Source organism: Halobellus captivus (assembly GCF_003697845.1).
Classification (GTDB): Archaea; Halobacteriota; Halobacteria; order Halobacteriales; family Haloferacaceae; genus Halorubrum; species Halorubrum glutamatedens.
The window spans coordinates 1-56952 of the sequence record NZ_RDQE01000014.1 but is presented as its reverse complement, the minus strand read 5'-3'; the positions used below and the strand labels follow the sequence as shown (position 1 = coordinate 56952).

The window sequence follows — 56952 nt, the reverse complement described above, 5'->3', positions numbered from 1 at the left end:
GGCCCGCGAGCTGGCGGGGATGACCGACCTCCTCGGGATCGAGCCGCCGGACGGGTGGCGCGCGGTCTGGGGCTCGGCCGCGCTCGACGCCGACATGGACGAACTCGAGGCGGGACTGGAACGCGCCGTTTCCGACGCCGATCGGCTCGTCGAGGCGGTCGGAGCCGACCCCGGCGGTGACCCCGACGTCGACGACCTCGGCCCCCTCACGGGATCGTCCCCGGTGCGACCCGAACCGCTCGCCCGCCCGAACGCGGTCGTGTGGCTCTGGTTCGGTCGCGAGTCGCGCTTCGCGCTCGATTCGGTCCGGCGGGAGGTGACCGCGACGATGCCCGGCCATCACCGTATCAAGGCCGGCTCGGGGTCGGCGTCGGCGGGCGTCGACTTCGCGGAGGCGATCTGTGACCCGGACCCCGACGCCGACTTCCCCTTCGCCGCCGTGTGCGACTCCTTCGGCCCGGCCGAGGGCGACCGGCTCCGGCTCGAACACGGTAAGCCCGACGGCCGGCTGATCACTCTCGGCGAGGGCGACGTGACCGGGGTCGACGGCGACGGGTCCCTCACCGTCGAGCGGGAGATGACGCCGGGCGGGCGCTACGACGAGCTCGGCACCCGCAGGGAGGCCGGCGACGTCGCGGTGACGAGCCTCAAGGAGGACCGATGGTGGTATCCCACAACCTATCGCGGCTCCGACGGGACCGTGAAGGGGACCTACGTCAACGTCTGTACTCCCGTCGAGGTGTTTCCGGAGGCCGCCCGCTACGTCGACCTCCACGTCGACGTGGTCAAACACGCCGACGGAACGATCGAGCGCGTCGACGACGACCTCCTCGACGCGTCCGTCGCGGCCGGTGACACTCCGGAGGCGCTCGCCGAGAAGGCCCGAAGCGTCGCCTCGGCGCTGGAAAACGCGCTATGACTACCTTTCCGACTGAACGGTACCGAGTCCGCTCTCGCCGTCCTCTCGTATGTCGCGGAAACACACGGAGGAAGCCCACGATCTCAGTCGTGGGAGGGATCCGACCTCAACACTCGGACCAGCCGCACGACTCGCACGTCTTGCAGCCTTCCGAGAAGTAGAGGTTCATCCCGCCGCACTCGGGACACTCGGGCGATTCGCCGGCCGCGATGAGGTCCCGCGTGACGTCGCCGTCGTCGGCTCCCGGACCGGTCGAGGGTCCGGAATCGCCCGGTGATTCGGCCGAGCTCTCGTCCGCGACCGCGCCGCCGTCGGTCTGGCTCTGCGGGTCGGCGACGGCGTCCGAGTCCACCGCGTCCGCGGTCGCGTCGTCCGCCTCCGCCGTGTCGCCCTCGACGTCGTCGAGGCTCTGCTGTTGGGGGATCCCCTTGTCGATCTCGTCGTCGAGGTAGCGACGGAGCGCGGTGCCGATCGCGTCCGGGATCGACTGGATCTGCTCGCCCTTGTCCCAGGCGACCTTCGGGCTCCGGGTGCCCTGCAGCTCGTCGACGATCTCCTCGGGGTCGACCCCGGAACGGAGCGCGGTCGAGATGACCTTCGCGAGCGCCTCGGTGAAGGAGTTGGTGTAGCCGCCGGAGTGGCCGATGTTCGCGAACAGCTCGAACGGCCGGCCGTCCTCGTCCTCGTTGATGGTGACGTACAGCTTTCCGTATCCGGTCTCGACGCGCTGGGTCACGCCCGACAGCGAGTCGGGGCGGGGCCGGGTCTCCGTGTAGTCGACCTCCGGTCGGTCCGCGGACTCGAGAAGCGCCGATATCTCCGTGTCGACGGCCGCCTGGACGTCCTCGTTGTCGAGGAACGCCTCCAGGCCGCCGAACACCTCGCGGATCTGATCGACGATCGTCTCCGCGGCCTCCGACTCGTCGGCGAACTCCGTGTTCTTCGCGCGGGTGGTGAGCACCTGCTTCGAGCGGGTGCCGTCGCGGTAGACGGTGACGCCCTTCCCGCCGTGGTCGTAGATGTAGCGGTACACCTCCTCCATGTCGGCGGCGGTGGCGTCGTTCGGGAAGTTACACGTCTTCGAGATGGCCGAGTCGACGCCCTCCTGACACGCACACTGGACCGCGGCGTGTTCGATCCCCGAGAGGTCGCCGGTGACGACGAACAGCTCGCCGATCGCGGCCGGAACGGTCTCCAACCCCTCGACGCCGTCGAACTCGTTTTCCGCCATCTGTTCCTGCGCCTCGCGCTTGACGGCGTCGACGTCGACGTCGTTCGCCTCCAGCGTCCGCAGGAAGTAGTCGTCGAACTCGACGAGCATCTCGTCGCCCTGCACGTCGTCGGAGACGTTCTTGTAGAACGCGACGTTGTAGATGGGCTCACAGCCGCCCGTCGTGTTTCCGATCATCGACGTGGTGCCCGTCGGCGCGATCGTCGTCGTGTTGTGGTTGCGGATCGGGAAGCCGTCCGCCCACTCGTCGGCGTCGAGCCCCGTGTGGTGTTCGAACCACTCGCGGTGCTCCGTCGGGTCCGCGTACTTCGAGTCGGCCCAGTCGTCGAAGACGCCGCGTTCCTCGGCGAGCTCGTGGGAGGTGCGCTTCGACTCGTGGTTGATGTGGGTCATCAGCTGGCGGGCGATCTCGTTGCCCTCCTCCGAGCCGTACCGGACGCCGAGCTGGACGTACAGCTGGGCGAGGCCCATGACTCCGAGGCCGATCTTCCGCATCTCGCGGACCTTCTGCTCGATCTCCTCGACCGGGAAGTCCGACATCGTGACGACGTTCTCCAGGAACCGCGTGCCGTAGGCGATCCGGTCGTCGAACTCCCCGAAGTCGATCGCCTCCTCGAGGAAGGCGTCGACGGCCGCCTCGTGGGAGTCGTACTCGTCGCCGTGCTCCTCGTTCCAGACGCGCCAGTCGGGCGCGTCGAGCGAGGCCAGCGTCGAGAGGTTGATGTGGCCGAGGTTACAGGCCTCGTACTCCTCCAACGGCTGTTCACCGCAGGGATTTGTTGCGAGAATCCTATGGCTTGGATTTTCTTCTATATCAAAGGAATGTTCTTTGTTCACCCGTTCGAGGTAGATAACGCCCGGCTCGCCGTTCTCGTAGGCGCCGTCGACGATGTGGTCCCACAGCTCGGCGGCCGGGACCGAGAGGACCTCGCCGACCTCGACGTGCTCGCCGAGGTCGAACATCTCGTAGAGCTCCTTCGTCTCCGGGGTGGCGACGTGGGGCTCCTCGGTGCGGGGGTTGGTGAAGGTGAACTCCTCGCCCGCGTACAGCGCCTCCATGAAGTCGTCGGTGACGCCGACGCTGATGTTGAAGTTCGAGAGGTGGCCCTCCACGGCGTTCCGGAGGTGTTCCGGTACCTTCCCGTCCTCGTCGATGAGGCCGCGAGCCTCCTCTAAGGCGTCCGCGAAGGAGTTGTGCGTGAAGTCGTCGGGGTCGTTCAGCCGCAGCGTGTGCGCCAGCGAGACGTCCTTGTTCTTCGCGTGGATGAACTGGATGACGTCCGGGTGCGAGACGCGCATGACGCCCATCTGCGCGCCGCGGCGCGCGCCGCCCTGTGCGATCGTCTCGCAGTTGTGGACGACGAGGTCTTCAGCGATGTACGTGTGAGTATCCGCGACCTCGGCGTTGTACACCGGTCCCTCGTACGGAACCATCTCGACCGATTCTACGGGAACGACTTCGAGTCCCGCCGCTTGCTTCGTCCGATCGACCGCGCGGAAGTCATCGGAAACGTCCTCGAACAGTCTCTCCAGAGGTGTTCCAATGGCAGTACTGACGCTCATGCTCACCCAGTGAGTCGGTTTCTTATCGGCAGGCGTTCGAGCGTGTCGTGAGAACTGTACGCCACAGCGGAGTCCGACTTGGAACACCCAGTCAATGATCTCTTCCGAGGTCAACTGGAGGGTCACTCGCTGGCTGTTGCCGCGGGTTGCGACCGTCCCGTCCCCATCGAAGAGCGCTTCGACCACACGAGCCTGCGTCTCCGTCGGGGCGTTCCACAGGAACTCGGGGATTCGTTTTTCGTTGGAACCGGTTCCGAAGACGCTCTCGATGAACTGTGCGAAGCTGGCGGATTCCACGTGAACGTGTAGCGTGTTCCGGTCTTCGACACGCTCGATCCGGGAAGAGACGTCGAACGAATCGAGCGCATCGCGGATCTCGGCCGCCTCCTCATGCTCCTCGCTGTGTAGGGTAAACGTAACCTCGTTCGGACGACCGCGCCGGTACACGACACAGCCTTCCGCGAGGTACCATCCCGCGATCGTCGCGAGATCGGAGACTGGAACCTCCGAGTCGATCACCTGCGGCTTCGGTCCCTTCGTGACGCCGTAATACTCCGGATTGACTGCCACGCCTCCGTCAGTGAACACGAGGGGTCCGGAAGCGACCTCGGAGAGATCGATCCGTTCATCGAGAGACAACTCGTTGGAGTCGTTCGCATGGCCGAGCACCAGCAGATCGTCCTCGGTGATGTCCTGCGCGTCGATCCACACCGGTTCGCCGTCGCGGATCACTTTGAACGGGTGTTCGCCGGTCGCCCGTATCGGCTTGTTCAGCCGTTCCGGGACGATCTCGACGAGCTCCTCGTCCACGCGGCGCTCCATCGTCCCGGTGATCGGCCGTGTATCGCCGTTTTCGTCGATGACCAACTCTCCCTCGTTGAGGTCCTCGATCGGACGCTGACCGTCCGGGGTCAATACTTTCGTACCGGGCGGGAAGCACATCTGGTCGAAGGTGCGCATGAAGGTGATCGGCCCGGAGGCGATCCCGCCGGTGGAGCCGACCGCGTCGCCGTAGGGGCGGAGCTTCCAGAACGCGTATCCCATGCCACCACCACTCTGGAAAACTTCTGCCGCCTCCTTCGCGGTCTGGTGGATGTCGGTGATGTCGTCGGCGGGCGAATCGACGAAACACGCCGAGAGCTGCTGGAGCTCGTCGCCCGCGTTCATCAGCGTCGGCGAGTTCGGCATGAACGAGAGCGACTCCATTCCCTCACGGAACGTCGTCGCGGTCCCCTCGACGTGATCGCGGATCCCGTCGGGAAGCTCGGGGACGACCGTCTCGTACGCGAACTTGTTGACGTTGTGCGCCGATAGCGTCGTCTCCGCCTCGTCGTCGGTGGAGACGCCCGCGCCGAAGACCTCCTCGGCGAGCTCGTCCCGGCGCGGGTGGTCGGGCTTGAGCTGGTCGGGCGTGACGGTCACCTCGACGTCCCGCTTTTCGGCCTCGAAGACGGCCTCCGCGAGCGCGACGTTGCGCGCGACGCGGTCGAACAGTTCCTCCTGCTCCTCGGCCGGGTTCCCGTCCGCGTCCTTCCGGAGGTAGCGGGCGGGGAGGATGTTGTGATACGCGTTGGCCGTGAGGCGGTCCTCCATCGTCTCGCCGGTGGTGCGTTTGATCGGCAGTTCGAGCTCGTCCGCGGAGACGCCGTCGCTGCTCATTCGACGGTCACCCCGCTCGGTTGGTGTGGAATATGGATCATCTGTAGTGTTGGTGTACTGGCGAGGCGGGCCCTTGTACGTTCGGATGTTCGGACCCGATGGGCATCTATGTGTCCGATTCGTTATGTAACGTCCGTGCCGCGCGTCTGACGCCGAATTCGGGTACGTCGGAAACGAACGGGGTCCGAGCACATAAGGGTAGTTAGACCGGAGTGAAACTGATATTGATCCGTCGATATCGGGGTACGTGAACGGTATCGCATTCGAACAAGAGGGGGGTTGAGAGACGGATCGTTCGTCGAAAAAACGGACCGATCCGGGGTCCGCGGCCGCTCGACGGGAGACGACGTGTCGACACCCACCACGGTACGTATCACGAACGTGTTAATTTCGACGGTCGGATCGCCGGACGTCGGCCCACAAGCTTATGTCCGGGGTCGCCGTGCTCCCGGACATGACCGCTCCGCTCGCCGCGAACGCGATGTCGGTACCGCTTCAGGCCGGGATCCTCGCCAGCCCGATGGGACAGCTGCTCGTCGCGCTGGTGGCCGTCGCGGTCGTGATCGTGCTCGGGAAGTTCGTGTTGAAGCTCGCGTGGCGGCTCGTCACGATCGGGATCGTCGTCGTCGCCGCGCTCTTCCTGCTGTCGACGGCGGGAGTGATCTGAAACCCGAAAAAGCGTTCGTGGTGGAAGGGACGACGGCCTACTGGAACGCGCCGAACTCGGCCTCCGCGGAGTCGTCGACCTCCGCGCGCTGGAACTGCTTTTCGATCTCCTCGTAGCGCTCCCGGGTCTCGGGGGTGACGCTCGGGTTCACCTCCGACAGGGCGTCCTCGAAGTGGGCCATCGTCACGCGGACGTTGCCGACGGACTCGCCGACCTCCTCGCGCGGGACGCTGGCGATGAACTCCCGGGAGGCGTTCATCGACGCCTCGCGGGCCACCGCCTCGAGGTCAGCACCGACGTACCCCTCGGTCTTGCGGGCGATCGCGTCGAGGTCGACGTCGTCCGCGAGCGGCTTCTCGCGGGTGTGGACGTCGAGGATCTTCCGGCGCGCGTCCTCGTCGGGCACCGGCACGTGGACGTGCCGGTCGAGCCGGCCGGGCCGGAGCAGCGCCGAGTCGATGAGGTCCGGACGGTTCGTCGTCGCGATCACGACGACGTCCTCCAGCGACTCGAGCCCGTCGAGCTCGGTCAACAGCTGGGAGACGACGCGCTCGCCGACGCCGGAGTCGCCGGAGTTCTTGCCGCGCTCGGTCGCGATCGAGTCGATCTCGTCGAAGAACACGATGGTGGGCGCGTTCTCACGGGCCTTGCTGAACACCTCGCGGACGCCCTTCTCGGACTCGCCCACGAACTTGTTCAGCAGCTCGGGCCCCTTGATCGAGATGAAGTTCGACTCGCTCTCGTTGGCGACCGCCTTCGCGAGCAGGGTCTTCCCCGTCCCGGGCGGACCGTACATCAGGACGCCCTTCGCGGCCGCCATGTCCAGCTGGTCGAACACCTCGGGGTACTCCAGCGGCCACTGGATCGTCTCGCGGAGCCGCTCTTTGGTGTCCTCGAGTCCGCCGACGTGGTCCCAGGTGACGTCCGGCACCTCGACGAACACCTCGCGGAGCGCGGAGGGTTCGATCCCCTTTATCGCCTCCTTGAAGTCGTTCTCGGTGACCTGGATCGAGTTCAACACGTCCGCGTCGATCTCGTCGCTCTCTAAGTCGAGCTGCGGACGGATCCGGCGGAGCGCGTGCATCGCCGACTCCTTCGCCAGCGACTCGAGGTCCGCGCCGACGAAGCCGTGGGTGTTCTCGGCGTACTCGTCGAGGTCGATCCCCTCCACCAGCGGCATGTTCCGCGTGTGGACCTGGAGGATCTCCTTGCGTCCGTCGCGGTCGGGGACGCCGACCTCGATCTCGCGGTCGAACCGGCCGCCGCGCCGGAGCGCGGGGTCGATCGCGTCGACGCGGTTGGTCGCGCCGATCACGACGACCTCCCCGCGCTCCTCCAGCCCGTCCATCAGGCTGAGCAGTTGGGCCACGACGCGGCGCTCCACGTCGCCGCCGGCCTCCTCGCGTTTCGGCGCGATGGAGTCGAGCTCGTCCATGAACACGATCGCGGGGGCCTCCTCGGTGGCCTCCTCGAACACGTCACGGAGCTGCTCCTCGCTCTCGCCGTAGTACTTCGACATGATCTCCGGACCGGAGATCGTGTGGAAGCTGGCGTCGATCTCGTTGGCGACCGCCTTCGCGATCAGGGTCTTCCCCGTCCCCGGCGGGCCGTGGAGCAGGACGCCCTTCGGCGGGTCGATGCCGAGCCGCTTGAACAGCTCGGGGTGGCGCATCGGCAGCTCGATCATCTCGCGGACCTGCTCGAGCTCGTCGTCGAGTCCCCCGATGTCCTCGTAGGTGACGTCGGGCGAGCCGTCGGCGGCCGCGCCCTCCGGCGCGCCCGCGCCGCCGACGATCTCCTCGGCGGGCTTCTCGGAGATCTCGATCTCCGTCGAGTCGGTCACCACGACGGTGCCCGACGGCGAGGTGCCCGCGACCTTCAGCGGGACCGCCTGCGACTGCCCGCCCATGAAGCCGAAGCCGAGCGGGAGCCGGACGTTCTGGCCCTCAGTGACGGGCTGGCCGCCGAGCTCGCGGCGGATCAGCGCGTCGATGTTGCCGCGGATCCCGAGCCGCTGTGGCAACGCGATGGTGATCCGGTCCGCGGGCTCGACGTCGACCTGCTCGATCGTCACGCGGTCGTCGATGCCGACGCTGGCCTCCTGGCGGAGCTTCCCGTCGATGCGGACCACGCCGGTGCCGTCGTCCTCGGGGTCCCCCGGCCAGACGCGAGCGATGGCGGCCCCCTCGGACCCCTCGACGCGAATGAAATCGCCGCCGGAGAGCCCGAGCTCCTCGGCCGCGACGCGGTCGATCGCCGCGAGCCGGCGACCGGCGTCCTTCTGTTTCAGCGGTTTGACGGTGAGTTTCATCGGTCGCCCTCGATCGTCAACACGCCGTTCGTCACCGAGACGTCCCGTGCCTCGCCGGGCAGTTCGAACTCCGATTCGCTCGGCTCGCCGTCGCCCTCCATCACGACGATCGCCGTGTCGCCGACGGTGTCGACGCTGATCGCCTCGTCGTCGACGCCGACGTCGGCGGCGACGACCCACCCGTCATCGTACTCGTACCGGCGAAGAAGCGAACCGTCGCCGACCGATCGGGTCTGTCTGGTAGTCATCCTAACCACAAGTTAGGCGCGAGAGTATTTAAACTAATCGGATAAAATCGCATGACGTGAGAATATGTGCCGACGAACGGTAGTATTGCGGTTCGGATCGGCGTGGACGCGTCCGACGGCCGGATCGGTCCGCTGGAAATCCCCGTCGACCGTGGACGCCCTCGGTTCGTCGACCGTGGACGCCCTCGGTTTAATCCCGCTCGCGTGCGAGGACCGGAACATGGATCACGGGAGCGGGAATCGGGACATGGATCACGGGGACAGAGACCGAGTCACCCACCACGGCCGGGAGACCGCCTACCGCCGCTTCGACCGCGGCGGCGACGGATCGACCGTCTGTTTCGTCCACGGGAGCTGCGGCAACGCGGACGTCTGGAAGGTCCAGGCTCGGCTGGGCGACCGGTTCCCGGTCGTCGCGCTCGACCTCTCCGGACACGGCGAGAGCGACGACGTGGGGACGACCGCGGGAGCGGCGACGCTCGACGCCTACGCCGACGACGTCGTCGCCGTCGCGGAGGCGACCGACGCGGACGCCCTCTGTGGCAACTCGCTCGGCGGGGCAGTCGCGCTGTGGGTCGCGCTCGAACGCGACCTCGCGCTCGACGGACTCGTCCTCGCGGGCACGGGCGCGAAGCTCACCGTGGACGAGGAGCTGCTGGACGCGCTCGCGACCGACTTCGACCGGGCGACGTCGCTGTTACACGGCCCCGATCGGCTGTTCCACGACGCGACCGATCGACTCCTCGAGCGGTCGCGGGCGACGATGGCCGACTGCGGGAGGGCGGTGACCGAGCGCGACTTCCTCACCTGCGACCGGTTCGACGTGCGCGAGCGACTGGACGCGGTGGGCGTTCCGACGCTGGCGGTCGTCGGCGAACACGACGCGCTGACGCCGCCGCGGTATCACGAGTTCCTGGCCGACCGGATCCCGGACGGCCAGTACGCCGGGATCGACGACGCCGCCCACCTCGCGATGCTCGAAGCCCCCGCCGACTTCAACTCGGTCCTCGCGGAGTTCCTGGATCGGCTCGGTTGACGGCGGACTCGGCTGACCACGGACTCGGCTGGCCACGGACTCGGCTGACCGTTGACCCTCCCGCTCCCCTCCGTTCGTCGCGCACCTTTTTGCCCGCCGCCGGCGACCCGGGACTCATGGGAATCGACGACGACCGGAGCTCCGAGCCGGCCGCGAGCGATACCGCGGGGGACGGTCCCGGCGGCGAGCGGTCGGATCCCGACATCGACGACCTCCTGACACAGCTCGACGCTCTGGAGGCGACGGTCGACGACCGCGAGGAACGGGAGCGGGTCCGGGAGACGATCTCGCTGGTGGAGCGGATGCCGGGAAGCGAGGCGTTCACGACGCGGATCAGTAAGTACACGGGCCGGGACATCGCCCAGTCGTTCGTCGGCGGGATCGTCTTCGCGCTCCCGCTTCTCGTCGAAGGGGGCGTCTTCGAGATCGCGGCGTGGTTCGCGACGGCGCGGGTCGCGGGGTTCCCCGTCTACCTCGCCGCCCACGTCTGTTTCGTCGTCGGCGTGACGACCGGGCTGTTGTACTACGCCGACTTCCGGGACGTTCGGGTGTACCGGCCGATCTTCGGGCTCGTTCCCCGTCGGCTCGTCGGCGTCCTGACCGTCGCGTTCCTCGTCTCCGCGGGGCTGATGGTGCTGTGGGGGCGGCTCTTCGCGGAGGACCCGACGGCGCTGGAGGCGTTCGCCAGAGTGACCGTCGTCTGGGGCGGGGCGGCGTTCGGCGGCGCGCTCGGCGACATCCTTCCCGGGGAGTCGACCGGACGGGACGTGAGCGACCATTTCGATGAGCTGGGGGAGATGTTCGACGACGACTGAGCGGCCGAACGGGTACCACAGGTTTTTCGCCGGGGCGACCGTACGACGTTCCATGTCAGCGCTACGCGACGCGCTTCGGGACCTCCCGGACGCGGTGTTTGCGGACCTGCTCGAGTCCGACGACGGGTACGTCCTGCTCGTCGACCTCCCCGGCGCGACCGCGGGGACCACGGAGGTGCTCTTCGAGGACGGTCGGATCGTCATCGAGGCCCGTCGCGAGAAGTCGACGCCGGAGGGGTTCCGCTACGTCCGGGAGGACCGGCCGCTGTTTCTCGACGCCGAGCTCCCGCTGCCGCCGGACGCCGACGGCGACGACGCCGACGCCGAGATGGACCGCGGCGTCCTCGAGGTGACCCTGCCCAAGCGCGCCGACGCCGACTCCCGCCGGATCCCGGTCGAGGGAAGCGACGACGGCGACGGCGGCAGTGACGACGGCGACGGCGGTGCGACGACGGACGGAGGGAGGACGCGAACGGACGGGGACGGATCCGACGGCGCCTGAGGGTGGTCACGCTGGTCAACCTCCGCGCCTACTGGCGCTTCTTCGTCGTGATCCGCCGGTTCTCGCCGTTGATCCTCGCCTACTGGCGGGACCGGAAGCGGTTCCTGCTGTTCGGGCGGAGTCGAGACGTCGACGCGGCCACCCAACGCGAGCGTGCCGACGTCCTGCTCGACATCCTGCTCACGCTCGGCCCGACGTTCATCAAGCTCGGCCAGCTGCTGTCGACCCGACCGGACGTCCTCCCGCCCGCCTACATCGAGGTGCTCGAGGGGCTCCAGGACGACGTGCCGCCCGCCGACTGGGCGGAGTCGAAGGTCGTTCTCGAAGACGAGCTCGGCCCCGTCGAGGAGACGTTCGACGACTTCGACACGGAGTCGATAAGCGGGGCCAGCCTCGGGCAGGTGTACACCGCGCGGTTCGAGGGGAACGACGTGGCGGTGAAGGTCCGTCGCCCCGGGATCGAATCGCTCGTCGAGGCCGACCTCCGGGCGATCCGCTGGTCGCTCCCGATCGTCCGGCGGTTCATCGGGGGCGGCCGGGCGTTCTCGATCGAGAACCTCTCCGAGGAGTTCGCGAAGACCATCCGCGAGGAGATGGACTACCGGCGCGAGCGGGAGATGCTCGAGGAGATCAAGGCGAACTTCGCGGGCGACGACCGGATCCGGATCCCGGAGGTGTACGAGGCCGCCTCGGGCCCGCGCGTGCTCACGATGGAGTACATCGGCGGGACGAAGATCAGCCGGACCGACGAGCTCGACGCCGCGGGGCTCGACCGGACCGCGATCGCGTCGACGCTCCAGGAGGTGTACCTCCAGATGATCATCGACGACGGCGTCTTCCACGCCGACCCGCATCCGGGGAACCTCGCCGTCGACGACGAGGGGAGGGTGGTCTTCTACGACTTCGGGATGTCCGGCCGGGTCGACCCGTTCGTCCAGGAGAAGATCGTCGAGTTCTACGTCGCGGTCGCGAGACAGGACACCGACGCGATCCTCGACACCCTGATCTCGATGGGGACGCTCTCGCCGGAGGTCGACCGCGACGTGATGGGCGAGGTGATGGACCTGGCCATCGCCGACGCCCGCGGCGAGCAGATCGAACAGTACCGCGTCAACCAGATCATCGAGCAGGTGGAGTCGACCATCTACGAGTTCCCGCTGCGGCTCCCCCGGAACCTCGCGTTAGTCCTTCGGGTCGCCACCGTCGTCGAGGGGGTCTGCGTCACGCTCGACCCCGAGTTCGACTTCATCGCGACCGCGACGGACTACCTGGAGGCGGAGGGCTACTACGAGCAGACCGCCCGCGAGATCGCCGAGGACGCCGGCAGACAGCTCCAGCGGACGACGGAGTCGCTCTTCACGGTCCCGCCGAAGGCCGACGCGTTCCTCGACCGAGCGAACCGCGGCGACCTCCACATCGACGTCACCATCGAGGACGAATCTCGGGTGCTCGACAAGCTGGCGATGCGGATCGCCTACTCCGTGCTGCTCGCGGTCGGCGTCCTCTCGGCGACGATCCTCTACTCGTTCGCCGAGGAGTGGCGGCTCGCCGCGGTCGTCCTCCTGCTCGCGACCCCGCTCGCGGTCGCGTTGTACCGGTCGTTCCGCAAGAAGCGGCGGACGATCCCGGGGAATCCGCAGTTCACCAGGCAGGGGATGCGGGAGCGCCGCGACGACTGACGGCGTACGCCGTCGACGCGTTGAACGGGACCGTCACCCCCGACAGACCCAGACGTCGCCCCGTTCCTCCACGTCGTAGTCGTGGTCGGCGAGCCACGTCCGGAGGGCGTCGGCGTGGTCGCCGACGTTCCTCGACGGATCGCCCCCGGCGGTACCGTCGTGGACCTCGACGACGAGCAGCGGCCGGTGGGTCCGGATCGTCGCCTCCGCGCCCCGGAGCACCCCCAGCTCGTGGCCCTCGACGTCGACCTTGATCGCGTCCGGCGGCGGGACCGGGTCTCCAGGGGCGGCGGGGGAATCGGTTCCGCCGACGAGACCGTCGAGTCGGTACACGGGGACCTCCTCGACCGCGGCGACCCGCGCGCCCCAGCGGGTCGCGCGGTCGCGGTCGAACGCGGAGCACTTCGAGAACGTCGAGCGGTAGAACGGCAGCGACCCGCGCTCGTCGGCGAGGCCGACTCGTCGGAGGTCGATCCGCTCGTCGAGTCCGTTCCGTGTCGCGTTCCGAACCAGGCGGTCCGCGCTCTCGCCGTTGGGCTCGAACGCGACGATCCGGCGGTCGGTGCCCGCGGCGAGCGGGATCGCGTGCTCGCCGACGTGCGCGCCGACGTCGAGGAGGGTCGCGTCGTCCGGAAGCCGGTCGAGTACGGCCAGTCCGGGGTCGTCGCCGTGGGGATTCGTCGGCTCGTAGCTCCAGTAGGTTCCCGCGACCGTGCGCTTCGGGGTGGCGATCCCGAGCGCGTACGTCAGGTCCGCCAGCCGGTAGAGCGTCCGGAACCCGACCCGTTCGAGCCGCGAGGGGACGTCGATCATCGCCGGTCAGGCCGTCACGACCTGTATCGGGACGAGGAGAAAACAGAGCGCGCCCGCCCCGAACGTGAGCACGCCGACGGCGACGCGGGGCCAATCGAGCCGTGCCTCGTCGGTTGGGTTCGCCGGGCCGTTGAAGGCGATGACCAGCGAGAAGAACCCCCAGAACGCCCAGAGGCCGACCGACTCGTCGAAGCCGAGCCCGCGCCCGTAGTAGAGGTACGCGGCGATCGCGAACAGCGCGCCGGGAACGAGCGACGCGATCGTCTCCTGGCGCGGTCCGACCATCGCGCGGATCATGTGGCCCCCGTCGAGCTGGCCGACCGGGAGCAGGTTCAGGAGGGTGAAGAACATCCCGACCCAGCCGCCGATGATCACCGGGTGGACCGCCCGTGTGGGGTCGTCGTACGAGGTCGGCTGGCCGATCAGGTCGGCGATGAGGGCTAAAAGCGGCGGGTTGTTGAACCGGATCATCGTCCCGGAGCCGGTCGCCACCTCCGCCGGAACGCGGATCGGGTCGAGCGAGAGCCCGATCACGGTGACGATCACGGTGGCGACGAGCCCGGCGATGGGGCCGGCCGCGCCGACGTCGAAGAGCGCCTTCCGGGAGGGCATCCGGCCGCGCATCCGGATGACGGCGCCGAGCGTCCCGAACGGGAAGACGAACGGGATGACGTACGGCAACGACACGTCGACGCCGTGGTACCGGCCGGCGACGTAGTGGCCCAGCTCGTGGGTCATCAACACGCCCAGGACGGCGGCGGTGAACGGCCACGCCCGCAGCATCGAGAGGGGGTTCGCGCGGATCTCGGCGAGCGGGACGTAGTACCAGCCGTACGCGCCGACGAACAGCGTCGAGAGCACCGTCGCGAGGAAGAGCCCGACGTTCACCCACGGGACCCCGTCACGACCGTAGCCGAACGGGGTCGCGACGACGACGTGGCCGTCCTCGAGCGTCTCCACGTCGACGTCGTAGCCGGCCTCGCGGAACGCCGGGACGAGCTTCCGGAGGAGCGTTCGCTCGGGGATGTACGACTCGCCCACGTACCGAACGCGACCGTCCTCGCGGCGGACCTCCTCGACGCGGAAGAACGTCCGGAGCGGGTCGGGACGGGGAACGTCGGCGGTCGCCGACGCCGTCCCGTCCTCGCGTTCTGACATCGTCGGTCGTTGACCGTCGTCGAGTATAAACCCCGCGTCACCGGAGTCGGAACGAAGCCGGGACTACCGGATCGGCGGCGAAGGAAGGATACGAACGGAAGGCGGTGTCGGCGGGGACACGCGAGCGAGCGCGTCCGGTTCGTAGACCCGGTTCCGGTTTGCCGGTTCGGTGACCGATCAGGCGGACTCGACGCGCCAGGTGGTCGCACCCGTGTACGACCACTTCTCCACGGTGAGCTCGGTGGCCGACTCGCTGAGCTTCACCATCAGCGCGCCGATCTCCTTCGGCGAGAGGTCGACGTCGTCCGAGATGAACTTCCCTTTGAAGTACATCTCGCCGTCTTCGGCGCGGTCGAGCAGGTACCGCTTCAGCCGCTCCTCCTTGGAGAGGTCGTCGGTCGTGCCCGCGTTCGTGGAGGGGTTCGCAGTCGCGCTCATGGTACATCCCGTCCATGGCGACGGGGGATGTTATAAAGGGGAGACCGTTGGACGGCCTTCAGGGGGATTCAGCACCTTTCAGGGAGCAAACGAACGCTAAAACGTCTCCGCTGACGTTTCATAACAGTTTTAGAGGAAGTTAGAACGTTTATAGCTCATGTAGAATCGTTCGATATGATTCTCGACGATCCGTCTCCTCCGGAGGTCGATCGATCGTCGAGCGCACGCTTAGCGGAAGAAATTGCCCATTCAGTGGCGAGCGGACGGACCGATCCCGGTCGAGCGCGCGCACCGGAGACGGCGGCACGCCGGGACGGATCGTCCGGAAGTAGGGAGGAATCGACCCGGACCGTGGCGGATCCGTTCGGGAGTACGGTGGGGTCGACGGGGCGGATCGCCGGCCGGTCGACTCCGAAGGCTCACGACCGCTGGTGGAGCCAGAACTCCTCGGACTCCGTGGTCTCCTTCTTGAAGATCGGGACCTCGTCCTTGAGCCGGTCGATCCCGTCCTCGACGGCTCGAAACGCCTCGGCCCGGTGGCCAGCGAGGACGACCACGAAGACGATGTCCTCGCCCGCCTCGATCACGCCCGTGCGGTGGTGGAAGGCCACCTCGAAGACCCCTTCACGGTCGGTCAGCTCCGCGCCGATCGCGTCCATGCGCTCGCGGGCGACGCCCTCGTACTTCTCGAAGGCGAGGTGGGTCGTGCGGTCGTCGTCGGGGGCATCGCGCGCGCGAACCCGCCCGGTGAACGTCGCGATGGCGCCCGACCGCTCCGCGTCGGCCGACCGCTCGACCCGGTTCACGAGCAGTTCGCGGGTTATCCACGGCTCCGCGGCGTCGAGCGTCGCGAGGAGGTCGTCGACGTCGACGTCCGCAGGGGCATCCCCGCGGGCGACGACGTCCCCGGGCGTGTCGTCCGGGTCCGCGTCGGTCCCGAGGAGAACGGTCGGAAGCCGAAGCCGGGCGTAGCCGACCGCGACGAGGAAGTCGTGGTCGGGTGCGAGCCGGTCGAGGAGCGCGTCGAACCCGTCGACGGTCCCACGGCCCGTCCAGGTGCCGTCCGGAGCGAGCGCGAGGGTCGTGTCGTCGTCGGTTCCGACCCCCTCGCCGCGTCCGTTCGACTCGTCCCGTCGGACGACGGCGACGCGACCCTCCAGCCGCTCCGCGAGCGTCCCGGCGAGGTCGTCGGCCCCGGGACCGAGTATCGAGATCGGTTGCATGCCCGAACGCGGGCGGCGAGCGGCTTAGGCGTTTCCCGAACCCCCCGCGAGGTCTCCCGGTCGGCTCAGTCGTGCTCGTAGAACCCCTCGCCGGTCTTCTTGCCGAGGTCGCCGGCGGCGACCTTTCGCTTGAGGAGGTACGCCGGCTTGTATCGGTCGCCGAGCTCCTCGTGGAGCGTCCGGCTGGCGTCGAGGACCACGTCGAGCCCGATGTGATCGGCGAGTTCGAGCGGACCCATGGGGACGTTCGTGCCGAGCCGCATGCCGCGGTCGACGTCGTCCCGCGTGGCCACTCCCTCGTCGTACGCGCGGATCCCCTCGTTTATCCACGGAATCAGGATCCGGTTGGTGACGAACCCCGGCTTGTCGTCAGACTCCCACGTCTCCTTGCCCAGCTCGGCCGCGAACGCGTGGGCGAACGCGACGGTCGAGTCGTCGGTCCGCTCGCCCACGACGACCTCAACGCCCTCCATCACCGGGACCGGGTTCATGAAGTGGAGGCCGACGACCGCGTCGGCGCGGTCCGTCGCGCTCGCGATCGACGTGACCGAGAGCGTCGACGTGTTGGTCGCGAGGACGGCGTCCTCGTCGGTGACCTCGTCGAGATCGGTGAAGACGTCCCGTTTCACCTCGAGGTCCTCGATCACGGCCTCGACGACGACGCCGGCATCCGCGAGCGCCGCGAGGTCGGTCGTGCCCTCGATCCGCGCACGGATCGCCGACGGCTCCTCGTCGAGTGCACCCCTCTCCGCGAGCCGCTCGAGGCTCGAGTCGATCCCCTCGAGGCCGCGGTCGACGTACTCGGTCTCGACGTCCCGCATCACCACGTCGTAGCCGGCGGTCGCGGCGACCTGCGCGATGCCGTGGCCCATCGTCCCGGCCCCGACCACGCCCACCGTCTCCACGTCGGATGGCTCGTTCATGGAACCCGCTGGTGCGGGAGCGGGACTAAGTATTGCGGTGTTCGCGGTAACGTCCCGCTCAACGGACGGGAACCGTCGTCGTGACGACGGTCCCCGTGGACCGGTTCGACTCGAAGGTGACCGATCCGTCGATCACCTCCGTACCCCATTTCACGAGCCAGAGACCGAGGCCGCTCGCGTGTCGAAGCGGGGTTTCGGTGCCGGAGTTCAGGACGTCCAGCTCGTACTCGTCGATCCCTGGTCCGTTGTCGATGACTCGGACCCGGGCGCGGTCGTCGTCGACGGCCGCGGTCACGGTGACCCGCCGGTCCTCCCCGTCGTTGTGTATCGCGGCGTTCTCGATCAGGTTGTCCACCACGACGGAGAGCCCCTCGGAGACGGCGGCGTCCTCGTCGGGGTACTCGAGTTCGAACTCGACCGCCGGGTACGCGTCGTGGGCGGCACGGAGGCTCCGTTCGAGCAGACCGACGAGCGACGTTCCCTCCCGGTCGTTCACCGTGTCCTCGAACAGGTCGATCGCGTCCCGGCCCTTCTCGCTGATCTCCACGATCCGTTCCGTGCGTTGCGTGATCGTCTCGGCCGTCTCTCCGGAGGTTCGTTCGGCGTATCCCTGGATGATGTTGGTCTCGGTGCGGATGTTGTGTCGCAACACCCGATTCAGCACCTTCAGTCGCTGCCGTTGTTGGAGGTACCGCGTCACGTCGTGGAGGGTGAACACGTATCCGAGCGTCTCGCCGTGCCGATCGGTGAGCTCGCTCACGCCCACGTCGTACGACCGCGACGCGGACCCGGTGCCGATCGTCAGGAGTTCACGCTCGCCGTCGGTTCGAAACGGTTCGTTCAGCGGAAGGAGATCGGACCCCGACGCCCCGAGCGCCCGATCCACGTCGAGATCGAGGATCTCGGCGGCCGCCCGGTTCACGTCGACTATCGTGTCGTGTCCGTCGACGACGACGACGCCCTCGTGGATGTGGTCGAACAGGAACTGTCTGGCCCGCCACGCCGGGGCGGGGTTGGCACCGAACATTCTGAACCGGTCGATCGCGCCCAGGTACGCGACGCCGGAGATCGCGAACGCGATCGGCGTCGGATCGATGCCCACGTTCGGAAACGCCCCCAGGTTGTAGAGGACGTTCGTCGCCCACGGCGTCACGACCCCGACGATAAGCGCCGCGCTCTGTCCGCGGAACGCGGTCGCCCCGCTCGAGAGGAGCCCCAGTATCGGGACGATCCCGAGGACGGCGAGCAGGTAGGTGTATCCGGCGGCCACCGCGTACCAGATCCCCCCCTGTTCGACGAGCACGAACCCGTAGGCGGCGACGCCGGCTTCCCGCACGTAGAGGAGGCCGTGATACTCCTCGGTCAACGCGAGAAGAACCGTGAGCGCCGGAACGACGGACAACAACGCGACGTTTCGTCGGGTGAGGTACGCGTCGCGTCCCGTGTACTCGAGCGCGAACAGGATCCACGCGACGGGGACGATCATGACGCCGATCCAGCCGACCTTCGTCCAGAACACCGCCTCGGGCGCGGCCTCAGTCGAGAGGCTGAAGACGATACACGTCGACCACCACGACTGTCCGATCAACAGCCACACGAGCGGCGTTGCCCCCGGGTTCGGCCGCGCCCGCCAGGCGAGGATCGCCGCGCTGGTCCCGATGGCAACCGAGCCGAACAGGAGGGGGGCGGCCATCGAAGTCGGGGGGAACACGTGAGGGCGTAACGAAACCCGGACATATGAATTATCCGGGAGATGTCGAGAAAACAAGGGTGATCGGCGGTTCGCGAACGCCGACGGTGAACGGTTTACGAATAAAAAAGGACGAGCCGCGATCGGTCCCGACCGCGGTCAGATCCCCGTCGTGAAGACGAGGACGGCGAACACCACGAGGTGTTTCGCCTCGCCGGCGATGGCGAGCCGGCCCGGTACCGTGTTCCGGCCCACGAACCACGCGAGAACCAACGCGTAGCCGAGGCCGACGAGCATCGCCGCCGCGGCCGCGGCCGTCAGTATCCCGGACGACAGCGCGAGCACGACGAAGGCGATGAGCGACAGGTCGAGTCCGTACAGGATCTGCCGGGTTCGTGCGACCCCGAAGACGACCGGAAGCGTCGAGACGCCGACGGCCTCGTCGGCCTCGACGTCCCGGACGTTGGGGATCTCCGTGTTGACGAACGTGTCGACGAGGAAGTACACGAACACCACCGCCGCGAGCGGCGTCACGGGCGCCCCGGCGAACGCGATCGGCAAGCCGACGACGGCGATCGCCCACGCCGAGGCGACGATCGTCGAGTTCACGATCAGGACCCGCTTTAACCGCCTGAAGTAGGACCCGAGCGACGGGAGCCAGTCGGAGGCGTAGAGGATCCAGAAACAGCCGGGAAGCAGGGTGATCGCGAGCGCGAGCGGGCCACCGGTCAGCGAGAGAGCGATCGCGAGACCGTACGTGACCGCGGTGAGGACCGACAGGAGCGTGCGGTGGCGCGTCACGAACGCGCTCCGTTCCGGACTCGATATCTCGTCGTCGGCCGCGTCGGCGATCCGATCGCCGACGTACACCGCGAAGGTGACAAGACCGACGACGATCGGGGCGGGATTCAGCGGCAACGACAACACCAGGTGTACCGTCAGGACCTCGATCATCGCGATGAACACGAGGTACGTCGAACTATACGTCAGGACGTCTCTGAACCGATACCCGGCATCGACGACCGATGCGGGCACCTCGGCGTGCCACGGAGCGACCGCGTCCGTGGACACCGGGGGTTCGTTCGTTTTGCTAGCCATGGGTTCGGCGGCGACCTCCGGACGGCCGATCCGCGGCGATCGCCGGATCGATCGTCGGCCCGTGAGATCCTCAAAGCAAGGGTCGAGACGACCGGGAGAACCCGGGTGCCGGCCCGGATCGCGGGCGGTCGCGTCCCCGATACGATATTTACTACCCCGATAGTTAGTTATTCACACTCTGTCGGAGGAGAGGCCTCATCTCCGGAGAACACGGCCGTTTCGCGGTCGAGGGATCGTCGAGCGACCATAGCCCTTTTTGGTAGCGCAACTGGAATTACCCACCGATGCTTCCTCACGCCGCCGACGCGATCTCACGGGACGGAAAGTCACTGATCCTCGCGTACGACCACGGCCTCGAACACGGGCCGGTGGACTTCGAGCCGAACCCGGCGACGGCCGACCCCGAGCGACTGTTCGAGCTGGCGACCCACGAGGCGGTGACGGCGCTGGCCGTACAGAAGGGAGTCGCCGAGGCGTACTACCCGGACTACGAGGACGACGTGAACCTGCTGTTGAAGCTCAACGGCACCTCTAACCTGTGGCGAGGCGAGCCGAACAGCGCGGTCAACTGCTCGGCCGAGTACGCCGCCGAGCTGGGTGCCGACGCGGTCGGCTTCACGGTCTACGGCGGCTCGAACCACGAGGTCGAGATGGCGGAGGAGTTCCGCGAGGCACAGGAGGGGGCCCGCGAACACGACATGGGCGTCGTCATGTGGTCGTACCCGCGCGGACAGGGGCTGCGTAACGACGGGAGTCCCGAGGTGATCTCCTACGGGGCGCGGCTCGGACTCGAGCTCGGTGCGGACCTGGTGAAGGTGAAGTATCCGGGCTCCGCCGAGGCGATGGGCGATGCCGTGAAGATGGCCGGCCCGACGCAGGTGGTGATGTCCGGCGGGACGATGCGTGACGACGAGGCGTTCCTCCGGAACGTCGCCGACGCCATCGACGCCGGCGCGACGGGGCTCGCCGTCGGCCGAAACGTCTTCCAGCGCGACGACCCCGAGCGCATCCTCGACGCGCTCGAGGCCGTGGTCTTCCAGGAGGTCGACCCGGCCGAGGCGCTGGCCATCGCCGAGAGCGACGACTGATGACCGATCCCGACCCGATCGTCGAGGCCGTCTTCGACGCGATCGCGGCGACGGCCCCGACGATCCGCGACGCGTTGCCCGGCCGGCGCGTCGAGAGCGGGACGGAGAACCCCTCCGGCGAGACGGTGCTGGCGGGCGACGTGTACGCCGACGAGCTGCTCGCCGAGGCGCTGGGGGCGGTCGAGGGCGTCGGCTCCTTCGTCAGCGAGGAGCGTCCGGAGGCGGTCGACGTCGGAGGCGCGGTCGGCGAGGGCGCGTACGCGGTCGCGATCGACCCCCTCGACGGCTCCTCGAACCTGCGGTCGAACAACACGATGGGGACCGTCGTCGGCGTCTACGATGCGCCGCTTCCCGCCTCGGGACGAAACCTCGTGGCCGCCGGATACGTCCTCTACGGACCGATCACGACGATGATCGTCGCGGACGAGCGAGGCGTCCGCGAGGAGGTCGTCGAGCGTGACGGCGGCGGTGAGGCGAGCGATGCGAGCGACCCCCCCGAGGGCGACGGAGACGACCCCGGCGTCACCCGTTCCGTCGTCGACGACGACCTGACGCTGCCCGACGATCCGACCGTCTACGGCTTCGGCGGGCGGGTGCCGGACTGGCCCGTGCCGTTCCGGAAGTACGCCCGGGAGGTCGAGGACGAGCTGAAGCTGCGGTACGGCGGGTCGATGGTCGGCGACGTGAACCAGGTGGTGACCTACGGCGGGATCTTCGCGTATCCCGCCCTCGTCGACGCGCCGGCCGGGAAGCTCCGGCTCTCCTTCGAGGCGAACCCGATCGCGTTCATCGTCGAGTCGATGGGCGGGGCGTCCTCGGACGGCTCCGAGTCGATCCTCGACGTCGAGCCCGACGGGCTCCACGACCGCGTCCCCCTCCACGTCGGCAACGAGGAGCTCGTCGACCGGCTCGAGAGCGCGCTCGACGAGTAGGAACGGGGTGGAACGGTTTTTCGAGCTTTTGTTGCGGTGGCGTGCGCCTGCGAGCGCCCGTCAGGGCGTGAGCAGACCGCGCGAGGGAGTCGGCCGGCCTCCGCTTCGCTCCGGCCGGCCGACGAGGTTGGGGAGGCGTGAGGTGCGGAGTGGTTGCGGTGCGGGGTGGGACTCAAAGGGGCAGCCGCGAGGACGAAGCACAGCGTAGCAAGCACCACAAGGAGTGAACGAAGTGAACGACTGAGGAGCGCAGCAAGCTGCGCGAGTCCTCGTGGCTGGGGCTTTGGACGTGTGCTCCGTAGGTACATCTCCGAACACGTGTAGTCGAGCGGCTGGGGCTGTGGCGGTATTGTCCGGAACGGCAGCGATGTACGACCGGACGTCCGGGCCGGTAGGTCGTCGCCACAGACGCCCGCTCAACCGTGTCGGGTCGGATCAGATCTTCATTACTACCACGGCAGCGACGACGAGGACTCCGATATGTGTTGCGTTGACCAGCCCATTCGTTTCCGTCCGTCCCACGATCACCGGCAGGATATCCAGATACGGTGCCCACGAAGGCGCTCCTGCGTACGGCGCGAGGAAGTTCCACGCCGCCAGTAGTGCCAACCCCACCACAGCGTATCGGATACCGTTGCGGACGTGTCGAGCGGGTCCGACGCCGGTGCTCATGTGTTCGCCTTTGCGTGCGCCGGGAAAAAAGTAAGTTAGTCAAGGAGTCTGTAGAACCCGCACGTCTGGGAGGACACACGTTCACAGTAGCGCAGTATTGTTACTACTGGGAAGACCGAGCGCCTGGAATCCCGTGAGTGATCATCACGCTAGCAACGACGTAGAACCGAACGATTCGAACGTCGGACACGGAGGCGGATTCACACCGACCTACGCTCGCTCACTCCGGTGGTCCCGACATCGCGTTCCCGGAATCCAAGGGATCGTACCCCACTCGCTCGCGGGCGTGGTCGACGTCGAACCACGAGTTCGGGTTGTCGCTGATCCCGTAGAACACCTCGAACGCCCCGCCCGCGAGGGTGTTCGGGTTCAGGTCGTCCACGTCCCGTCCGCCGTCGCCACCACGTTCAGCACCTCTACCGATCCCGTCCCGCAGACACGCGTCCACCAGTCCCGCACAGTCGCGCCGCGAGAGCCACGTACACCGCATCCGTGCGACCGCCTCCGCGTACTCCTCGTCCCCCCGCTCGCAGTCCCCGCGAGCGACCGCGCGCTCGGCGTCGCCGAACGGGTGGTCGTGGGTCGGGTCGCGCACGGAGCCGATCCGGAGCGCGTAACAGTCGATCCCCTCGCGTTCGGCGTAGAGTCGGCACCACGCCTCGCCCGCGGCCTTCGACGCACCGTAGTCGGAGTCCGGCCGCAGCGGGCTCTCGCCGTCGACCGTGAGGTCGTAGTCCGGGTCGTACAGCGACGGCGCGTGCTGTTCCTCGTACATGCCGACGGTGTGGTTCGAGGAGGCGAACACGACGGTCCCGACGCCCGCCCGCGAGGCGGCCTCCAGGACGTTCCGCGTGCCGCGGACGTTGCTCCGTTCGACCGTCTCGTACGGAGTCGAGACCGCCGGCGCGCCCGCGAGGTGGACCACGGCGTCGATACCGCGATCCTCCATGACCGCCCCGAGCGACTCGGCCGCGTCCGAGTCGCCGACGTCGAGGACGACCGTCCCGTCCCTCCCCGTGTCGGTCCCTCCGTCGGCCCGATCGCCGTCGGTCGTCTCCTCGTCCTTGCGGTGCGGATGCGGCGTGCCGTCGCCGAGTTCGTCCGGGGCCTCCCGCCGGTCGAGGAGGACGTACTCGGCCGCCGAGTGTGTCGTGACCGCGGTGCCGACGGTGCCGTGTGCGCCGGTGAGAAGCACCGTGGCGGACGCGAGCGGATCGTCCCCGTCGCTTGCGGGAGGACCGTCGCTCACGAGCTCGCCCCCTCGTCGTCGCCCGCGGTCCACCGGCGCGCGCCGGGGAGGATCCCGACCAGCTTCGTCACGTAGCCGAACTTGAACAGGCCGAGCTGTGAGAGCCCGCCGAGGACGAACAGCACGAGGAACGGGAGCGCGGTGGGGTCGAAGAGTAACGGTTCGACGGTCAGCTCCTCGGCGGCGGTCGCGAACGACCCGGGCGTCAGCGAGCGCGACGCGAGGGCCGCGCCGATGAACGCCGTCGAGACCACGAGCGTCGTGCGCGTGAGCACGAACCCGAAGAGCGCGCCGACGGCGACGCCGGCGAGCGTCGCGCCGACGAGCAGCGCGGTCCCCTCGATCCCGGCCGCGTCGGCCGCGTACAGCGGGCCGACCGCGAACCGCCCCGCGAAGCCGCCGACGACCCCGCCGATCGCGAGGACGGCGAAGGAGAGCCCGGCGTACGCGAGGAACCCGCCGATCGCGCCGCCGAGGAGGACGCCGGCGGTGGAGAGTACCAACCCGTCCACGGCGATCAGTCCGGCGAGGTTGGGGGCGGCCAGGTAGCCCGCGCCCGCGCCGATCAGGAACCCGGTCAGCGACACGGCGTACACGGAGACCGCCGCGCCGACGAACGCGAGCAGGAGGCCGGCGACGACGACCCCCGCGTTGAGTGGCGTGAACATATCGTCACGTGCGCCGCCGTCCGCCTTAAAAGGTCGCGACGTGGAGGGGGACGGTCGAACCGATGCGCGGGGTCGCGTCGGCTCACCGCGCCCGGCGTGCCGCCTGCCGGTCGACGTGACGCGTGTAGCCGCCGACGGCCAGCCCGAAGCCGACGACGAGGAGCAGGAAGCCGGCGAGTCGGGTCGTTCCGACCGTCATCAACGCGAGGATCGCGCCGAAGACGAAGGCGAACACGCCGGCGACGACGATCCCGGCGTCGACGAGCGGCGAGGGCTGGACCGCCCCGCAGTGCGGGCAGACCCGGGCGTCGCCGGGGACCGGCTCGCGGCAGTCGACGCAGTGGACGCGGGACACGGCGAACGTTTGGCGGTCGGCCACTTATGCATGTAGCCGATCTCAGTCGTCCGCGACCGTCCCGCCCGTCGCGCTCGCGGTCTCGAGCGTCTCCTCGACCTGCGTCACCACCATCGCGAGCGCGACGAGCGCGAGCGCCGCACCCACGGCGAAGGGGACGACGAAGCCGAAGCCGACGAGCCAGCCGGACGCCAGCGGCCCGAGCGCGACGCCGAAGCCGAACCCCATGGTCAACACCGACAGCGTCGTCCCCGACTCGCCCTCGCGCGCGAGGTCGCCGGCGAGCGCGAGCGACGGCGCGAAGACGCACGCGACGGCGACCCCCTGGCCGAGCCGGACGATCGTCATGAGGACGGGCGAGAGGACGATCCCTTGGAGCAGCGTCGTCGGTGCGAGGAGCAGGAACCCGGCCACCAGGAACGGCCGCCGGCCGATCCGGTCGCTCGCGCGGCCGACCGGCACCTGGAGAGCGACGTTCGCGATGGTCACCGCCGCGAACTGGAGCCCGAACCAGACGGGAGGCTGGTCCAGCCGGACGTTCACCTGGTTCTGGAGGGTGGCGTAGAGCGCGATACAGACCCCCATCGCGACCGTCGCGACGCCGAGGACGAAGACGGGGTCGAGCAGTCGGTCCTCGCCGCGGACCCGGATCGAGAGGTCGTCGCCCGCCTCGGCCGCGTCGGCGGCGTCGTGGACGAGGAGGTACACCAGCGCGAAGCTGAGATACGCGCCGAGACAGGCGGCCGCGAAGGCGGCGTCGAAGCCGTTTATCACCGGAAGCCCGAACGCAGTCAGGTCGTAGGGGCCGTTGTCGACGACGACGCCGGCGAGGACGGGCCCGAAGCCGAAGCCGATCAGCCGGAAGGTGTTGAAGACGCCGAAGTTGCCGCCGCGCTGGTCCGCGCTGCCCGCGTACTCGTTGACGAGCGCGACCGTCGCCGGGATCGTCAACGCGGCCCCGAACCCCTGGATCGCCCGGAGGACGACGAGGATCCAGTAGGCGTCCGCGAGCGTATAGAGCGCGCTCGCGGTCCCCAAAAGCAGGATCCCCGCGAGCACGAACGGCCGCCGGGTGGCCATTCGGTCGGAGAGACGTCCGGTGAACGGCTGCGAGAAGCTGTTGAGAAAGCCGAAAAGCGAGAGGACGAAGCCGATGAGAAGCGGCTCGGTGAGCGTCACGCCCGCCGCCCCGATCCCCGCGGTCGCGCCGACGAGCGCGTCGATGTCGATCAGGTCGCTGGCGACGTACAGCGGGAGGACGACGATGAGAAACGAGTTCCCGAGCGCGCCGACCATCCGCGCGAGCGCGAGGACGATCACGCGGCGGTCGGTCCCGACTATCTGCGAGATCGACCCCATTCGGTCCCGGTTCGATCCGGGTCGTGAAGGCCCTTGCGGACGGCGGGAGGCGATCCGGTTTTCGGCTCCGCGACCGGCCGCTACCTGGAGGACGGCGTCGTCGCGGGGCGGTCGACGCCGCGGACCTCGAAGCGTGCACCTCCCGTCTCGGACGCGGTCGCCGCCACCTCCCAGCCGTGTGCGGTGGCGATCTCCTTGACGATGGCCAGCCCGAACCCGGTGTTTCCGGCGGACCCGCTCCTACCGGGCTCGAACAGGTCGTCGCGGACTTCCTCGGGGATCCCGGGGCCGTCGTCGGCGACGTAGAAGCCGTTCTCCAGGTCGCCGACCCGGATCGTGACGGGTTCGCCGTCGACGGCTCCGTGCTCGATCGCGTTCCTGAACAGGTTCTCGAAGAGGTTCCTGAGCCGGTCCGGATCGGCGAGGAGGGTCCCGTCGGCGTCGATCTCGAATCCTGCCTCCTCGGTATCGACGGTTCGCCAGCTGTCGGCGGCCACTTCCGCGAGATCGACCGGCTCGGGGTCGCCGACGGTCTCGCCCTCGCGGGCCAGCGTCAGCGTGTGCTCGACGATCGACTCGATCCGGTCGAGCGCGTCGACCGCGGCCTCGAGGTGGTCGTTGCCGGTCTCCTCGCGAGCCAGATCCACGCGGCCGCGGGCGACGTTGAGCGGGTTCCGGAGATCGTGGCTGACGATCCCGGCGAACTCGTCGAGGCGCTCGTTCTGTCGGCGAAGCGCCTCCTCGCGCTTCTTGAACGCCGTGATGTCCTCCTGGAAGCCGACCCACCCGGTGACGTCGCCCTCGGCGTCCTCGTCCTCGCGGATCGGCGCGATGCTGACGCGGTTCCAGAACGGAGTACCGTCCTTCCGGTAGTTCAACAGCTCGACGCTCGCCGGCTCCTCGGCCTCGATCGCCTCCCGAAGCTCGGTGACCGCCGCCTCGTCGGTGTCGGAACCCTGGAGGAACCGGCAGTTGACGCCGACCGCCTCCTCGCGGCCGTACCCCGTCATCCCGACGAACCGGTCGTTGACGTACACCATCGGGTTGTCCGGCAGGCTCGGATCGGTGATGGTGATCCCGACGGGAGCCTCGTCGAGCGCCCGGCGTTTCGTCTCCAGCTCCTCACGGCGTGCGGCCTCTACCGAGACGTTCCGGAGGATGCCCACGCTACCCTCGAACTCCTCGCCCTCGTAGGGGAGCACGGCCATGTGGTCGCGACACGGGATCGGGTCGCCCTCCTTCGGGACGATGTCGACGCGGAACCGCTGGATGTCCGGACCCTCGCTCGAGAGGACCGATCCGAGCCGGTCTTCGGCCTCCCGAACCGCCGCCTCGTCCTTGATCAGGTCGGGTTTGCTTCCGATTATCTCCTCGCGGTCGTAGCCGGTCAGCTCCGCGAACGGCTCGTTGACGTAGTCGAAGGTCCCCGTCTCGTCGACGACGTAGACGGGGTAGCCGAGCGCCTCGAGCACCGTCGAGTAGCGATCCGCCGCCTGGCGTGTGCGGGATTCCACGACCGCCTGCCGAACCCGGGTGGCGAGCCGCTGGAGCTGTTCGGGTCCGCCCTTCTGGAAGTACCCCGTGACGCCCGCGTTGAGCGCCCGGCTCGCGATCTCCTCCGATCCCTTCCCCGTGTACAGCACGAACGGGACCGCCGTGTCGTCCTCTCGGAGCGCCTCGAAGAACGCCAGCCCGTCCATTCCGGGCATGTCGTAGTCGCTGATGACGCAGTCGAACGACCCGGCACCGAGCCGGTCCAGCCCGGCTTCCGGGTCCGTCACGCCCGTCACCGACACCGACGCCAGCTCGCGGTCGAGATACGCCTCGGTGAGGTCCAGTACCGAGGGGTCGTCGTCGACGTGTAACACGTCGATCCGTTCCGTCATGGTCGATCAACAGGGGCGTGAAATAAACGCGTATCGCCTCGGACGTCACGGTCGGATCCGGACACGGGTCCTCCGGGAGCTGACTCGCGGACCGACCCGCCGGTTTCACCTCCGCCGCGCGTGGCCGGCGCTTAAGTCGACGCGGGGCCGACGGTCGAGCGATGGACGGCGGGACGCTCCCCGGGGCCGACGCGGACGCCGACGCGAGCGATCCGGACCGCGTCATCTGCCACGTCGACATGGACTGCTTTTACGCCTCCTGTGAGCGGCTGCGCGAGCCTGACCTCCGCGGCGAGCCCGTGGTGATAGGGATGGGATACGAGCCCGGCGAGACGATCGGTGCGGTCGCGACCGCGAGCTACGAGGCCCGCGCGTTCGGCGTCGAGAGCGCGATGCCGATCTCCGAGGCGCTCGAGCGGCTCCCGCGGCACGCGGACGCGGACCACGGGGATCCGGACGCGCCCGACCCGGCGGAGACGGGCCGCTACCTTCCCGTCGACCTGGCGTTCTACGAGGAGGTCGCCGCCGACGTGAAGGCGGTCCTCCACGACTGCGCCGACGTCGTCCGCGAGGTGAGCATCGACGAGGCGTACCTCGACGTCACCGACCGGACCGCGTGGGACGCGGCGGGCGGCGACGAGCCGGAACCGAGCGCCGCGGCGGGGCCGAGCGAGGCCCGAACGCTCGCGGAGGGGTACGCCCGGCACGTCGGAGAGCGCATCGAGCGCGAGGCGGGCGTGCCCGCGAGCGTCGGCGTCGCGCCGAACATGTCGGCCGCGAAGGTCGCGAGCGACGCGGACAAGCCGGACGGCCTCGTCGTCGTCCCGCCCGGCTCGGTCGAGACGTTCCTCGCGCCGCTGCCGACCGCGGCGCTCCACGGGGTCGGCCCGGTGACCGAGCGCGCGTTGGCGGAGCGGAGGATCGAGACCGCCGGCGACGTGGCCGCCGCCGACCCGGAGGCGTTGGCCGAGGAGTTCGGCGACCGCGGCCGGGCGCTGGTCCGGCGAGCCCGCGGCGAGGACGATCGCGAGGTGACCCCGCGGGGGCTCCCGAAGAGCCTCTCGCGGGAGTCGTCGCTGCCGCGGACCGCGGACGAGGAGCGGAAGCGGGAGACCGTGTCCGCGCTCGCGGCCGACGTGGCCCGACGCGCCCGCGAGCGGGGTTGTCTGTACCGCACGATCGGGATCAAGGCGGTCGAGCCCCCGTTCGACGTGAACACGCGCGCTCGGAGCCTCCCCGGCCCGGTCGACGACCCCGACCTCGTGGAGGAGGTCGCGCTGGAACTGCTCGGGGAGTTCGACGACGAAGCGGTCCGCAAGCTCGGCGTCCGCGTGTCGAACCTCGACTTCACCGAGGGCGACCAGGCGACGCTCGGCGGGTTCGGGGGGGACGGGGGAGCCGGCCGGGAGCCGGATCGAGGGGCGGATCGACGGCCGGGGAGCGGCGACTTCCGCGACGCGTCCGGCGGCGACGGCGGCAAGCTCACCGACTGGATCGGCGAAGACCCGCGGGACGAGGGCGGAGCCGATGATCGGGTGGAACCGAGCGACCGTGACGGGCAGGCCTCGCTCGACGACTGGGCGTGATGGCGGATCGGAGGGGGATCGATCGGTCGACCGGTCGGACGAAACCGCCGACGCGGTGAGCGCTTCCAAAGCCCCATGCCGCACCGCACGGCCCTGCATCGCACAGCTCCGTATCACACGATCCCGCATCGCACGGCCCCGCACCTCGCCCCTCCCCAGCCTCGTCAGTCGCCCTCCGCGTTGCTCCGGACGACTGACTCCCTCGCGGTCCGTTCGTGTCCTGCGGGCACTCACGGGCGCGCCGACCGGCAGGCGTCGGGGATACTATGTCCCGGGCGGACCGACGGACGCACATGTCCCCGCCGCTCCGCGCACGCTCCCTCGCATCACGCCTCCTCACATCACCCGACGTCCGGGGGATCCCGCGTCCCCGGCTGACCGTTCCGCTGTCGTGTTTCCTCGTCGTCTTCGCCGCCTACGCGGTCGGACTGTTCACGATCTCCGGCGGCGTCGTGTTCCTCGCGTGGGACGCGGCGGTCGTCGGATTCGTCGCGGCCGCGGCGCTCGCGTATCGACGCGCGGGACCGGCGGTCGCGTGGGTGACCGTCTACGCGTCCCTGCTCGGATACGGCGCCGACCACTACCTCCTCGGCCTCTCGGGCCGCTCCCTCGGCGAGCGGCTCGTCGCGTTCCTCGGGATCGACGGGCTCGTCTTCGTCGGGATCGAGGCGCTCGTGCTCGGCACGCTCGCGTGGGTCGCCGGGACGGTCGCGGCCCGGATCGCCGGGAGCGTTCGGGAGGGCTGATCCGCCCGTCCGGACGGGTGGTTCGGGCCGAGTGGACCGCAGCCGAGCCGATGCCGAGGGTTTACCTCGCGGAGCGCCGATCCGGGGGTATGGACGACCTCGCGTGGGAGACGACGGATACCGAGATCGACTACCGCTGTCCGGGGTTCGACGTGCGCCGCGACGAGGTGCGGTTCCCGGACGACGGCGAGGGGGAGTACCACTACGTCGACGAGCCGCCGGCAGTCGTCGTGTTGCCGCTGACGCCCGACGGCGACGCCGTCGTCATCGACGAGTGGCGACAGGCCGTCGGCCGGACCAACCGCGGGCTCCCCGCGGGGACGGTCGAGCCCGAGGACCGCGACGACCTCGAGCGGGCGGTCGCCCGCGAGCTCGCCGAGGAGACCGGCTACGAGGCCGCGGACTTCGAGCGGCTCACCACGGTCGAGCCGGCCAACGGCGTGACGAACGCGGTCCACCACCACTTCCTCGCGACGGGGTGTGAACCCACCGTCGACCGCGACCTCGACCGCGACGAGTCGATCGCCGTCGAGACCGTCCCGTACGACGACCTGCTCGCGAGCGTCGTCGACGACGAACTCCGCGACGGCCGGGCGGTGACCGCCGTGACGTGGTACGAACTGTTGTACCGCTGACGGGCGCTTCGCCCCGCGACCGCGGTGCGGTCGACGGACAAACCCTTTGCCCGACCGGCACCAACGGGGGACAATGACGGGACCCTCCGGCGACGACTCGGTCGATCGCGTGACGACGGACGACGAGGCGGCGGCCGCGGACGAGACGGCGGCCGCGGACGAGACGGCGATGGCGGGTGAAACGGCAACCGGAAGCGGGGCGGCGACGGCGGGCGAGCCGTCGGAAACGGTCGTCGCCGACTCCCCCGCGGTCGCGGTCGCGGCCGCCGTCGGGCTCGGGGTTCTCGGCCCCGTGATCGCCGTCGTCGGGGGGCAGGGCGTCTTCCTCGTCGACCGTCTCGTCGGCGGGCTGCCGCTCTTCGTGAGCCTGGTGCTCACGCTGATCGTGGGCCAGTACGTCGCGTTCGGCGGGCTCGCGGTCGGCTACCTCGCGTGGCGGGGATTCGACCGGTCCGGGATCCGATCGTACCTGGGAGTGCGGCGGCCGAGCCTGACGGATCTCGGCCTCGTCGTCGGCGGGTGGGTCGTGATCGTGCTCACGCTGCTCGTCGTCTCCACCGTCGTCCAGCTGCTCGGCGCGGAGACGGCCTCGAACCAGAGCGCGGAGCTCGCCGTGCAGAACCCGACGATCATCCCGCTCTTCATCGTCGCCATGTTCCTCGTTGTCGGCCCGTCGGAGGAGATACTCTACCGCGGGGTCGTCCAGGGGCGGCTCCGGGAGTCGCTTCCGGCCGCGCCCGCCATCGCCATCGCCTCCGGGATCTTCGCGTTCATCCACGTGATGGCGCTGACGGGCGGGATCTCCGGGCGACTCACCACGGTCGCGATCCTCTTCTTCCCGAGTCTCGTCTTCGGCGCGGTCTACGAACACACCGAGAACCTGGTCGTCCCGGCGCTGCTCCACGGCCTCCACAACGCGGTGATATTCACCCTGCTGTACGTCACCGTCACGTACAGCGACGAACTCGGAGAGATGGCCGAAGGCGGCGCGGCGCTGGTCTCGCTGCTCCCGATTTGACCGGGCTCGAAGGGGAAACCTGACGGGTCAGTCGGCCGCGTCGCCGACTCGGTCGACCGCGGTCGCGGCGTCCGGCGCGATCTCGTCCTCGCGGAGGTAACACTGCGGGTCGGGCGCGAAGAGGTCGCCGGTCGTCCGCAGTGCCCGAAGCCGCGAGCCGCCGCGACAGATCGAGCGATACTGACACTCCGAACACCGCCCGGTGAGCCGGTCGTCGCGGTCCCGGAGCGCGGACAGGAGGGGGTCCGACTCGTCCTCCCAGATCGCGGCGAAGGGGCGGTCGCGGACGTTGCCGAGGCTGTGGCCCTGCCAGAACTGCGTGAGGTGGACGTTGCCGACGGGGTCGACGTCGGCGACGCGCTCGCCGGCCGGATCGCCGCCGTTCCGTTCGAGGTACGTCCGGATCCGCGCCGCGTGTTCCGGACCCAGCTCCCGCCGGGCGTACTCGACGAGGTAGCCCGCGTCGGCGTAGTTGCCGACGAGCAGCGTCTCGATCTCCTCGCCGCGGTCGTGGTACTCGCGGGTGAGGTCACACAGCGTCCGCACCGCCTCCCGCTTTCGCTCCGGGGAGAGGTCGACGTCGACGATGTCCGCGCCGCGACCGCCGTAATCCAGGTGGTAGAAACAGAAGCGGTCGACCCCCACGTCGGTGAGCAGGTCGATAACGCCCTCGAGGTCGGGCGCGTTCGCCTCGATGATGGTGTACCGGAGCCCGGTCTTCAACCCGACGTCGAGACACGCCTCGATGCCGCGGACCGCCGCGTCGAAGGCGCCGTCCCGACCCCGGAAGGCGTCGTTGCGCTCGGCGAGCCCGTCGACCGAGACGCCGGCGTACCGGAGTCCGGCCTCCTTCAGCTCGGCGGCGGCCTCCCGCGTGAGAAGCGTCCCGTTCGTCGAGAGCACCGGCCGGATCCCGCGGTCGGCGGCGTACGAAACGAGTTCAGGGAGGTCCTCGCGCAACAGCGGCTCGCCGCCCGAGAAGAGCACGACCGGGACGCCGTAGTCGGCGAGCTGACCGAGGAGTCCCTTCGCCTCCGCCGTGGAGAGCTCGCCGGGGGCTCCCTCGGCGTCCGCGCCCGCGTAACAGTGGTCACAGTAGAGGTTACACCGCTTCGTCGCGTTCCAGACGACGACCGGCCGTCGCTGTTTCCGCTCCGTGATCTGCGGCTCCGCCGAGTCGTCGGCGGCGTCGTACCGGAGCCCGTCGCTCTCGGCGTCGAGCCCGCAGAGCAGCTTGCTGATCGAGATCATCGAGGGTCCTCGTCCTTCCGGGCTTTCGGCGCCGACCCGTCCGGCGTTCCCTCCGTTTCCTCGTAGACCCGCGGTTCGGACGTCCCGCGGGCGTCGGCGTCCTCGTCCGTCCCCGCGGCGTCCTCCGCCCCGTCGTCTCCGAGCGAGTACGTCGAGAACCGGTGGGTCTCGTCGGCCGGACAGAGCCAGACGTCGCGGGCGTACCACGCGAACAGCCGGCTCGCCTCCTCGTGGGCGACCTCGGGGGACGGGGCCGCGACCGTCCCGACGCGGCACATCGGTTCCGATTCGGACTCGCGAACGAACACCTCCCATCGCCGCTCCCGCGTCCGACGGGGCGTCTCGTCGGCTCTCCGTCGTGCTTTCTCGACCATACGGGCCGTATCCGCGGCGCGGACATATCGGTTCGAGCGGTCTCCCGGACCCTGGGAACGCGCACGAACACGTTCGTTGGATCGCTGATTGGGGTCGGTCGTCTACGGTGAGAAAACGATGTTCGACGACCTCGACACCGACCGCCGTCCGCTCGTACTCGTGTGGGAGGTCACGCAGGCGTGTGAGCTCGCCTGTAGACACTGTCGGGCGGACGCGCGGCCGGCCCGGGATCCCGACGAGCTCACCACCGAGGAGGGGAAACGCCTGCTCCGCGAGGCCGCCGACTTCGGCGACGGCCAGCTGGTCGTGCTCTCCGGGGGCGACCCGCTCGCCCGCGAGGACCTCCTCGAACTCGTCGAGTACGGGACCGACCTCGGCAACCGGATGACCGTCACTCCGAGCGGTACCCGGTCGCTCACGCCCGATCGGGTCCGCGAGCTGGCGGACGCCGGCGTTCGACGGATGGCGCTCAGCCTCGACGGCGCGACCGTCGGGAGCCACGACGCGTTCCGCGGCGAGGCGAGCTTCGCGGACACCGTCGCGGCGGCTGAGGCGGCCCGCGACGCCGGCCTCCCGCTGCAGATCAACACGACGGTCTGTGCGGAGACGGTCGACGAACTGCCCGCGATCCGGGACCGCGTCCGCGAGCTCGGAGCCGTGCTCTGGTCGGTGTTCTTCCTCGTTCCCGTCGGTCGCGGGCGGGTCCTCGATCCGGTCTCACCCGAACGGGCGGAGGCGGTGATGGAGTGGCTCCACGGGGTCGACGAGGCGGAGCAGTTCGGGGTGAAGACCACCGAAGCGCCGTTCTACCGCCGGGTCGGGATTCGGAACGACAGGGCGGACGCGGCGCGTCGTGGCGGGATCACGGCGGGCCGCGGGTTCGCGTTCGTGAGCCACGTCGGCGAGGTGTACCCCTCCGGGTTCCTCCCGGAGTCGGCGGGCAACGTCCGCGAGCGGTCCGTCGTCGACGTCTACCGGAACGCCGACCTCTTCGCGGATCTCCGTGATCCCGGGAAGCTGACGGGCAAGTGCGGCGCCTGCGAGTTCAAGCACGTCTGCGGCGGGAGCCGGTCGCGAGCGTACGCACACGCCGGCGACCCGCTCGCGAGCGATCCCCTCTGTCCGTACGTGCCCGAGGGGTACGACGGGCCGCTTCCGGGTGACGGCGGCTCGCTCCCGGACGGATCGTCGGGCGACGGGACGGAACCGTCGGGACGGGCCTGAGGTGGGTGGCGTGGGGACGACCGAACCGCTTATTCCCCACGCCGGGCTACGGTCGAACGGACAGAGGGAGCCCGACTCCCGTGCCTCCGGCATGAGGAAAGTCCCCCCACCGGCCGGACGGGCGACCGGGCACACGCCCGGAGTCGGAGACGGCTGGCTCTGGAACAGCAACGACACCCCCCGCCCCGACCGATGATCCGCGTTCGGTCGCCGCAGGCGACCGGCGGCGTTCGCGGGTGACCCCGCGAACGAGCGAACCGACCCGCAAGGGAAGGGAGTTAACCCGGAGAGGGCGCGTGGTTCCGCCACCAACGTGGCGGATCCGCGCCACGGACGGGCGGGAACGGATGGAACGGCGAATCCTCGCCGGTGCAAGTCCGCGCCATCAGGTAGTCCGGCCACGGCGCGGACGCTCAGCCGAATGTCGGGACGAACCGAAGGGGGCTTACTCCCCTCAGTCCGCTCGCACGGCGAGCGGTGCGACCGAAGGTGACGACGTCGGCCCGAGACGAATTAAAACGAGCATAACGGCGCTTAGTCCCGTCCGAACGACCGTTCTCGGTCGATCACGAACGTTCACCATCAAGGGAAGCGTTCAAGTCGTCAGCACCGCTAAAGGTGTATATGTCCGAGGCACAGACCGTTCGGCTGTCGTACGACGACGGGGCACGAGCGGTCGAACTCGCACGCGAGGCGGTCGAGTCGTTCGTTCGACATGGACAACGCGAACAGCCCGGAAGCATGCGGGAGGCCTTCTACGCGCGGACCGGCGCGTTCGTTCGGCTGGAATCCACCCGCGGGCGCGGTCGACTCCGCGGCTGTGCCGGCGCGTGGGACGACTCGGACCAGCTCGGTCACGCCATCGTCGAGGCCGCGATCAAGGCGGCCTCCGACGACTCCTGCGGCTCGGAGGTCGAGCCCAAGGAGCTCGAGAACATCACCGTCTCGGTCTGTATCGTCTCGAACACTCTCCTCACGAACGACCCACTCGAGGACCTCGAGATCGGGACCCACGGCGTCGCCGTCGACGGCGGCAACTCCCACGGCTGGCTCTACCCGACGGTTCCCGTCGAGAACGGCTGGTCGGGCGCGGAGTTCCTCTCGCGGGCGTGCCGGAAGGCGAAGCTCTCGCCGACCGCCTGGCAGGACGACGACACCATGGTGACGCTCATCGAGGGGCAGGTGTTCCGCGAGCGCGCCGACGGCGGCGCGGTCGAGGAGTTATAGCCGGCCGAACTACGTCCGTTCCGACCGGACCGTTTTCCGCCGGTTCCCGTCCCGCATCTCTCGTCCCGTCCTTTCGTCGTCCGTACCGGTCCTTCCACCCCGGCTACTCCTCGCTCCCGTACCCGACACGCTCCGCGTCCGCGAGCGCCCGCGCCGTCGCCGCGTCGAGGTCGAACGCGTCGTCGGCGACGACCTCGCCGCCCCGGATCACGGGTCGCATGAGCGATTCCGCGTCGGCCGGCCCATCCCGATCCGCGAGCCCGACCGCGTGGCCGCCGTCCGCGGTGCGGTAGACCACCTTCGCCCCCGAGAGCTTCCCGCGTTTGGCGGCCGGCTCGCCCCCGACCGCGACGATGTCGAGCGCGAAGTCGACGGGATCGGCGTTCGAGACGTAGCCGCCGACGCCGAAGCCGTCGACGACGTCGCGGAGCCGCCGGAGGTCGTCGGGACCGAGCCCGCCCGAGACGTAGACGTCGACGTCGTCGTGGCCGCGAGCCTCGAGTTCCCACCGGACCTCCCGCACGATGTGTCTGAAGTCGCCGCGACGCGAGCCGGTCGTGTCGAGGCGAACCCCGTCGAGCCGGTCGCCGAGCGTCTCGACCGCCCGCAGGACCTCGTCGACCTCGTCGGAGTACGTGTCACAGAGCGCGATCCGGGGGACCGACTCGTCGACGGCCTCGTCGAAGGCGCGCCACGCCGCCTCCTGGTTGCCTCGGCCGAAACAGATCGAGAGGGCGTGCGGCATCGTCCCCGAGGCCTCGCGACCGATCAGGTCGCCCGCGGCGACGTGTGAGAACCCGTCGAGCCCCCCGACGAGCGCCGACCGCTCCACGGCGGCCGTCATCGCGGGGTGGACGTGGCGCGCGCCGAACGAGAGCACCGACGAGTCCGGCGCGGCGGCCCGGCAGTCGAGCGCGGCGGTGGCGATGGCGGACGCGTGCGAGAGGAACCCCAGAAGCGACGTCTCCAGCCGCGCGAACGCGAGGTACTCGCCCTCGATCCGCATCACCGGTCCGCCGTCGAACAGCCGCCCCTCGGGGACCGCGTGGACGTCGACGTCGCGCCCGGCGAGCAGCGCGACCGCGTCCTTCAACCCGGCGAACAGCTCGAACCCGCCGTCGGGGAACTGGTCGGCGGTCACCTCGGCGACGACGTGGGGGTTCCGTCCCGCTCCCTCGAGGGCGGCCGCCGTGCGGTCGAAGTAGGCGTCGGTGGCCCGACCGCTCCGGATCGCCTCGGCGTCGACGATGTCGAACTCCGTCATGATCCGTCCTTCGGCCGGCGGGGACGAAAAGCCATCCGTGTCGTCCGCGGGGTCGGGTCCACGGCTCACCGCCGCGAGCGACGCCCGAGAACCGCGGCCGCGGAGAGCAGGACGACGAGCGCGACGACGACCCCGAACCCGGGAACTCGGCCGTCCGTCGATCCGTCGCCGTCGGGCGCGTTCGGACCGTCTCCGTCGACTGACCCCGTCTCCGATCCGTCGTCCGTCCCGCCCCCGTCGTCCGTCCCGATCCCGTCGTCCCCGACGTCCGCGTCGTCGTCCACGTCGCCCCCGTCGCCCGTGTCGATCCCGTCGTCGAGATTCTCGGGCGGTTCGAGGTCGATCCCGGGGCGGAGTTCGAGGACGCCGGCCGGCTCGGGGGCGTGGACGATCGTCACCGTCGTTCCGTCCCGCTCGACGCCGTAGGCCCCGCGGAAGTCGCCGGACTCGATCTCGCGAACCCCGTCGTCGCGATGCTCCGCGCCGTGCGCCTCCAGCATGGCACGGTACGTGGCCTGGAACTGCCGGGCGTCCGTCGGGGTCCGCCACTCGGCCACCCAGACGTAGCCGTCGCGCTCGGTCCCGCCCGCGTCGTTGCGATAGGGATACAGCTCGTCGCCGGCCCAGCCGGCCGTCGCGGGGTGGGCGTAGTTGTACGCCCCCCGCGTCTGGAGTCGGTCGTCCGTCCGAAAGTGGACGTTGTAGTTCTCTTCGGGGGTTCGGTCCGGTTCGAGGACCGCATACTCGTATCCGGTATCAAACCTCGGTTGTACCCCGGCGCTCTGATACCAGAACATCACGAACATCGACGCCTCGCCCGCCGTCTCAGCGCCGTTCACGCCCTGACCGGGATACGTCTCCCAGCCGCCCTCAGCCGTGTCCTCGTAGTCGATCTCGCGGGTCTCGTAGTCGGGTTCGCGGTGGATGACTTCGGCGGTCGTGTTCGGCGGGTCGTTCATCGTCTCGTTGACCGCGCTCCAGCCCTCGTCGTCGATCAGTTCCTCGACGTAGAACGGGCCGTCGGAGTACGGCTGGAGGATGGTCTGGAGGATGCCGATGTTGGGACTCCCGCCGCCGCCGGCGCTCGAACCGGGCTCGGGGAGACAACTCCAGTTCGTGTCACACCGATCGGTGTACCGCTCCTCGATGTAGACGGCCTCTCCCTCGACGATCCCGTCGACGGCGAGGTCCGAATCCTGGGTCGCGCCGACGTACTGCGAGTCTGCGAGGTCGTGATACTGGTCCTGCATCGCGTGGGTCAACTCGTGGACCAGCGTCGACTCGCTGACCCGGACCTCCTCGCCCTCGGGGACCACGAGGACGATCCGGTCGTCGGCCGGCGAGTAGAACCCCGAGACCGAGCCGCCGAACACGGTGTCGATCGCCTCCGCGCTCGACTCGTCCGCGCCGACGACGAACAGCGCCTCCCACACCTGGTCGTTCCAGCGATCGAACTCGGTTTCACTCGCCGTCCCGTTCCCGCCGTTCTCTCCCCCGGTTCCGTTCGCCCGAAACTCCTCGCGCGTGACCGTCTCGACGGGAACGTCCGTCTCGAAGGGCCGCTCGCGGACGTACTCGACGCGCGCCATGCTCCGGTGAGTCAGCGTCTCGAGTTGCGACTCCGTCAGTCCGTCCGCCTGATCGAAGTCGAGCTCCTCCGCGTGGTACGTCCCGTTCCAGCAGCCGACCAGTTCGTTGTCGGCCTCGGTCTCGCAGTCGGCCGCGGTCTCCGCGACCGGCGCGTCGGCGGCGGCGATGCCGGCCCCCACGACGAGGAGAACCAGCAGCGCGACCGTCGCCGCGAGGGGGAGAACCCGTCGCATACGGTCGATTACGAGGGGGCGGGTAAGTAGTTTGTCCGTCGATTCACGGATCCGATTCGAGTTCGTTCGATCCCGCTCGACTTCGATCTTTTGTGTCCGGACGCCCAACGGTCGCCCATGCCGTACGATCCGGCCGACACCGCGGTGGTCGTCGTTGACATGCAAAACGGGTTCTGTCACCCCGACGGGAGCCTCTACGCCGAACCGAGCGAGGCGGCGATCGATCCCGTGAGCGACCTCGTCGCCCGCGCCCGCGACGCCGGCGCGCGAGTCGTCTACACCCGCGACGTCCACCCGCCCGAGCAGTTCGAGGACGCCCACTACTACGACGAGTTCGACCGCTGGGGCGAACACGTCGTCGAGGGGTCGTGGGACGCCGAACTCGTCGACGACCTCGACGTCCGCGAGGCGGACCACGTCGTCGAGAAACACACCTACGACGCCTTCTACCGGACCGATCTGGAGGGATTCCTCGACGCCCACGGGATCGACGACCTCCTGATCTGTGGGACGCTCGCGAACGTCTGCGTGCTCCACACCGCCGGCAGCGCCGGACTCCGCGACTATCGACCCGTCGTCGTCGAGGACGCGCTCGGCTACATCACCGAGGAACACCGCGAGTACGCGGTCGACCACGCCGACTGGCTGTTCGGCGAGACGACGACCCTGGGGGCGATCGCGTTCGAGTCCGAGTGACGGACCCCCGACTCCCGGCGGTCATGGGCGATTATCAGCCGCGTTAATCGGCGTGTAACCCTTTTGGTTCCCGACGGGGACGGGTCGCGTATGGAACTCTCTCGACGCGGCGTGCTCGGCGGACTCGGGGCCGTCTGTGCGGTCGGAGCCGTCGGTTTCACCGGTGCGGCGGCGGTCGGCAGCGAAGGTGACGACGGAACGGGATCCGGCGACGACGGAACCGATTCCGGTGACGACGGGTCTGGAAGCGACGGATCCGAGGGGGCCGGCGCGACGTCGGTCGCCGTCGATCCGGACGCGCCGTTCGAGGCTCGACTCCTGCGCGAGGACGGTTCCAACGGGGACGACTCGAGCGAGGACGGATCGGTCGACGGCCCCGCCGAGGACCGCCTCTTCGACGCCGCAGACCTCGAATACGTCCAGGGCGTCCTTGAGGAGGACGACGAACACCTCGTGTACGTCGCGCTCTCGGAGGCGGGGCGGGAGTCGTTCCGGGACCGGCTCGAGGGCTCGGGTGCGACCGACGACCCGGACCCGTTCGCGGTGTCGATGACGCTCGATGGCGACGAGGTGCGCCACGTCGATCTCGACGAACCGACCGTGACGGCGCTCACGGACGAGGAGTGGGGCGGCGTGTTGACGCTGCCGTTCGAGTCGGCGGGGACAGCCGAGTCGGTGTACGGGTCGCTGGCGGCGGAGTGAGTCAGTCCGGGGGCGGGTCCTCCGAGAAGTGGGTGGTTTATCCGTGCGGCGTGCCTCGGGGCGGGCGTGAGCGAGACGCGCGAGCGAACGGATGAAACCGCTGGTCGGGACGACGAAGCCCGCGGCCGATCCGATGACCACGGTGGGCGTCCGTGTCCCCGCTGTGGGGAAGCGATGGTCCACAGACACTGCAAGTACGTCTGTCCCGTCCACGGGGTCGTCTACGACTGTAGCGACACGTTCTACTGAGACAGTCATCGACCAGTGAGCCGTCCGGTCTCGACGCGAGTACTACGACTACGCCTCGCGTTTCTCCCGGATCTCGGCGGCCGCCCGTTCGACGCGTTCTTGCAGGCATGGCCACCGAAGAGGGAGCGGAAACGACGTCACCGCTCGACGATGTGATGGAGGACGTCCGGCGGGAGCTGGGAAACGCGTACAGAAGCGACGATCGAGATTCTCGTCGCTTACGTTCAGATAGCGTCGAAGCGCCCGTGAGGGGATCCCCGGTGAGTCACAGAAATACAAGGAGGAAGCCCACGGCTTGAGCCGTGGGAGGAATCCGACAAGGCTCGAAGCAATCTACGAGCGATAGCAGTCCGACTCCCCCAACACCAATCGTGGAATTCATACTGAAATATCTCACTATGTGAAACACGGATGGGGGATGTGATTCGCACCGTCAAAATCAAACTTGACGTACCCACAGAGCGGTGCGACGACCTCCACCAGACCAAAGACCAGTTCCTCCACTGTGCGAACACAACCGCAGGGTGGGCGTGGAGACACCCGAACGACTACTGCGTCACCTCGAAACAGAAAGCAGAGAACGCTCTCTACGAGCAACTCCGTAACGAGACGGAGTTGACCGCGAACCTCGTCCAGAAGGGAATTCGACGGGCTATCGAGGCCACGAAAAGCGGGGTCGCCCGACTCAAGAAAGGCGACAACACCAGTCAACCACACTTCGATGCGTGGAGCGTCGTCTACGACAAGCGAAGTGCGACGTTCCACCGTGACTATGTTTCGCTCTCGACGGTGAACGGTCGCGTCGAGTGCGACTACGTTTTTCCCGACGATGTAGATGGGACACCGATTGGTGAGTATCTGTTGAATGAGGACTACGAGTTTCGTATGTCCACGCTCCAGTACGACCGTCAAACAGAGTCGTTCTACCTCCACGCTCGAATGCGCCGAACTGAAAACGAAGAGCAGTCCGCGACTAATTCTTCCAACCCCAAGCACAGAACAGTCCTTGGTGTTGACCTGAACGTGGACGGCTCGCTTGCCGTGATTTCGACTGGCGCGTTCATCGGGAACGCCGACGAGATGAACCATCGACGCCGAGAGTTCGAGAAGACTCGCGGGTCGATGCAACAGGCAGGAACGCGGTCTGCACACCTGTCGATTCAGTCGATGAACGACCGCGAACACCGCTGGATACAAGACGAACTCCACCGGGCGTCGAACCGGATTCTCGAAGAAGCCCGCGACCACGGGTGTACGCATATAGCGTTCGAGAACCTAACCGGGATTCGCAAGCGGATGGCGGGTGTAAAGCGGTTCCACGCGTGGGCGTTCCAACGCCTCTACCAGTATACCGAGTACAAGGCTGAAATGTTTGGCATCGCGGTTGAGCAGGTGAGCCCTGCGTACACGAGCCAACGGTGTTCAAAGTGTGGGTTTACGCATAAGAACAACCGGCGGTCGAAACACCAGTTCGCGTGTCAGAAGTGCGAGTACGAACTGAACGCGGATTACAACGCGAGCAAGAACATCGCTCGCAAGTTGTTGAAACGTCTCCACTCGGGGCAGAAGTCTTCGAGTGGAGGCGCACCCTGTCAGTGTGCGCTGAAGTCAGGGACGCTAAACCTGAACGGCGAGTTCCACGCCTCCGTCGATTCGACGGCAGAAGGGGAGTCCACTGACAAGCCCACGACTTCAGTCGTGGGTCACTGACTACCAGAAGGGCTAACTATCCGGTTTGTGTATCCCGACTGATGGCCCTCCATGCAGTCGAAAACGTTGAGGAAGCGTTCGGCGTCACCCGAGAGTTTCTGACGCCGGTTGACGTGCGCCGCTGGCTGAAGCTCGCGCTCGTCGTCTTCTTCGTCGGGGGTGGCGTGAGCTTCCCGACGGCACAGTTCAACACGTCGACGCCGCCGGGGGACGTCTCGAACGGTGACGTCCCGTTCAGCCTCCCGGTCGACGTGGTGACGCTCGTCGTCGCGCTCGTCGCCGTCGGACTCCTTCTCGGCGGGCTGTTCGCGTTGATCGGAGCGATCTTTGAGTTCGTGCTGATCGAGTCGCTCCGCACCGGCGAGGTGTCACTCCGACGCCACTGGCGCCGGCGGTGGCGGCAGGGGCTCCGCCTGTTCGGGTTCCGGATCGCGATCGGGCTCCCGATGCTCGCGCTGTTCGCCGGTTGGTTCGCGCTACTCGTCGTCCCGATCCTGACCGGACGCGACCCCACGATCCCATTCACGGCGTTCCTCGTCGGTATCCCGGTGGTGTTCCTCGTCAGCGTCCTGTATGCGTTGGTCTCGGGGCTCACGACCGTGTTCGTCGTGCCGCTCATGATTCGGTCGGACTCGGGCGTCCTCGCGGCGTGGAGACGCCTCTGGGGATCGATCACGTCCGCGTGGAAACAGTATCTGGCGTACGTCGTGGTCTCGTTCCTGTTGACGGTCGCGGCCGGGATCGTCGCCTCGATCGCGGTCGGGATCGTCGCGATCGTGCTTCTCATCCCCGTTCTCGTCGTGGCCGCGATCACGCACGTGACGGTCTCGGTGTCCTCGACGCTCGGGATCGTCATCCTCGTCGCACTCGGACTCCTGTTCGGACTGTCGATGCTCGTCGTCTGGACGCTCGCGCAGGTCCCCGTCGTCACGTATCTCCGGTATTACGCGCTGCTCGTGCTCGGCGACATCGAGGAGTCGTTCGACGTCCTCTCCGACCGCCAACCGTCGGGAGGAGAGCCATGAGCGACGAGGCGTCAACGTGGAGAGCCGCCGCCCGTGGCGGGGTCGCGCTGTACGTACTCGGGCTGGTCGGCGTCGGCGCGCTCGCGATCCACTCCGTACCGGCGCTTCGAGCGATCCCCGAGCTGGCGGCTCTATCGTACCCGATGCTCGTCCTGGTCGCGGCCGCGAATTCGACGGTACTCCTCGCCGTGTTTGTGGCTCTCGGCGCGGCGACCGCTCCCCAAACGGGGCTACACTCACACGTCTTCGCGTGGGCGTCCGGTGGCGCTCCGGATTGGGGCGCGTTTCGACGATCACTGCCGCTCGCGATCGGGCTGGGTACGGTGTCGTACGCTCTCGTCGCCGTTATCGACGTCGCGTTCGCTCCGTTCACCGGACTCGAATCGGGCGAATCGGTCGCGGGTACAGCAGCGCTTGAAGAGTTGATCGCGTCGGTTCCGATGCGGCTCCTATACGGCGGAATCACGGAAGAGATCCTGCTCCGATGGGGCGTCATGGCCCCGATCGCGTTCGGCCTCTGGTGGCTTCGAAACCGGATCGGTGAACGGACAGAGGCACCGTCCACGGCGGTGTTGTGGGTCGCGATCGCCGGCAGCGCGGTCGCGTTCGGTGCCGGCCACCTGCCCGCGCTGGCGTCGGCGTTCGCTCTCACGACCGCGCTGGTCGTCCGAACCGTCCTGTTGAACGCGATCGTAGGGGTGGCGCTCGGCTGGCTGTTTTGGCGGCGATCACTGGAGACGGCGATGGTAGCTCACGCCGCGTTTCACGTCGTTCTCGTCGGCGTATCCGTGGTCGGGATGCTGCTGCTCTAGGCGGACTCGGTCGAGCGCAGTAGCTCACGCGGACCGTCGCCGGACCTGGACGTACACGGAGACGATGTTTTGACTGTACCCACACTACTCTCGCAGAAAGAGTGTTTCTGCGTTGACGTGAGGGGGTCCTGATACTGCCCGATTAAGCGAGCGGATAGACCGCCTCGGATGGTCATCCATGCGGTTGTGACCAGTTAATAACATCCGTTACTCACGCCGATCGGAGCTTGTGCTGGCGGTGTCGGATTCATCCCCGCGCTGAAACGCGAGGCTTTCTCCTTGTGCTTCCGTAATTTATAAAATAGTTTTGCGATTGAGACGAAAGATAGAATTTCTAATATGATTGGCACTGTATCTGGTTGGTCCGAATCTATTCTAATCTTGATTTAATAGAATCCTCGATCACAGATACTCCCAGATATGATATTCTAGAATATGATTATTCAGAATATTTTTATCCGATACCCTCTAAATCAGCGCTATGACGGACTTCGTGAACCGATCGGAGGAACTAGATCGGCTTCACAACCTGTTCGACTCGGAGAACGCGGATCTCGCCGTCGTGTACGGGCGGCGACGGCTGGGAAAGACGAGGCTCGTCAAGAAGGCGCTTGAGGGACGAGAGAACGCGGTCTTCTATCAGGCACGACAGAAGACGCGAGAGCTCCAGCTGGAACAGTTCGTCGAGGCTGCGGCCGACACGTTTCCTGGTATCGAAGACATTCGTCCCGATTGGGAGCGCCTGTTCCGGTATCTTGCCGATCAGGATGCGATCGTCGTCCTCGACGAGTTTCCGTACCTGATCGAACAGGACGAGAGCCTCCCGTCCGTGTTACAGGCCCTGTTCGACCACGAGTTCGACGAGTCGGAGACGACGTTCGTTCTCGTCGGGTCGTCGATCAGCATGATGGAGGAAGCGACGCTGCTCGGAGACAGTCCACTGTACGGCCGGACTTCACTCACGCTCGACATCCATGAACTATCGTTCGACGCCGCGGGAGAATTTCTACCGGACGGTGTGACAGCGGACGAGGCCGTGCGTGCGTGGAGCGTGTTCGGTGGCGTTCCCTACTACCTCGAGGAACTCGATGCCAACCGATCGCTCGGCGAGAACATTCAGCGGACGGTGTTGACTCGTCACGGCTCGCTGCGGAACGAACCGGAACACGTCCTCCGCATGGAACTGACGGAGCCGACGCGCTACTTCTCGATCCTCGAAGCGATCGCCGGCGGGGCGACCGGTCGCAACGAGATCGCCGGCGTGACGGGCATCGACTACAACCAGCTATCGACGTATCTGGACCGGCTCTCTCGGCTGCGACTCATCGAACGGCATGTACCGGTGACTGAGAAGCCGGAGCGATCCAAGCGAAGCCAGTATCGGCTGCGTGACCCTTTGTTCCGGTTCTGGTTCCGGTTCCTGTACGGGAGTTCGGACCGCTACGACCAGTTCGGTGAGGAGGCCTACGAACGGCTCGTCGAACCGGAAATGGCAGACTTCGTCGCTCCCGCCTTCGAGCAGCTGTGTTGTGAGGCCCTGTGGACGTTGTACGATGAGACACCGATCGTCGATGTGGGAGGGTGGTGGTATCAGGACCACGAGATCGACGTCGTCGGGCTCACCGACAAAGAAACGCTCGTCGTCGGCGAGTGCAAGTATCAGGAATCACCGCTCGACTACAGCGCACTGGCGTCGCTGGAGACGCACGTCCAGGAGCTCCGGTGGCAGCCGTCGGGTGGCGGGACGCGAACCGTCGAATACGCGCTGTTCTCTCGAAGCGGGTTTACTGACAGCGTCCGCGAAGCTGCCGCCGAGTGCGACGATTTACGGCTCTACACGATCGACGATATCGTCAACGCGCTCCGGGAGTAGTCGGCGCCGGGTGAACTACTCGGGAGACTCCTCATCCATCTTCTCTCGAAGCTCGGCTGTTGCCCGCTCGAAGTATTTCGCAAGGAATGGTGTTCCTGACGCCACCCGCTCGTCGAGAAACGCGACAGCGTCCGTGACCGCATTGGCGTCACGTTCCGCGGCCGCGACGCAGTCGACGTACCCGTCGATCGCTCGCGTGAACGCCTGCGAGAAGTGGTCGTACGCGCCGTCGACGCGCTCCATGTTGTCGTCGAGTGATGCGACGAGCGCCCGGTAGACGGCCGCCGCCGACGCATACTGCTCCCGAGCGCGATATTCGGCCGCGAGGTCGAACCACTCCGAGAAGTCGATCGGCTCGAAGACGACGAAGTAGTCTGGATTCGTCTCCTCGAACCGCCGGTCGATCGCAGCACGTCGTTCGTCGACCGATCGCGTCGACGCCTCGCCGAACCGGGCGAAGAAACGTTCGCGGAGGGTGGCGTCGGTCGCCAGCGTCTCGCGAAGGAACGCCCGCAGGTCGTCGGCGTCGGCCGCCTCGAGCGCGGCGTTGAGGCCGTCACCCTCGTCGGGGGGGCGGTCGTCGACACACCGAAGCAACACGGCGACGACGTGCTTGCATGTTCCCGGTCCGTCGTACGGGCAGTCGCACCACGGGTCGAACTCGGCGGCAGCAAGGTCGACACGGACGTCGTACTGACGGTTCCCGCTCACGACAACGGTTACGGTGGTGTCGACGCGGTGTCTCTCGTGGATACGCCCTTCGGCGAGGTAGTTCTCGCCGCGCTCGAAGACCGCGTCCGTGCAGACGTCCCGAACCGCCTCCCGAGTCACGTCCATGTGCGTGAGCGGTGTTCCGCCGCGAGCCGGAAAAGTCGACACGTCGAGCTCGTGCCCGTTCCGGATCGTCGCGCTTCCTGAGATGCCACTTTTTCCGTCACTGAATGGCGATTAGACGACGGTTGTGAGTCCGCACGCATATCTGGAGGGGTGTCAACCGTCACCTCAAAACGAGGTGCCGAAAGCCGTCGTCGGCTCCCTGAATGACCGCCTGATGGTGGGCGCGCTCGTGATCGACTTCGTCTGGCGTGAATCGATACATGACGTCGATGTCATTCACTGCGGTGATGTATCTTCCCCGATAAATGTCATTCAAATATGTTGATAGACCCGGCTGCGCCAACCATTCAAACTGTTTTATCTTGACTCCGTCGCGTGTCAACCACACGCTCTACCGCCTCAACGAGTATCAAGACGAACACGGTGAACTGCCGTCCATGACCACACTACGGTCGGAGCTACCCGGCCTCAAGCAGTGGTGGGACGGGCTCTCAGACGTTGTACTCGAAGGTACTCCAAACCGTCGTGGAACGCCTGTTCGACAACCTCAAAGGACTCTCTGCGCTCAAAGAGAACGGGTACGGCGTCGGTCACCTCAAGTGGAAGCCACCGCGGGAGTTCCGCAGTTTCACGTACAGTCAGTCTGGCTTCAAGCTCGACAAGAAGGGCGGTCAGACTGTGCTGTCACTCTCGAAACTCGCGGACATCCCGATTCGCCTCCACCGCTCTATCCCCGACGACGCGACACTCAAGCAGGTCACGCTCAAGAAAGAGCCGACAGGCGAGTGGTTCGCCACCTTCGGCGTCGACATGGACCGTGAACCTCCTGAGTCTCCTGAGAATCCCGAGCAGTGCGTCGGTATCGACGTGGGGATTCTCACGTACGCTCACGACACCGACGGCACGGCGGTCGGGTCACTCGACCTCTCCGACGAACGCGAACGTTTGGAGCGGGAGCAACGGAAGCTTTCACAGAAGCAGCACGGGTCGAACAACTACGAGAAGCAACGCCGACGAGTCGCGGAGTGTCACGCCGACCTCCGACGGAAGCGCCGCGACTTCTTGCATAAGCTCTCGAACTACTACGCTCGGGAGTACGACCTCGTGGCGGTCGAAGACCTGAACGTGAAGGGGATGATGGAGTCGCCGTCGAACAGCCGCAACACCGCGTTCGCCGCGTGGGGGACGTTCCTCTCGTTGCTCGAATACAAGTGTGAACGCGAGGGGACGCACTTCGTGGCGGTCAATCCGAGAGGGACGACCAAAGAGTGCGCGTCCTGCGGCGTCTCGACGGACAAACCGTTGTGGGTCCGTGAACACTCGTGTCCGTCGTGTGGGTTTGAGGCGGACAGGGACGCGAACGCGGCGTGGAACATTCGTTCTCGCGGCCTCGAAGATATAGGAATGGGACGCTCCGAATCAACGCCTGTGGAGACTGCGCTCCCTACGGGAACCACCATGGTTCCTGCAAAGCGCGTCGTGGAATCAGGAAGCCCTACCCTCAAGGAGCGAGCGGCGTCAGCCGTGAGCGAGTAGGGTAGTTCACCCGACATACACCCGTCCGCAGTCGGGTGAATTCAGCCCGTCAGAAAACGGTAGGGCGCGACGGGCGCTCCTTCGACTGTCGAACGACTCGACCTTTGAGGCGTGAGGCGGCCGAATTTTGAAGTCTGAGATCGGCGCTCGGCGGCAGGAGTAAGCGCTACCCGTGAAGCCACTCGTACCACTCGCCGAGATCGACCACTTCGTTCTTCACGCCGTCCGTTCCGTACTGATTGAAGACCTCGTCAACGGTTCTGGCCAGCCCCTCGGGGTCAGTGTCCGGAAGGGCCTGCTCGTAGTAGAGAAGTACCCCTGCGTGGTCGTGTTCCCGGTGCAGCGGTTCGAAGTCGCTGGCGTTGTTCGTCACGAGAACGACACCGTTGTCCCCACACCACTGCAGCAGCGCGTCGTCACTCGTGTACTCGCCGAACCGATCCTTCGCCTGTTCAACTTCGTGTCCGCGTTCCCGGAGCAGTCGCTCGAAGACGCGACCGACGTGTTCGTCGAGAAGGATTCGAGCGGTCGTCACTGAACCGTCTCTTTCGGCTTCAGCGACGACTCCCGAACGCGATCGAACGCCGCTTCGTTCTCTCGTTCGAGAGCGCGCATCTCCTCGATGTGCGCGTAGTAGTACGAGAGCGCCTCGTAGACGTCGGAAAGCGGGAGGTCGAACTGGTCCGCGACGTGAGCGGGTGACTGACCGCCGTCGATCACCCGGACAGCGACGTGGCGAACACCGACTCTCGTCCCGTCAATCCGGGGTTCGCCGCCGAGAACGTCATCGTCACGCACGATTCCCATGAGTGAACGTATGAAACCCACCGTTATATTCTTTCGGCAGATGCCCTCACGCCGCCGATCACCTATCGACCGGTGATTATCGGACCCGAACGATTAACGGCGTTCGACGCGTTTCTGTAGGTATGGCCACCGAAGAGGGAGCGGAAACGACATCACCGCTCGACGACGTGATGGAGGACATCCGGCGGGAGCTGGTTCGACGGGTCGCGGCGGACGACCGAGATTCGAATCGGGACGTCTACGACGCCCTCGAAGACGAATAACACCGTTACTGGCCGTTGACGCTAGTGGGAGTAGTTATACACGCAAGCGGACTTACCCTACACGAGTAGTATGGAACACGCGGACGACCGTGGAGCGAAGAAGCAGCTCCGGAAGGAACACCCGAGCGGGTGGCTCTATCTCACGCAACACGATGCGATTCCGATTCTCGTAGACGCGTTGCTCGATCTCCCGCCGAACCGCGAGTTCAACAAGACCGAACTCGCAGAACACGCCGGCGTCACGCGTCAGACCGTCGGCAACTACACCGACCTCTTGTGTGAGGTCGAACTGATCGAGGAGGTTCCGAACACGTCACCGCGCCGGTACCGGGTCGCGGACAGCGACGTCGTCCGGGAGCTCTTCGAGCTGAACAGCGCGCTCAACAGCGTCGGTGAATAGGGACTGCCCGCGAGGAGCACGTCGAGTACTCCGAGGAATCTGTTGGTCCATCCGTTGCAAAATAGAACAAGATATCGAAACCCATCAGTTGGTGCTACAGTAGACCTAAACATGTTCAACACAAGCGATAAACGTCCCAGTCGATTCAAAATACATATGTGGGCGAGTGAATTAAATCAATAGAATAGCCCGAAATTTCCACAGATCATTCACATACATGACCCCCTCACGTCGAAAAACACTCTTAGCCGCCGGGGCTACCCTCACTGCCGGGCTCTCTGGTTGTCAGGGCCGGCTGCTATCCGACCCTCCCCGCATCGATCTCGAACTGTATAATTACACCGCTGACCCGCAGCTGGTTCAAATTCGAGTTCTCCGCACTGACAAGAATGAATACGATGAGGCGAGAGTGTTTTCCCGAGAGCTCGAAGTACCACCTCGTTCGGACGACGCCTCAGCGGGCACTCTCGGTGAGGACAGTATCGTTGAACGCCGCCCGTATCTCCTCCGCGTCCGACCCAAGTTCGGGGATGGACAGTGGCATCACCACCACTACTACCCCGGTGAATCGGCGAATGACGAAGACAGCACGGCTTTTGACATCAGACTCCGCCGCGAGGAGACCACCGGAGACGTATATCCCCTGTTTTTCATATAACTACCTCATTGCTGTCGGGAACGGTCCGTCAACGTCAGATTAATACGCAGTATTCCGTGACCGGCTATCTCATATAGTATTATATCTGAAGAAGAGAATTACAACAGAATCATCCCTTTATTCAATAATTGAATCTTGATAGAATCCAAACATTCTCTCCGATCACCTAGGAGGAATAAGTCAATCGGCGATTGATTTTCTCTCCCTGCGCCAGTTTGGATGTACGCGAACCCCACCGATGCACCAGTGGACGGCCAGCTATCGAACGAAAGCACGCGCCTCGCACTATTACGGCGTCTACCCCGACGCTGTCATGCGATTAGAACGATACGGGCGCGACGGGCGCGAGTTCATACTGAGAACGGATCGTCCTTTCGGGCCTGTACTGCCCGAAATAGGGAACTTCAGATCGGGGTCGTAACTGCGACTCGCGTCATAAAGAGCGATGAGTCTCGAACCAATCGACCCGGAAACAGCCGTAGAACTGTACCTCGCCGAACGTGAAGCCGAGGTGGCCAAGGCAACGCTGTACTCGCACAGCTCCCGTCTCGGTCACTTCGTTCGCTGGTGTGGTGAGGAAAACATAGACAACCTGAACGAACTGAGCGGACGGAGCCTTCATGCGCACCGTCTGTGGCGTCGTCGCGAGGGTGACCTCGCGCCCGCGACGGAGAAGACCCAGATGGACACAATTCGCGTCTTCGTGAAGTGGCTCGAGAGTATCGACGCCGTCGTCGACGACCTCCATACGAAGGTACGGTCGCCCGTCTTACGAGACGGGCAGAACGTCCGTGACGTGATGCTCGAGTCCGATCGTGCTGAGGAGGTTCTCGACCACCTCTCGAAGTACGAGTACGCCTCGCGTCCTCACGTCGTTCTCACGCTGATGTGGCACACGATGATGCGGACCGGTGCGGTCCACTCGCTTGATGTCGACGACTACGACCCAGACGGGCAGTACATAGCTGTTGTCCATCGACCTGAGGAAGGGACAACGATCAAGAACGGAACGGGCGGAGAGCGGCTGATCGCGTTATCGAACGACGTGTGCCGTCTTCTCGACGACTGGATCGCAGATCGGAGGCCCGACGTCGACGACGAATTCGGCAGGCGACCACTCGTGTCAACGTCGAAGGGACGCGCGCACCGATCGACGCTTCGGGCGGATTGCTACAGGTACACAAGGCCCTGCGTTTCCACTGGAGAGTGTCCACACGACCGCGATGTAGACGACTGCGACGCAATGAACTATACCGCCGCATTTGACTGCCCCTCAAGCGTCAGTCCGCACGCTCTCCGGCGTGGTGGGATCACTCACCATTTGAACAACGATGTTCCGAAAGAGGTTGTTAGCGATCGTGCGAACGTGACACCGGGTGTTCTCAACGAACACTACGACCGGCGGAGTCAGCACGAAAGGATGGAACAGAGACGGGGGTATCTCGACAATATCTAAGACGTACTCAGTGACTGCCACTTGTCGTCGTCAAGTCGATCTTGATAGTGGGTGTCGACACCTACGACACGCTTGATATCGAGTACAGGGGTGAAGAGGGTCTCGATAACCACAGCGAAGAGACCCCGTGGAAGTCCTCAGCGGATGTCAGTTTTTGGCTTGCTTTGGTCAGTACAGGGGAACTCACAAATGTGGAAATCGAAGTTGCCGAATAGACGGTCTGCTAAGCTACGGCACGCCGACCAAGAGTGAAAACCAATACCGCTTCTAACAACGCGCCTATAACTGATAGCGTTGTAGCCCATAGTTCCCCCTGAGTTAACTCGAGTCCCCCATTCGAGAAGGTGAATATCCGCCTCAAGGTGAACAACAATGAGCGAATTAGCAGTCCAACGTCTGGATCGCCCGATAAGCTTAGTTGGATTACTGTTCCAGTATTTGTGCGAATCCCGAAATGGAGGAACAGGACAGTGGATAGAATCCAGAGTATCAAACCTACTTTCAATACTTGTCCAGGGCTTTCTCCATGACGCATCGTCCGATACAATAGTGCGTCTCTAAACCAAGCTCTAAGAGGGGAGACTTTCTTTTTCCTAGCTTCTTTTTCGCGGATATTAAATCTCCGTGCGAGACTAGACCATGCGGTCCCTCGGTAGGCGGATTTGAGTTCTGAGTACGTGTTTTCGGCTTCGGTAAGTAGGGTGTGTTGAGCTGATTTACTCTGGCTGGGAATGTATGGGAGAATTGAACTGGCTCTTCTGATTTGAGCCCACAATCTTCGCGGGAATCGAGATAGAGCGAGTACGCGCCGCTGTCTCCACCAGTTTTCGCGTTCGTACACCTCTTCAAACGGTGAGTCTGGGGCTGTGTCCGATGCGGCTCTGATTGATTTATTTTCTCCAAGAGGACGTTCCGAGTTCACCCCGAATCCCAATTCTCCTACCCGTGGCAGATTAAAATGTTCTACTAGCCTCTCTGGTTCGGCCTCCCGGTCCGCCTGATACTCCAACAGCAATCGCTCTCCGTAGTCATTTCGTTCGTCAAGAGTTGCATTCGCAAGCTGAGTCTTGGTCAGCTTTGTGTCGACTAAGCTGGTGTCGTTCAACCTTGCCCCAGGGAACTTTGCACCATCCAGATTTGATGCTTGGAACCTACACTCACGAATTTCAGCACCTGCGAAATCTACTTTTTTCAGCTCACTTTGGAAGAGGTCTGTGTCTACAATTTCAGCATCTCTGAAACCAGCTCTCATACCTCTCACGTAAGACATCTTTGCGCCGATTATCGTTGAGTCGGTGAATCTTGCATATCTGAGAGTGCTCCCGGAAAACTTCGTCCGAATACAATTTGACTCGGTGAAATCAGCGCCGGTAAGCTGCGCACCCTCGGTGAAGTTGGCACTGTCCAAATCAGATCCAACGAATTTCGCTTTCTTCAGCAGGGCTCCCTCAAAATTGACGCTCCGAAGTGATGAGTTAGAAAAGTCTGCACCAGGAAGCTGTGCTCCAGAGAAATCTAGATCAGACCCATCATCAATCCCGGTTAGATTCGCGTTTACGACTGGCTGCGCCTGTATAGCTTCTCTCTGGAGATCTATTGCTTGGTTAATCTCTGTGTGCGGTTTAGATTCCGACTCGGCGTGTAGAATACAATAGTTCTGCGAAGAGCCTCCCCAAGCACTTAGCGGGCAACTGTTGCTATACCCGTTTGGGATGTCCTCTGAGTTGGGGTTAAACGTACAACCTGGCATAGAGGACTAGTTGTTAGCTCTCATTTGGCCATCTACAAAACATTGTCCTCGAAATATGATTCACTGCGGGTATTGACAAGTTTAATATGATTTACTTACCAAGTTAGCGCTATGACCGTTTTCGAGGTTCCCCAGGAGGAACCCGATGAAGACGAAGACTTCCCAGAGGGAGCAATTAAAGAGGAGTTCGATAATATTGACGACTTCAACGGATATCTCGATTCGTATTGGAGAAAACTATGCGATGGCGACCTACATGTGGTCCCAGGCGTTACGGACTTAGACGCGGATGAGCTGTTTGATCAGTTATCATGGTTATCAAGGGACTGGCATATAGAAGCGGACTACGGCGCAGTCACAAAACTAACTCACGAAACCGAGAATACTGAAGACCCCTCTGGAGCGTACTTTGCCAAAGACAGCGAGGATGATGGTCCAGGATATTTTATTTTCTATACTGACGAATCAAAAACGGAATATGTCGATGATGTTCTTATCAAGGATTTGGGTCGGATACCGCAGACGAACAAGCTCCATGTTTCCTCTCATCGTATCGAACGGCTGGTCAATAGAGTCACCAATGAACCACCAGACCACATTGGGGAAAAAATCGGCACCCCATATGTCGATGAAGTCCATACCAAGCACAAGAGCGGTTCACAAATCAGCTCAAACTTAGGCTCCGAAAAAAAGCGCTCAGTTTCATTTTGGGGGAAAGATGCTGCATCAGCTATCCCCGTCCTACGGAAGGAATTCGGTGTTCTAATTAGCTCAGTTAAAATCAAATGTCCATATAGTTCGGGCGACACATACTATTTCGCATTCAAAATCGACAAAAACGGCGTGCTAAAGCTCAAGAGAGGAAATTTGACCGACATGCTGCATGAACTCAGCCCAATTATTGAGGATACTCTGGATGTGAAGCGAGCATACGACGATACTGAGACATCCTTTGTGACGATCGGAGACAGTGAAACAGAGATCTCACAATCCACACCAGCTCTAATCAAACCCGGCAAGCAGGATTCTGAGGACGACAGCCAGTTTAGTGCCGATGAAATTCAAGCGACGTTCGATGCTCTCGGTAACCGCGGATATATTCCGATTGACACGTATATGGAGTCAGATCTACTATACTACTCAACCACTGCTTACCACCGAGAGGACAAGATCTACTTCGATATTCGGGGCGACGCAGATACACTCCGTATCTTTCCCCGTGCAGATCAAGAAAAGCTGGACACATTCTTTGGCGTTCTCAAGGCAATACACGACAATGCAGATAGCTCAGCAATGGCGCTCTCAGTCACCGAAATGGAGGGAGAAGAATGACTATCCGTGGTAAGGCACATGACTGGAAGGATCTCAGGGATGAGTTTATTGACGAAGCAACCGATGTAGAGCAAGAAGACATCGTCGGGAATATAGATGAGCTTGATGGGACAGATGAACCACTCCAAGGTGAGCTAGAGGAGTATCAAGAGGAAGTGAAGCTATACAACCGTCGCTTCATCCTTCGCGCTACTCTCACCTCCGCCTTCCAGTTCGGTAACGCTCTTGCTTCAGAAACACAGTGGGAGCTCGCAGATTCTCTTTCGTTCGATCAACATGAGGACGGACCAGCAGATCTTTTCGTAGCACACAGCGAGTCTCATGGAACAATCATTGTATTAGCTGTTGTCCAGCAGGAGAGGGCCGAAAGAACGTACGAACGGATACAAAGCCTCTGTAGCTACGTTAAGTCCGAGATGAGGAGTATCGAGGAAGACCTCTCTGTGATAATTGACGAGAATAACATTGAGGGAGCGGTGGCCATTTCGAGAGTTCAGCCGGGGAATGTTGCTGGTGATTTTACTGCTGAAGATGAACACTGGCCTGTTTCCGTCTGGGAGTTGGTGAGCGGCGAGCGGGAAACGATTTCATTGGTCGAAGAATTTGATGGAGTTGACTGGACTGGCTATAGTCCAGACGGAGAGCTATCGACCCTCCTATCCGACGGTGTCGAACTCGCCGATACTGAACACTTAGCGTTCGACCTGTTCTATGACTCTCATCATCAGCGAATCTACCAGTATTTACCACCGCACTTGGACAAGATCCACTCCAACGATAGCGATAAGACGACGTTCCACATTAGCCGGGAAGAGTTAGTGGAGTTTCTTCAGGCTCGGCAAGGAGCGGTAATGCGGGAGAAGGCGGTATCTCGTGCTGACGAGCTTATCAACTGGTGGGATTACATTGGAGCTATATCAGAAGTGTCAGACCCCGATGGGTACGATGACAACGCAACCGTGTACACGCTCCGGAAGACAAGAATGCTCAGTAAGAACCAGAGTGAAAAAGTCAAGAATCAGTACCAGATCAAAGTCGCAAAGGCTCTGCTCAAGCGGTCCAAGCACGAACAGTATCTAAACTGAACAGGAACAGCTACTCGCAGGCCCCTCTGCGCAATCGATTCCAGATCATTCCCGGCTCTGGCCCGCGGTTCCCTAGCTCGTATGTATACCCCGGTGTCGTTATATTCGCGGTCTCTAGCGAACAGGTGTTTCAGACGATGATCTATCCAAAAATAGGATTTCAATGGAAACGCTGCTACCCGGGTAAACCACGTCTAGCGACAAAATGATTACGCCGTCCGGGGATCTGCTGTTTTCACAGCCGGTAGGCGGTCGGAACGTGTCTGTGGTGCGGTCGCTGTCTGGCGATAGCTGGCGCTCACGGAGGGCCTCGGCAGGCCCTGAGGGCCGCCGAGTAGTGATAGCCGAAAAATTTGTAATGTTAGAGTGTGAGTACGAACTATGCCTGGACCGTCGAAAGATCACCTCGAACATCTGAGTGAAGAGGAAC

Annotated in this window: 51 protein-coding genes, 1 other RNA gene and 1 pseudogene (1 of these 53 only partly in view); 29 read left to right on the top strand and 24 right to left on the bottom strand. The window is 65.7% G+C overall.

Annotation, left to right across the window (positions count from 1 at the left end):
- Positions 1–919, top strand: the 3' portion of a protein-coding gene (locus tag EAO78_RS15145) for a ribonuclease FAU-1 family protein (RefSeq protein ID WP_238987725.1). It extends 596 nt beyond the left edge of the window; only the last 919 of its 1515 coding nucleotides appear in the window; its start codon lies off the left edge, out of view; the stop codon is at positions 917–919.
- A 106-nt stretch (positions 920–1025) separates the two neighbouring features.
- On the opposite strand, the gene EAO78_RS15140 is transcribed toward EAO78_RS15145, so the two are convergent.
- On the bottom strand, positions 1026–5372 hold the full coding sequence (locus tag EAO78_RS15140) for an adenosylcobalamin-dependent ribonucleoside-diphosphate reductase (RefSeq protein ID WP_122106672.1): 4347 nt from the start codon (positions 5370–5372) through the stop codon (positions 1026–1028).
- Positions 5373–5799: 427 nt separating this feature from the next.
- Between EAO78_RS15140 and EAO78_RS15135 the strand changes: the two genes are divergently transcribed.
- Entirely contained in the window at positions 5800–6039 is a 240-nt protein-coding gene (locus EAO78_RS15135) for a hypothetical protein (protein ID WP_122106671.1), read from the top strand.
- Positions 6040–6076: 37 nt separating this feature from the next.
- On the opposite strand, the gene EAO78_RS15130 is transcribed toward EAO78_RS15135, so the two are convergent.
- Together EAO78_RS15130 and EAO78_RS15125 are read right to left on the bottom strand one after the other, a co-directional pair.
- On the bottom strand, positions 6077–8350 hold the full coding sequence (locus tag EAO78_RS15130) for a CDC48 family AAA ATPase (protein ID WP_122106670.1): 2274 nt from the start codon (positions 8348–8350) through the stop codon (positions 6077–6079).
- Entirely contained in the window at positions 8347–8598 is a 252-nt protein-coding gene (locus EAO78_RS15125; protein ID WP_122106669.1) for an Hsp20/alpha crystallin family protein, read from the bottom strand. The genes EAO78_RS15130 and EAO78_RS15125 overlap by 4 nt, the downstream gene beginning before the upstream one ends.
- Before the next feature lie 220 nt (positions 8599–8818).
- On the opposite strand from EAO78_RS15125, the gene EAO78_RS15120 reads away from it, so the two are divergent.
- The 4 genes from EAO78_RS15120 (at position 8819) to EAO78_RS15105 (ending at position 12630) form a co-directional block, all read left to right on the top strand.
- Entirely contained in the window at positions 8819–9634 is an 816-nt protein-coding gene (locus EAO78_RS15120; protein WP_238987724.1) for an alpha/beta fold hydrolase, read from the top strand.
- Between the two features lie 116 nt (positions 9635–9750).
- A complete protein-coding gene (locus EAO78_RS15115) occupies positions 9751–10449 on the top strand; it encodes a DUF2391 domain-containing protein (RefSeq protein ID WP_122106668.1) in 699 nt (232 codons plus the stop codon).
- A gap of 52 nt (positions 10450–10501) precedes the next feature.
- On the top strand, positions 10502–10951 hold the full coding sequence (locus tag EAO78_RS15110) for an Hsp20/alpha crystallin family protein (RefSeq protein WP_122106667.1): 450 nt from the start codon (positions 10502–10504) through the stop codon (positions 10949–10951).
- Between the two features lie 2 nt (positions 10952–10953).
- Positions 10954–12630 (top strand): ABC1 kinase family protein, encoded by a 1677-nt coding sequence (locus tag EAO78_RS15105; protein ID WP_122106666.1) that lies wholly within the window; start codon positions 10954–10956, stop codon positions 12628–12630.
- 33 nt (positions 12631–12663) lie between these two features.
- On the opposite strand, the gene EAO78_RS15100 is transcribed toward EAO78_RS15105, so the two are convergent.
- The 7 genes from EAO78_RS15100 to EAO78_RS15070 form a co-directional block, all read right to left on the bottom strand.
- Complete coding sequence (locus EAO78_RS15100; RefSeq protein WP_122106665.1) at positions 12664–13443, bottom strand: FkbM family methyltransferase; 780 nt, start codon at positions 13441–13443, stop codon at positions 12664–12666.
- 6 nt (positions 13444–13449) lie between these two features.
- Positions 13450–14601, bottom strand: a complete 1152-nt coding sequence (locus EAO78_RS15095) for a site-2 protease family protein (protein WP_122106664.1) — start codon at positions 14599–14601, stop codon at positions 13450–13452.
- A gap of 177 nt (positions 14602–14778) precedes the next feature.
- The gene (locus EAO78_RS15090) at positions 14779–15039 is read right to left on the bottom strand and encodes a DUF7123 family protein (protein WP_112077467.1); all 261 of its coding nucleotides are present in this window, start codon (positions 15037–15039) and stop codon (positions 14779–14781) included.
- A gap of 419 nt (positions 15040–15458) precedes the next feature.
- Positions 15459–16262 (bottom strand): molybdopterin synthase, encoded by an 804-nt coding sequence (locus EAO78_RS15085; protein WP_122106663.1) that lies wholly within the window; start codon positions 16260–16262, stop codon positions 15459–15461.
- Positions 16263–16327: 65 nt separating this feature from the next.
- On the bottom strand, positions 16328–17185 hold the full coding sequence (locus tag EAO78_RS15080) for a 3-hydroxyacyl-CoA dehydrogenase family protein (protein WP_122106662.1): 858 nt from the start codon (positions 17183–17185) through the stop codon (positions 16328–16330).
- Between the two features lie 58 nt (positions 17186–17243).
- On the bottom strand, positions 17244–18896 hold the full coding sequence (locus tag EAO78_RS15075) for a histidine kinase N-terminal 7TM domain-containing protein (RefSeq protein WP_238987723.1): 1653 nt from the start codon (positions 18894–18896) through the stop codon (positions 17244–17246).
- A gap of 138 nt (positions 18897–19034) precedes the next feature.
- Positions 19035–19973, bottom strand: coding sequence for a UbiA family prenyltransferase (locus EAO78_RS15070; RefSeq protein ID WP_122106660.1), 939 nt, complete (start codon positions 19971–19973; stop codon positions 19035–19037).
- A gap of 284 nt (positions 19974–20257) precedes the next feature.
- Here EAO78_RS15070 and EAO78_RS15065 point away from each other — a divergent pair, with 284 nt between their 5' ends.
- Together EAO78_RS15065 and EAO78_RS15060 are read left to right on the top strand one after the other, a co-directional pair.
- Positions 20258–21061, top strand: coding sequence for a class I fructose-bisphosphate aldolase (locus tag EAO78_RS15065; protein ID WP_122106659.1), 804 nt, complete (start codon positions 20258–20260; stop codon positions 21059–21061).
- Positions 21061–21993, top strand: coding sequence for a class 1 fructose-bisphosphatase (locus EAO78_RS15060; protein ID WP_122106658.1), 933 nt, complete (start codon positions 21061–21063; stop codon positions 21991–21993). Before EAO78_RS15065 ends, EAO78_RS15060 begins: the two co-directional genes overlap by 1 nt.
- Before the next feature lie 435 nt (positions 21994–22428).
- On the opposite strand, the gene EAO78_RS15055 is transcribed toward EAO78_RS15060, so the two are convergent.
- The 6 genes from EAO78_RS15055 to EAO78_RS15030 form a co-directional block, all read right to left on the bottom strand.
- Positions 22429–22665, bottom strand: coding sequence for a hypothetical protein (locus EAO78_RS15055; protein WP_122106657.1), 237 nt, complete (start codon positions 22663–22665; stop codon positions 22429–22431).
- Positions 22666–22885: 220 nt separating this feature from the next.
- Positions 22886–23914: an NAD-dependent epimerase/dehydratase family protein gene (locus EAO78_RS15050; protein WP_238987722.1), complete on the bottom strand. Its 1029-nt coding sequence runs from the start codon at positions 23912–23914 to the stop codon at positions 22886–22888.
- Positions 23911–24582, bottom strand: a complete 672-nt coding sequence (locus EAO78_RS15045) for a phosphate ABC transporter permease (RefSeq protein ID WP_122106656.1) — start codon at positions 24580–24582, stop codon at positions 23911–23913. Before EAO78_RS15045 ends, EAO78_RS15050 begins: the two co-directional genes overlap by 4 nt.
- 82 nt (positions 24583–24664) lie before the next feature.
- Complete coding sequence (locus tag EAO78_RS15040) at positions 24665–24937, bottom strand: zinc ribbon domain-containing protein (RefSeq protein WP_122106655.1); 273 nt, start codon at positions 24935–24937, stop codon at positions 24665–24667.
- Between the two features lie 42 nt (positions 24938–24979).
- On the bottom strand, positions 24980–26296 hold the full coding sequence (locus EAO78_RS15035; protein WP_122106654.1) for an MFS transporter: 1317 nt from the start codon (positions 26294–26296) through the stop codon (positions 24980–24982).
- Positions 26297–26376: 80 nt separating this feature from the next.
- Entirely contained in the window at positions 26377–28182 is a 1806-nt protein-coding gene (locus tag EAO78_RS15030; RefSeq protein ID WP_122106653.1) for a hybrid sensor histidine kinase/response regulator, read from the bottom strand.
- A 161-nt stretch (positions 28183–28343) separates the two neighbouring features.
- Between EAO78_RS15030 and EAO78_RS15025 the strand changes: the two genes are divergently transcribed.
- The 4 genes from EAO78_RS15025 to EAO78_RS15010 all read left to right on the top strand — a co-directional run bounded on the left by EAO78_RS15025 (position 28344) and on the right by EAO78_RS15010 (position 32167).
- Complete coding sequence (locus EAO78_RS15025) at positions 28344–29768, top strand: DNA polymerase Y family protein (protein WP_122106652.1); 1425 nt, start codon at positions 28344–28346, stop codon at positions 29766–29768.
- Positions 29769–30061: 293 nt separating this feature from the next.
- Positions 30062–30514, top strand: a complete 453-nt coding sequence (locus EAO78_RS15020) for a hypothetical protein (protein WP_238987721.1) — start codon at positions 30062–30064, stop codon at positions 30512–30514.
- Positions 30515–30603: 89 nt separating this feature from the next.
- Positions 30604–31149: an NUDIX hydrolase gene (locus EAO78_RS15015; protein ID WP_122106651.1), complete on the top strand. Its 546-nt coding sequence runs from the start codon at positions 30604–30606 to the stop codon at positions 31147–31149.
- 73 nt (positions 31150–31222) lie between these two features.
- Complete coding sequence (locus tag EAO78_RS15010; RefSeq protein ID WP_238987720.1) at positions 31223–32167, top strand: CPBP family intramembrane glutamic endopeptidase; 945 nt, start codon at positions 31223–31225, stop codon at positions 32165–32167.
- A gap of 27 nt (positions 32168–32194) precedes the next feature.
- Here EAO78_RS15010 and EAO78_RS15005 read toward each other — a convergent pair whose 3' ends face one another.
- Entirely contained in the window at positions 32195–33418 is a 1224-nt protein-coding gene (locus EAO78_RS15005) for a TIGR04347 family pseudo-SAM/SPASM protein (protein ID WP_122106650.1), read from the bottom strand.
- Positions 33415–33792, bottom strand: a complete 378-nt coding sequence (locus EAO78_RS15000; protein WP_122106649.1) for an Htur_1727 family rSAM-partnered candidate RiPP — start codon at positions 33790–33792, stop codon at positions 33415–33417. Before EAO78_RS15000 ends, EAO78_RS15005 begins: the two co-directional genes overlap by 4 nt.
- Before the next feature lie 118 nt (positions 33793–33910).
- On the opposite strand from EAO78_RS15000, the gene EAO78_RS14995 reads away from it, so the two are divergent.
- The 3 genes from EAO78_RS14995 to EAO78_RS14985 all read left to right on the top strand — a co-directional run bounded on the left by EAO78_RS14995 (position 33911) and on the right by EAO78_RS14985 (position 36244).
- Positions 33911–35017: a radical SAM protein gene (locus tag EAO78_RS14995; RefSeq protein WP_122106648.1), complete on the top strand. Its 1107-nt coding sequence runs from the start codon at positions 33911–33913 to the stop codon at positions 35015–35017.
- A gap of 59 nt (positions 35018–35076) precedes the next feature.
- An RNA gene (rnpB, locus tag EAO78_RS14990) (RNase P RNA component) lies at positions 35077–35477 on the top strand.
- 164 nt (positions 35478–35641) lie between these two features.
- On the top strand, positions 35642–36244 hold the full coding sequence (locus EAO78_RS14985) for a TIGR00296 family protein (RefSeq protein ID WP_122106647.1): 603 nt from the start codon (positions 35642–35644) through the stop codon (positions 36242–36244).
- A gap of 103 nt (positions 36245–36347) precedes the next feature.
- Here EAO78_RS14985 and EAO78_RS14980 read toward each other — a convergent pair whose 3' ends face one another.
- On the bottom strand, positions 36348–37508 hold the full coding sequence (locus EAO78_RS14980) for a nicotinate phosphoribosyltransferase (protein WP_122106646.1): 1161 nt from the start codon (positions 37506–37508) through the stop codon (positions 36348–36350).
- A 65-nt stretch (positions 37509–37573) separates the two neighbouring features.
- Entirely contained in the window at positions 37574–39331 is a 1758-nt protein-coding gene (locus tag EAO78_RS14975) for an Hvo_1808 family surface protein (protein ID WP_122106645.1), read from the bottom strand.
- 117 nt (positions 39332–39448) lie between these two features.
- On the opposite strand from EAO78_RS14975, the gene EAO78_RS14970 reads away from it, so the two are divergent.
- From EAO78_RS14970 to EAO78_RS14935, 7 genes are all read left to right on the top strand, one after another.
- Positions 39449–40027 (top strand): cysteine hydrolase family protein, encoded by a 579-nt coding sequence (locus EAO78_RS14970; RefSeq protein ID WP_122106644.1) that lies wholly within the window; start codon positions 39449–39451, stop codon positions 40025–40027.
- 90 nt (positions 40028–40117) lie between these two features.
- Entirely contained in the window at positions 40118–40729 is a 612-nt protein-coding gene (locus tag EAO78_RS14965; protein WP_122106643.1) for a hypothetical protein, read from the top strand.
- A 66-nt stretch (positions 40730–40795) separates the two neighbouring features.
- Complete coding sequence (locus EAO78_RS14960) at positions 40796–40978, top strand: HVO_2523 family zinc finger protein (RefSeq protein WP_122106642.1); 183 nt, start codon at positions 40796–40798, stop codon at positions 40976–40978.
- 411 nt (positions 40979–41389) lie between these two features.
- Positions 41390–42688 (top strand): RNA-guided endonuclease InsQ/TnpB family protein, encoded by a 1299-nt coding sequence (locus EAO78_RS14950; RefSeq protein WP_122106640.1) that lies wholly within the window; start codon positions 41390–41392, stop codon positions 42686–42688.
- 41 nt (positions 42689–42729) lie between these two features.
- Complete coding sequence (locus EAO78_RS14945; RefSeq protein ID WP_122106639.1) at positions 42730–43713, top strand: DUF7544 domain-containing protein; 984 nt, start codon at positions 42730–42732, stop codon at positions 43711–43713.
- Complete coding sequence (locus EAO78_RS14940) at positions 43710–44525, top strand: CPBP family glutamic-type intramembrane protease (RefSeq protein WP_122106638.1); 816 nt, start codon at positions 43710–43712, stop codon at positions 44523–44525. The genes EAO78_RS14945 and EAO78_RS14940 overlap by 4 nt, the downstream gene beginning before the upstream one ends.
- Positions 44526–45006: 481 nt before the next feature.
- A complete protein-coding gene (locus tag EAO78_RS14935; protein ID WP_122106637.1) occupies positions 45007–46398 on the top strand; it encodes an ATP-binding protein in 1392 nt (463 codons plus the stop codon).
- 15 nt (positions 46399–46413) lie between these two features.
- Here EAO78_RS14935 and EAO78_RS14930 read toward each other — a convergent pair whose 3' ends face one another.
- Positions 46414–47235 (bottom strand): SWIM zinc finger family protein, encoded by an 822-nt coding sequence (locus EAO78_RS14930; RefSeq protein ID WP_122106636.1) that lies wholly within the window; start codon positions 47233–47235, stop codon positions 46414–46416.
- Between the two features lie 380 nt (positions 47236–47615).
- Between EAO78_RS14930 and EAO78_RS14925 the strand changes: the two are divergent.
- Positions 47616–48771: pseudogene (locus tag EAO78_RS14925) on the top strand (RNA-guided endonuclease InsQ/TnpB family protein); the annotation flags it as partial.
- Between the two features lie 166 nt (positions 48772–48937).
- On the opposite strand, the gene EAO78_RS14920 reads toward EAO78_RS14925, so the two are convergent.
- Positions 48938–49306 (bottom strand): DUF5615 family PIN-like protein, encoded by a 369-nt coding sequence (locus EAO78_RS14920; RefSeq protein WP_122106635.1) that lies wholly within the window; start codon positions 49304–49306, stop codon positions 48938–48940.
- On the bottom strand, positions 49303–49578 hold the full coding sequence (locus tag EAO78_RS14915; RefSeq protein ID WP_122106634.1) for a DUF433 domain-containing protein: 276 nt from the start codon (positions 49576–49578) through the stop codon (positions 49303–49305). The genes EAO78_RS14920 and EAO78_RS14915 overlap by 4 nt, the downstream gene beginning before the upstream one ends.
- Before the next feature lie 122 nt (positions 49579–49700).
- Here EAO78_RS14915 and EAO78_RS18265 point away from each other — a divergent pair, with 122 nt between their 5' ends.
- The 4 genes from EAO78_RS18265 to EAO78_RS17950 all read left to right on the top strand — a co-directional run bounded on the left by EAO78_RS18265 (position 49701) and on the right by EAO78_RS17950 (position 52570).
- Positions 49701–49841, top strand: coding sequence for a hypothetical protein (locus EAO78_RS18265; protein WP_168654270.1), 141 nt, complete (start codon positions 49701–49703; stop codon positions 49839–49841).
- Between the two features lie 70 nt (positions 49842–49911).
- Positions 49912–50241 (top strand): hypothetical protein, encoded by a 330-nt coding sequence (locus EAO78_RS14910; RefSeq protein WP_122106633.1) that lies wholly within the window; start codon positions 49912–49914, stop codon positions 50239–50241.
- Between the two features lie 1103 nt (positions 50242–51344).
- Entirely contained in the window at positions 51345–52355 is a 1011-nt protein-coding gene (locus EAO78_RS14905) for a tyrosine-type recombinase/integrase (RefSeq protein ID WP_122106632.1), read from the top strand.
- 47 nt (positions 52356–52402) lie between these two features.
- Complete coding sequence (locus EAO78_RS17950; protein ID WP_162498082.1) at positions 52403–52570, top strand: hypothetical protein; 168 nt, start codon at positions 52403–52405, stop codon at positions 52568–52570.
- Positions 52571–52578: 8 nt separating this feature from the next.
- Here EAO78_RS17950 and EAO78_RS14900 read toward each other — a convergent pair whose 3' ends face one another.
- Positions 52579–54105 (bottom strand): pentapeptide repeat-containing protein, encoded by a 1527-nt coding sequence (locus EAO78_RS14900; protein WP_122106631.1) that lies wholly within the window; start codon positions 54103–54105, stop codon positions 52579–52581.
- A 111-nt stretch (positions 54106–54216) separates the two neighbouring features.
- Here EAO78_RS14900 and EAO78_RS17760 point away from each other — a divergent pair, with 111 nt between their 5' ends.
- Both EAO78_RS17760 and EAO78_RS14890 read left to right on the top strand, forming a co-directional pair.
- Positions 54217–55437: a hypothetical protein gene (locus EAO78_RS17760; protein WP_136516522.1), complete on the top strand. Its 1221-nt coding sequence runs from the start codon at positions 54217–54219 to the stop codon at positions 55435–55437.
- Entirely contained in the window at positions 55434–56522 is a 1089-nt protein-coding gene (locus EAO78_RS14890; RefSeq protein ID WP_122106629.1) for a hypothetical protein, read from the top strand. Before EAO78_RS17760 ends, EAO78_RS14890 begins: the two co-directional genes overlap by 4 nt.
- Positions 56523–56952 lie beyond the last annotated feature (430 nt).

Bases quoted from the DNA above. Each gene is read 5' to 3' on its own strand.
- EAO78_RS15140 (WP_122106672.1), bottom strand. From the start codon at position 5,372: ATGAGCAGCGACGGCGTCTCCGCGGACGAGCTCGAACTGCCGATCAAA.
- EAO78_RS15135 (WP_122106671.1), top strand. From the start codon at position 5,800: ATGTCCGGGGTCGCCGTGCTCCCGGACATGACCGCTCCGCTCGCCGCG.
- EAO78_RS15130 (WP_122106670.1), bottom strand. From the start codon at position 8,350: ATGAAACTCACCGTCAAACCGCTGAAACAGAAGGACGCCGGTCGCCGG.
- EAO78_RS15125 (WP_122106669.1), bottom strand. From the start codon at position 8,598: ATGACTACCAGACAGACCCGATCGGTCGGCGACGGTTCGCTTCTTCGC.
- EAO78_RS15120 (WP_238987724.1), top strand. From the start codon at position 8,819: ATGGATCACGGGAGCGGGAATCGGGACATGGATCACGGGGACAGAGAC.
- EAO78_RS15115 (WP_122106668.1), top strand. From the start codon at position 9,751: ATGGGAATCGACGACGACCGGAGCTCCGAGCCGGCCGCGAGCGATACC.
- EAO78_RS15110 (WP_122106667.1), top strand. From the start codon at position 10,502: ATGTCAGCGCTACGCGACGCGCTTCGGGACCTCCCGGACGCGGTGTTT.
- EAO78_RS15100 (WP_122106665.1), bottom strand. From the start codon at position 13,443: ATGATCGACGTCCCCTCGCGGCTCGAACGGGTCGGGTTCCGGACGCTC.
- EAO78_RS15095 (WP_122106664.1), bottom strand. From the start codon at position 14,601: ATGTCAGAACGCGAGGACGGGACGGCGTCGGCGACCGCCGACGTTCCC.
- EAO78_RS15090 (WP_112077467.1), bottom strand. From the start codon at position 15,039: ATGAGCGCGACTGCGAACCCCTCCACGAACGCGGGCACGACCGACGAC.
- EAO78_RS15085 (WP_122106663.1), bottom strand. From the start codon at position 16,262: ATGCAACCGATCTCGATACTCGGTCCCGGGGCCGACGACCTCGCCGGG.
- EAO78_RS15080 (WP_122106662.1), bottom strand. From the start codon at position 17,185: ATGAACGAGCCATCCGACGTGGAGACGGTGGGCGTGGTCGGGGCCGGG.
- EAO78_RS15070 (WP_122106660.1), bottom strand. From the start codon at position 19,973: ATGGCTAGCAAAACGAACGAACCCCCGGTGTCCACGGACGCGGTCGCT.
- EAO78_RS15065 (WP_122106659.1), top strand. From the start codon at position 20,258: ATGCTTCCTCACGCCGCCGACGCGATCTCACGGGACGGAAAGTCACTG.
- EAO78_RS15060 (WP_122106658.1), top strand. From the start codon at position 21,061: ATGACCGATCCCGACCCGATCGTCGAGGCCGTCTTCGACGCGATCGCG.
- EAO78_RS15055 (WP_122106657.1), bottom strand. From the start codon at position 22,665: ATGAGCACCGGCGTCGGACCCGCTCGACACGTCCGCAACGGTATCCGA.
- EAO78_RS15045 (WP_122106656.1), bottom strand. From the start codon at position 24,582: ATGTTCACGCCACTCAACGCGGGGGTCGTCGTCGCCGGCCTCCTGCTC.
- EAO78_RS15035 (WP_122106654.1), bottom strand. From the start codon at position 26,296: ATGGGGTCGATCTCGCAGATAGTCGGGACCGACCGCCGCGTGATCGTC.
- EAO78_RS15030 (WP_122106653.1), bottom strand. From the start codon at position 28,182: ATGACGGAACGGATCGACGTGTTACACGTCGACGACGACCCCTCGGTA.
- EAO78_RS15025 (WP_122106652.1), top strand. From the start codon at position 28,344: ATGGACGGCGGGACGCTCCCCGGGGCCGACGCGGACGCCGACGCGAGC.
- EAO78_RS15020 (WP_238987721.1), top strand. From the start codon at position 30,062: ATGTCCCCGCCGCTCCGCGCACGCTCCCTCGCATCACGCCTCCTCACA.
- EAO78_RS15015 (WP_122106651.1), top strand. From the start codon at position 30,604: ATGGACGACCTCGCGTGGGAGACGACGGATACCGAGATCGACTACCGC.
- EAO78_RS15010 (WP_238987720.1), top strand. From the start codon at position 31,223: ATGACGGGACCCTCCGGCGACGACTCGGTCGATCGCGTGACGACGGAC.
- EAO78_RS15005 (WP_122106650.1), bottom strand. From the start codon at position 33,418: ATGATCTCGATCAGCAAGCTGCTCTGCGGGCTCGACGCCGAGAGCGAC.
- EAO78_RS15000 (WP_122106649.1), bottom strand. From the start codon at position 33,792: ATGGTCGAGAAAGCACGACGGAGAGCCGACGAGACGCCCCGTCGGACG.
- EAO78_RS14995 (WP_122106648.1), top strand. From the start codon at position 33,911: ATGTTCGACGACCTCGACACCGACCGCCGTCCGCTCGTACTCGTGTGG.
- EAO78_RS14985 (WP_122106647.1), top strand. From the start codon at position 35,642: ATGTCCGAGGCACAGACCGTTCGGCTGTCGTACGACGACGGGGCACGA.
- EAO78_RS14980 (WP_122106646.1), bottom strand. From the start codon at position 37,508: ATGACGGAGTTCGACATCGTCGACGCCGAGGCGATCCGGAGCGGTCGG.
- EAO78_RS14975 (WP_122106645.1), bottom strand. From the start codon at position 39,331: ATGCGACGGGTTCTCCCCCTCGCGGCGACGGTCGCGCTGCTGGTTCTC.
- EAO78_RS14970 (WP_122106644.1), top strand. From the start codon at position 39,449: ATGCCGTACGATCCGGCCGACACCGCGGTGGTCGTCGTTGACATGCAA.
- EAO78_RS14965 (WP_122106643.1), top strand. From the start codon at position 40,118: ATGGAACTCTCTCGACGCGGCGTGCTCGGCGGACTCGGGGCCGTCTGT.
- EAO78_RS14950 (WP_122106640.1), top strand. From the start codon at position 41,390: ATGGGGGATGTGATTCGCACCGTCAAAATCAAACTTGACGTACCCACA.
- EAO78_RS14945 (WP_122106639.1), top strand. From the start codon at position 42,730: ATGGCCCTCCATGCAGTCGAAAACGTTGAGGAAGCGTTCGGCGTCACC.
- EAO78_RS14940 (WP_122106638.1), top strand. From the start codon at position 43,710: ATGAGCGACGAGGCGTCAACGTGGAGAGCCGCCGCCCGTGGCGGGGTC.
- EAO78_RS14935 (WP_122106637.1), top strand. From the start codon at position 45,007: ATGACGGACTTCGTGAACCGATCGGAGGAACTAGATCGGCTTCACAAC.
- EAO78_RS14930 (WP_122106636.1), bottom strand. From the start codon at position 47,235: ATGGACGTGACTCGGGAGGCGGTTCGGGACGTCTGCACGGACGCGGTC.
- EAO78_RS14915 (WP_122106634.1), bottom strand. From the start codon at position 49,578: ATGGGAATCGTGCGTGACGATGACGTTCTCGGCGGCGAACCCCGGATT.
- EAO78_RS18265 (WP_168654270.1), top strand. From the start codon at position 49,701: ATGGCCACCGAAGAGGGAGCGGAAACGACATCACCGCTCGACGACGTG.
- EAO78_RS14910 (WP_122106633.1), top strand. From the start codon at position 49,912: ATGGAACACGCGGACGACCGTGGAGCGAAGAAGCAGCTCCGGAAGGAA.
- EAO78_RS14905 (WP_122106632.1), top strand. From the start codon at position 51,345: ATGAGTCTCGAACCAATCGACCCGGAAACAGCCGTAGAACTGTACCTC.
- EAO78_RS14900 (WP_122106631.1), bottom strand. From the start codon at position 54,105: ATGCCAGGTTGTACGTTTAACCCCAACTCAGAGGACATCCCAAACGGG.
- EAO78_RS17760 (WP_136516522.1), top strand. From the start codon at position 54,217: ATGACCGTTTTCGAGGTTCCCCAGGAGGAACCCGATGAAGACGAAGAC.
- EAO78_RS14890 (WP_122106629.1), top strand. From the start codon at position 55,434: ATGACTATCCGTGGTAAGGCACATGACTGGAAGGATCTCAGGGATGAG.